This is a genomic window from Acinetobacter sp. MF4640 (assembly GCF_002018895.1).
Taxonomy (GTDB): domain Bacteria; phylum Pseudomonadota; class Gammaproteobacteria; order Pseudomonadales; family Moraxellaceae; genus Acinetobacter; species Acinetobacter johnsonii.
Map to the genome: position 1 here is coordinate 1 of NZ_MVOM01000004.1, position 57,671 is coordinate 57,671.

The 57,671-nt window shown below is 43.8% G+C and carries 46 protein-coding genes, 5 tRNA genes and 1 pseudogene (1 of these 52 running past the window's edge); 25 read left to right on the forward strand and 27 right to left on the reverse strand.

Annotated elements, in window-relative coordinates; translation table 11 throughout:
• Window positions 1–121: 121 nt before the first annotated feature.
• A pseudogene (locus MF4640_RS01890) lies at window positions 122–1,297 on the reverse strand (ABC transporter transmembrane domain-containing protein); the annotation flags it as partial.
• A gap of 128 nt (window positions 1,298–1,425) precedes the next feature.
• Here MF4640_RS01890 and MF4640_RS01895 point away from each other — a divergent pair.
• The gene (locus MF4640_RS01895; RefSeq protein WP_078388520.1) at window positions 1,426–2,058 is read left to right on the forward strand and encodes an alpha-ketoglutarate-dependent dioxygenase AlkB family protein; all 633 of its coding nucleotides are present in this window, start codon (window positions 1,426–1,428) and stop codon (window positions 2,056–2,058) included.
• A 6-nt stretch (window positions 2,059–2,064) separates the two neighbouring features.
• Here MF4640_RS01895 and MF4640_RS01900 read toward each other — a convergent pair whose 3' ends face one another.
• The gene (locus tag MF4640_RS01900) at window positions 2,065–2,835 is read right to left on the reverse strand and encodes an IclR family transcriptional regulator (RefSeq protein WP_004692725.1); all 771 of its coding nucleotides are present in this window, start codon (window positions 2,833–2,835) and stop codon (window positions 2,065–2,067) included.
• Between the two features lie 447 nt (window positions 2,836–3,282).
• Between MF4640_RS01900 and MF4640_RS01905 the strand changes: the two genes are divergently transcribed.
• The 3 genes from MF4640_RS01905 to MF4640_RS01915 are packed head-to-tail and all read left to right on the forward strand — an operon-like array spanning window position 3,283 to window position 6,616.
• Window positions 3,283–5,364, forward strand: coding sequence for an FUSC family protein (locus MF4640_RS01905; RefSeq protein WP_078388521.1), 2,082 nt, complete (start codon window positions 3,283–3,285; stop codon window positions 5,362–5,364).
• A gap of 2 nt (window positions 5,365–5,366) precedes the next feature.
• The gene (locus MF4640_RS01910) at window positions 5,367–5,573 is read left to right on the forward strand and encodes a DUF1656 domain-containing protein (protein WP_004692723.1); all 207 of its coding nucleotides are present in this window, start codon (window positions 5,367–5,369) and stop codon (window positions 5,571–5,573) included.
• A 35-nt stretch (window positions 5,574–5,608) separates the two neighbouring features.
• Window positions 5,609–6,616 (forward strand): HlyD family secretion protein, encoded by a 1,008-nt coding sequence (locus tag MF4640_RS01915; protein WP_010325761.1) that lies wholly within the window; start codon window positions 5,609–5,611, stop codon window positions 6,614–6,616.
• 124 nt (window positions 6,617–6,740) lie between these two features.
• Here MF4640_RS01915 and ruvX read toward each other — a convergent pair whose 3' ends face one another.
• The 3 genes from ruvX to recN all read right to left on the reverse strand — a co-directional run bounded on the left by ruvX (window position 6,741) and on the right by recN (window position 9,505).
• Entirely contained in the window at window positions 6,741–7,184 is a 444-nt protein-coding gene (ruvX, locus tag MF4640_RS01920; protein ID WP_004978741.1) for a Holliday junction resolvase RuvX, read from the reverse strand.
• Window positions 7,177–7,731, reverse strand: a complete 555-nt coding sequence (locus tag MF4640_RS01925; RefSeq protein ID WP_004692720.1) for a YqgE/AlgH family protein — start codon at window positions 7,729–7,731, stop codon at window positions 7,177–7,179. Before MF4640_RS01925 ends, ruvX begins: the two co-directional genes overlap by 8 nt.
• A gap of 112 nt (window positions 7,732–7,843) precedes the next feature.
• A complete protein-coding gene (gene recN, locus MF4640_RS01930; protein ID WP_078388522.1) occupies window positions 7,844–9,505 on the reverse strand; it encodes a DNA repair protein RecN in 1,662 nt (553 codons plus the stop codon).
• Window positions 9,506–9,895: 390 nt separating this feature from the next.
• Here recN and MF4640_RS01940 point away from each other — a divergent pair, with 390 nt between their 5' ends.
• The 3 genes from MF4640_RS01940 (at window position 9,896) to MF4640_RS01950 (ending at window position 12,060) form a co-directional block, all read left to right on the forward strand.
• Complete coding sequence (locus MF4640_RS01940; RefSeq protein WP_078388524.1) at window positions 9,896–10,219, forward strand: pyrimidine/purine nucleoside phosphorylase; 324 nt, start codon at window positions 9,896–9,898, stop codon at window positions 10,217–10,219.
• Between the two features lie 142 nt (window positions 10,220–10,361).
• A complete protein-coding gene (gene rlmB / locus MF4640_RS01945) occupies window positions 10,362–11,111 on the forward strand; it encodes a 23S rRNA (guanosine(2251)-2'-O)-methyltransferase RlmB (protein ID WP_004692717.1) in 750 nt (249 codons plus the stop codon).
• Window positions 11,112–11,142: 31 nt separating this feature from the next.
• Window positions 11,143–12,060, forward strand: coding sequence for a DMT family transporter (locus MF4640_RS01950; RefSeq protein WP_171263837.1), 918 nt, complete (start codon window positions 11,143–11,145; stop codon window positions 12,058–12,060).
• Between the two features lie 13 nt (window positions 12,061–12,073).
• Here the strand turns inward: MF4640_RS01950 and coaE are convergent, their stop codons facing one another.
• Genes coaE through pilB form a run of 4 tightly spaced genes read right to left on the reverse strand, consistent with a single transcriptional unit; the run spans window position 12,074 to window position 16,515 of the window.
• On the reverse strand, window positions 12,074–12,673 hold the full coding sequence (gene coaE, locus MF4640_RS01955; protein ID WP_078388526.1) for a dephospho-CoA kinase: 600 nt from the start codon (window positions 12,671–12,673) through the stop codon (window positions 12,074–12,076).
• Between the two features lie 6 nt (window positions 12,674–12,679).
• On the reverse strand, window positions 12,680–13,540 hold the full coding sequence (locus MF4640_RS01960; RefSeq protein ID WP_078388527.1) for a prepilin peptidase: 861 nt from the start codon (window positions 13,538–13,540) through the stop codon (window positions 12,680–12,682).
• On the reverse strand, window positions 13,540–14,766 hold the full coding sequence (locus MF4640_RS01965) for a type II secretion system F family protein (RefSeq protein WP_004692713.1): 1,227 nt from the start codon (window positions 14,764–14,766) through the stop codon (window positions 13,540–13,542). The genes MF4640_RS01960 and MF4640_RS01965 overlap by 1 nt, the downstream gene beginning before the upstream one ends.
• Window positions 14,767–14,796: 30 nt before the next feature.
• Window positions 14,797–16,515 carry a type IV-A pilus assembly ATPase PilB gene (gene pilB / locus MF4640_RS01970; RefSeq protein WP_078388528.1) on the reverse strand — a complete coding sequence of 573 codons (1,719 nt, stop codon included), beginning with the start codon at window positions 16,513–16,515 and terminating at the stop codon, window positions 14,797–14,799.
• A 279-nt stretch (window positions 16,516–16,794) separates the two neighbouring features.
• Between pilB and tpiA the strand changes: the two genes are divergently transcribed.
• From tpiA to MF4640_RS02030, 12 genes are all read left to right on the forward strand, one after another.
• On the forward strand, window positions 16,795–17,586 hold the full coding sequence (gene tpiA / locus MF4640_RS01975) for a triose-phosphate isomerase (protein WP_010325769.1): 792 nt from the start codon (window positions 16,795–16,797) through the stop codon (window positions 17,584–17,586).
• A gap of 13 nt (window positions 17,587–17,599) precedes the next feature.
• Window positions 17,600–17,929 (forward strand): preprotein translocase subunit SecG, encoded by a 330-nt coding sequence (gene secG / locus MF4640_RS01980; RefSeq protein ID WP_078388529.1) that lies wholly within the window; start codon window positions 17,600–17,602, stop codon window positions 17,927–17,929.
• 53 nt (window positions 17,930–17,982) lie between these two features.
• A tRNA-Leu gene (locus MF4640_RS01985) sits at window positions 17,983–18,067 on the forward strand.
• A gap of 49 nt (window positions 18,068–18,116) precedes the next feature.
• A tRNA-Met gene (locus MF4640_RS01990) sits at window positions 18,117–18,193 on the forward strand.
• A 73-nt stretch (window positions 18,194–18,266) separates the two neighbouring features.
• A tRNA-Met gene (locus tag MF4640_RS01995) sits at window positions 18,267–18,343 on the forward strand.
• Between the two features lie 67 nt (window positions 18,344–18,410).
• Window positions 18,411–18,487, forward strand: a tRNA-Met gene (locus MF4640_RS02000).
• 89 nt (window positions 18,488–18,576) lie between these two features.
• Window positions 18,577–18,653, forward strand: a tRNA-Met gene (locus MF4640_RS02005).
• A gap of 228 nt (window positions 18,654–18,881) precedes the next feature.
• Entirely contained in the window at window positions 18,882–19,406 is a 525-nt protein-coding gene (gene rimP, locus MF4640_RS02010) for a ribosome maturation factor RimP (RefSeq protein ID WP_004692708.1), read from the forward strand.
• Window positions 19,407–19,445: 39 nt separating this feature from the next.
• Window positions 19,446–20,930, forward strand: a complete 1,485-nt coding sequence (gene nusA, locus MF4640_RS02015) for a transcription termination factor NusA (protein WP_004692706.1) — start codon at window positions 19,446–19,448, stop codon at window positions 20,928–20,930.
• Between the two features lie 9 nt (window positions 20,931–20,939).
• Window positions 20,940–23,639, forward strand: coding sequence for a translation initiation factor IF-2 (infB, locus tag MF4640_RS02020; RefSeq protein ID WP_078388530.1), 2,700 nt, complete (start codon window positions 20,940–20,942; stop codon window positions 23,637–23,639).
• Window positions 23,639–24,043, forward strand: coding sequence for a ribosome-binding factor A (locus MF4640_RS02025; protein WP_004978763.1), 405 nt, complete (start codon window positions 23,639–23,641; stop codon window positions 24,041–24,043). The genes infB and MF4640_RS02025 overlap by 1 nt, the downstream gene beginning before the upstream one ends.
• An 84-nt stretch (window positions 24,044–24,127) precedes the next feature.
• Window positions 24,128–24,769, forward strand: a complete 642-nt coding sequence (locus tag MF4640_RS02030) for a hypothetical protein (protein WP_078388582.1) — start codon at window positions 24,128–24,130, stop codon at window positions 24,767–24,769.
• A gap of 12 nt (window positions 24,770–24,781) precedes the next feature.
• Here the strand turns inward: MF4640_RS02030 and MF4640_RS02035 are convergent, their stop codons facing one another.
• From MF4640_RS02035 to MF4640_RS02105, 16 genes are all read right to left on the reverse strand, one after another.
• Window positions 24,782–25,180, reverse strand: a complete 399-nt coding sequence (locus MF4640_RS02035) for a Na+/H+ antiporter subunit G (RefSeq protein ID WP_078388531.1) — start codon at window positions 25,178–25,180, stop codon at window positions 24,782–24,784.
• An 11-nt stretch (window positions 25,181–25,191) separates the two neighbouring features.
• Window positions 25,192–25,467 carry a monovalent cation/H+ antiporter subunit F gene (locus MF4640_RS02040; RefSeq protein ID WP_004692700.1) on the reverse strand — a complete coding sequence of 92 codons (276 nt, stop codon included), beginning with the start codon at window positions 25,465–25,467 and terminating at the stop codon, window positions 25,192–25,194.
• Window positions 25,464–25,985, reverse strand: coding sequence for a Na+/H+ antiporter subunit E (locus MF4640_RS02045; protein WP_078388532.1), 522 nt, complete (start codon window positions 25,983–25,985; stop codon window positions 25,464–25,466). Before MF4640_RS02045 ends, MF4640_RS02040 begins: the two co-directional genes overlap by 4 nt.
• A 2-nt stretch (window positions 25,986–25,987) precedes the next feature.
• Entirely contained in the window at window positions 25,988–27,796 is a 1,809-nt protein-coding gene (locus MF4640_RS02050) for a monovalent cation/H+ antiporter subunit D (protein ID WP_078388533.1), read from the reverse strand.
• Window positions 27,796–28,161 carry a Na+/H+ antiporter subunit C gene (locus tag MF4640_RS02055; RefSeq protein WP_004692695.1) on the reverse strand — a complete coding sequence of 122 codons (366 nt, stop codon included), beginning with the start codon at window positions 28,159–28,161 and terminating at the stop codon, window positions 27,796–27,798. The genes MF4640_RS02050 and MF4640_RS02055 overlap by 1 nt, the downstream gene beginning before the upstream one ends.
• A gap of 1 nt (window position 28,162) precedes the next feature.
• A complete protein-coding gene (locus tag MF4640_RS02060) occupies window positions 28,163–31,003 on the reverse strand; it encodes a monovalent cation/H+ antiporter subunit A (protein WP_078388534.1) in 2,841 nt (946 codons plus the stop codon).
• A gap of 362 nt (window positions 31,004–31,365) precedes the next feature.
• Entirely contained in the window at window positions 31,366–32,730 is a 1,365-nt protein-coding gene (locus tag MF4640_RS02065) for an ATP-binding protein (RefSeq protein WP_078388535.1), read from the reverse strand.
• A 37-nt stretch (window positions 32,731–32,767) separates the two neighbouring features.
• Entirely contained in the window at window positions 32,768–34,270 is a 1,503-nt protein-coding gene (locus MF4640_RS02070) for an AAA family ATPase (protein WP_078388536.1), read from the reverse strand.
• An 11-nt stretch (window positions 34,271–34,281) separates the two neighbouring features.
• The gene (gene hisIE, locus MF4640_RS02075) at window positions 34,282–35,064 is read right to left on the reverse strand and encodes a bifunctional phosphoribosyl-AMP cyclohydrolase/phosphoribosyl-ATP diphosphatase HisIE (protein ID WP_078388537.1); all 783 of its coding nucleotides are present in this window, start codon (window positions 35,062–35,064) and stop codon (window positions 34,282–34,284) included.
• Window positions 35,065–35,254: 190 nt separating this feature from the next.
• Window positions 35,255–36,541: an FAD-dependent oxidoreductase gene (locus MF4640_RS02080; RefSeq protein WP_078388538.1), complete on the reverse strand. Its 1,287-nt coding sequence runs from the start codon at window positions 36,539–36,541 to the stop codon at window positions 35,255–35,257.
• A 12-nt stretch (window positions 36,542–36,553) separates the two neighbouring features.
• A complete protein-coding gene (locus MF4640_RS19380) occupies window positions 36,554–36,730 on the reverse strand; it encodes a hypothetical protein (protein WP_004692686.1) in 177 nt (58 codons plus the stop codon).
• A 72-nt stretch (window positions 36,731–36,802) separates the two neighbouring features.
• Complete coding sequence (locus MF4640_RS02085) at window positions 36,803–37,879, reverse strand: patatin-like phospholipase family protein (RefSeq protein WP_078388539.1); 1,077 nt, start codon at window positions 37,877–37,879, stop codon at window positions 36,803–36,805.
• Between the two features lie 162 nt (window positions 37,880–38,041).
• Window positions 38,042–39,661, reverse strand: a complete 1,620-nt coding sequence (locus MF4640_RS02090; RefSeq protein ID WP_078388540.1) for an ABC1 kinase family protein — start codon at window positions 39,659–39,661, stop codon at window positions 38,042–38,044.
• A 12-nt stretch (window positions 39,662–39,673) separates the two neighbouring features.
• Complete coding sequence (locus MF4640_RS02095; protein ID WP_078388541.1) at window positions 39,674–40,345, reverse strand: SCP2 domain-containing protein; 672 nt, start codon at window positions 40,343–40,345, stop codon at window positions 39,674–39,676.
• 23 nt (window positions 40,346–40,368) lie between these two features.
• Complete coding sequence (gene ubiE / locus MF4640_RS02100; RefSeq protein WP_078388542.1) at window positions 40,369–41,313, reverse strand: bifunctional demethylmenaquinone methyltransferase/2-methoxy-6-polyprenyl-1,4-benzoquinol methylase UbiE; 945 nt, start codon at window positions 41,311–41,313, stop codon at window positions 40,369–40,371.
• A 167-nt stretch (window positions 41,314–41,480) separates the two neighbouring features.
• Window positions 41,481–42,185 carry an FFLEELY motif protein gene (locus MF4640_RS02105; RefSeq protein WP_078388543.1) on the reverse strand — a complete coding sequence of 235 codons (705 nt, stop codon included), beginning with the start codon at window positions 42,183–42,185 and terminating at the stop codon, window positions 41,481–41,483.
• Between the two features lie 196 nt (window positions 42,186–42,381).
• Between MF4640_RS02105 and MF4640_RS02110 the strand changes: the two genes are divergently transcribed.
• Window positions 42,382–43,809 carry a phosphate--AMP phosphotransferase gene (locus MF4640_RS02110; RefSeq protein WP_078388544.1) on the forward strand — a complete coding sequence of 476 codons (1,428 nt, stop codon included), beginning with the start codon at window positions 42,382–42,384 and terminating at the stop codon, window positions 43,807–43,809.
• Window positions 43,810–44,431: 622 nt separating this feature from the next.
• On the opposite strand, the gene MF4640_RS02115 is transcribed toward MF4640_RS02110, so the two are convergent.
• Window positions 44,432–44,974 (reverse strand): hypothetical protein, encoded by a 543-nt coding sequence (locus MF4640_RS02115; RefSeq protein WP_078388545.1) that lies wholly within the window; start codon window positions 44,972–44,974, stop codon window positions 44,432–44,434.
• A 178-nt stretch (window positions 44,975–45,152) separates the two neighbouring features.
• On the opposite strand from MF4640_RS02115, the gene MF4640_RS02120 reads away from it, so the two are divergent.
• From MF4640_RS02120 to recD, 3 genes are read left to right on the forward strand one after another with little or no spacing between them, the layout of a single operon-like run.
• Window positions 45,153–48,833: an exodeoxyribonuclease V subunit gamma gene (locus MF4640_RS02120; protein WP_078388546.1), complete on the forward strand. Its 3,681-nt coding sequence runs from the start codon at window positions 45,153–45,155 to the stop codon at window positions 48,831–48,833.
• A gap of 3 nt (window positions 48,834–48,836) precedes the next feature.
• Window positions 48,837–52,589 carry a UvrD-helicase domain-containing protein gene (locus MF4640_RS02125; RefSeq protein ID WP_078388547.1) on the forward strand — a complete coding sequence of 1,251 codons (3,753 nt, stop codon included), beginning with the start codon at window positions 48,837–48,839 and terminating at the stop codon, window positions 52,587–52,589.
• 39 nt (window positions 52,590–52,628) lie between these two features.
• Complete coding sequence (gene recD / locus MF4640_RS02130) at window positions 52,629–54,413, forward strand: exodeoxyribonuclease V subunit alpha (RefSeq protein WP_078388583.1); 1,785 nt, start codon at window positions 52,629–52,631, stop codon at window positions 54,411–54,413.
• 697 nt (window positions 54,414–55,110) lie between these two features.
• On the opposite strand, the gene MF4640_RS02135 is transcribed toward recD, so the two are convergent.
• Entirely contained in the window at window positions 55,111–56,409 is a 1,299-nt protein-coding gene (locus MF4640_RS02135; RefSeq protein ID WP_078388548.1) for a serine hydrolase domain-containing protein, read from the reverse strand.
• Between the two features lie 251 nt (window positions 56,410–56,660).
• Here MF4640_RS02135 and rpsO point away from each other — a divergent pair, with 251 nt between their 5' ends.
• Both rpsO and pnp read left to right on the forward strand, forming a co-directional pair.
• The gene (rpsO, locus tag MF4640_RS02140; RefSeq protein WP_004692669.1) at window positions 56,661–56,930 is read left to right on the forward strand and encodes a 30S ribosomal protein S15; all 270 of its coding nucleotides are present in this window, start codon (window positions 56,661–56,663) and stop codon (window positions 56,928–56,930) included.
• A gap of 260 nt (window positions 56,931–57,190) precedes the next feature.
• Window positions 57,191–57,671: the 5' end (the start) of a polyribonucleotide nucleotidyltransferase gene (gene pnp, locus MF4640_RS02145; protein WP_171263840.1), read on the forward strand. 1,607 nt of this gene lie beyond the right edge of the window; the window shows 481 of its 2,088 coding nt (coding positions 1–481); the start codon lies at window positions 57,191–57,193; the stop codon falls past the right edge of the window.

Here is a 57,671-nt window from a genome sequence, read left to right on the forward strand (position 1 = left end):
TCTTGACTATTTTGTATTGCTCGACGCACTGCCTGTGTCGTTGTGGCGCTGCTGTGTAGAACTTGTCCCATAGTGCTTCCTTCCATTTATCTGAGAATATTGCACCATTAAAATCTGGGACTAAACACCTAATTAAAGTGGATTTTCCTGCACCAGATAAGCCCACCAAAGCCGTGATTTTGTTGGGTCGAATTTCCATGTTGATTTGCTTTAATGCGTGATGACCATTGGGGTAGAAAAAATCGACATTCTTTAGGCTGAATTTTCCTTGAATTGTGGGTTTGAGCGCACCACTTTGCTCGATTTCGTCATCGGCTTCTAAAATCTTAAAAAAGCTTTCCGCATAAATCATTGCATCATTCACTTCATCATAAATACGGTGCAACGAGCGAATCGGTGCGGAGACATTATTAAACAGCAAAATATGAAACATGATCATACCGATGCTCATTTGCCCATCGAGCACAAAGTACGCCGTGAGGATGATGATCAACACAATCCCGATTTGTTCAATAAAGGTCTTTAAGCCATCAAATAAAAAGCTGAGCTGACGCGTTTGCATTTGGTTATCGGTCAGTGCTTTTTGCAGTTTCAGTTGTTTAGTCGACTCAATGGACTCTCGGTTAAAGGACTTAATCACGCTAATCGACTGGATAATACTGAGAATGCCTTGGCTCTTTTTTTCACGGCCATCACGAAGGTTGCGCCGCCATCCCCCCAATTTCTTTGCTTGTTGAAAGGTCAGCCAAAAGTAAATTGGGATAATGCTGGTCGCGACTAAACCGACATAGACATTGGCATAGTACATCAACCCCAGTGCCACAATGGCACTGCTAAAAAGTGGCAAAATATCGATAAAAAAGATTTGTACCAGACGGGTGAGTGAGCCAATACCACGGTCAATCCGTGTTTGTAGTTTACCTGCTTGGTTCTGATCGGCATTAAAAAAGGCCAAACGGTAGCTGAGAAATTTTTCGATAATACTTTGCGCCAAGTCTTGAGATACTAGTATGCGGAGCTTTTCTCCATAAAACTTTTGACCAAACTGCACCAAGGCACTGATGATTTCTTTACTGAGTAAAATCACAGAAATGGTAATCAAAATGTGTAGGCCTTCGGTCAGTCCTTGGCCTTGTTCGACCAGACGGTTGATACTGTCGACGGCATATTGCAAAGTCAGAGCATTGACCTGAGCAGTGAAGGAACCAATCAGCGTCAGGATCAAGGTCGCAATCACCAATATCCGATAGGGACGGACAAAGGGGCGAAGCTTTTGAAACAACTGCCAAAGGTTCATACATGCTTCTTTTTATTGTGAAAGTTCACATGAGTGTATGCATAAGGATGCTAGGCGACAAGCTGTGACTTTGTTTTGATTTGTGTCGTTCTGAATTCAGTTAAACTGTTTGCAGAGGAGGAAAAGTCATGACCTTAGATCTGTTTAGTCCTGAACCGCAAGCAAACTTGCTGCCATTCGATGGGCAGGTGCAGGACTTGGGCTTGATTTTAACTGCGGAGCAAAGTGCGAAATATTTGGATTATTTTTTAGCACATTTGGCATGGCAACCTGACGAAGTCGTACTGTATGGCAAACGTTATGTCACGGAACGAAAAGTGGTGTGGTATGGCGATGCCGAGTACCAATATCACTATTCGGGTAGCGCTAAGCAAGCACTGTTATGGCATCCCGCTTTGTTTCGTTTAAAACAACATATTGAGCAATTGGTGGGACATCCATTTAACTCATGCCTAGCCAATTTATATGAAAATGGCAGCCAAGCCGTGGGCTGGCATAGTGATGATGAGCCTTCACTACGTTCGCCGCAGCAAGAAAATGTGGTGATTGCCTCACTCAGTTTTGGTGCAACCCGTAAGTTTTGCTTTAAGCACAAGTTTAAACAGGAAAAAATCGAGCTGATGTTGCACAGCGGGCAATTGATCGTGATGCGTGGACAGACCCAGCGCTACTGGAAACATGCTTTGATGAAATCCAGCAAAATCACTGAGCCGCGTCTGAATTTAACCTTTCGCTATTTCTATCCAGCGCCTCAAAGCTAAGTTGAGTTAAGCCTCAATATTATGCAATAGATGGCATTTCTGTTCGATCTGTAAGGCGCTATGTCTTAATATTTCGACCATTTTTTTTAGATCGACAAATTCAAACCGGTTTTTCGAAGCCAATAAGGTCAGTGCCAACGGTGTATCTTTGGGTGAAAATTTGACAGGTACAGACAGACTGGCAAGGTTGGGATCAAACTCGCCATTTGAAAAATAGTAGCCCTGTTTCTTAATGGCTTTCATTTTCTGTAAAAATTCATCTTGGCTCGCGGCAAAATTGACCTCGGCCAGCTGAGCCGAAAATTTTTGATAATATTCAATAATTTTAGCTTTGCTGAGCTGTGAAATCACCACTTTAGGCGATGAACCCAAATACACGGGACGTGGGCAACCACGCCCATAAGAAAATAACTCAAGGTCTTTAAAGACTTCACCATATAGGTCAATACAGTGTTCTGCATTGAGCTGGGTGAGGATACAGCAAAACTCCGTTCGCTCAACGATGTCTTGCATAAAAGGAATGCTGATTTGTAAGAGCGGGTCTGTCGTTCGAGAGATATAGTCCAACACAGCAATTTGAGAGCCTAAAGTATAGTCGCCGCTGGTTCCGCTTAAGCGCTGTAAAAGTCCTGCGGATACCAATTCCTTTAAATAACGATAACTGGTGGGCTGTGATAGCCCCAGTTCGGCACTGATGATATCGACATTGATAATCGGGCGTGACACAGAAAAGAGGTCTAAGACAGTGAGAATTTTACCGAAACTTGAAAGTGCCATAAGAACCTACTTAGTCAAAATAAATGCCATTTGAACGACAGTTACTATATAACAAAAACCCTAGACTCGACATGGCTTTCGTTCTGGACGCATGGCATTCGGGGACTTTTATCAGCATTTACAACGCAATAAAAAGGGTGAAATATGATCTTAAAAATATGTGAATTATCATATTGAGATATTTTAATTGACAAAAATTCATATTTTTGGAAAAATTATCATTATAAATGTCTTTTAATGAATAATGCTTTTGTTATTTGTTGAGCTATTTTCTTTCCTTTCAACATGGCGCTGTCTTTGACCATGTCTGTAAAAGACTTCATTGATTGAATTATTTTTTCATCCGTCTTCGCATGAGGTGAGGACGAAGTGATGCTGTTTGTCTGAGCAATGCTGTGTTGAAGAGTTGTTTAAATGTTGTCATTCAGCGCATTTAGAGATGAATTTATGTTCCTCACCAAACAGTTACTCGCATTCCGTCCAAATAAATTGGACTGGATTTTTGCGACGAAAACCTTTTTGGCAGGCATGCTTTCACTTTATGTCGCATTTTCTTTAGATTTGGCTTATCCCATTTGGGCGATTGGAACGGTCTTCGTCATCGCAAACCCATATGCGGGTATGACCTCCTCAAAAAGTCTTTATCGGGTGTTGGGAACATTGTTGGGAGCAATCGTTTCGATTGCAGCCACGCCAAACCTGATCAACGCTCCAGAATTGTTCACATTATTTTTAGCCACATGGGTCGGGTTTTGTCTATATTTTTCATTGTTGGATCGGACGCCGCGTAGCTATATTTTTATGTTGGCGGGTTATACCACGGTCATTATTTGCTACAACATTGTCTATAACATTGAAACCACTTCCATGTTTGATATGGCAATTGGTCGCTGTATTGAAATCACGGTGGGAGTACTGTGTAGTACAGTGGTGAATGCTGTACTGTTTCCCATGCATATTGGTCCCGTAGTCAAAACCCGTGTTTCACAGACTTTTCAAGACACCCGAGCGGTTTTTGATCAGATTCTGACAGATGATGTTAAGGCCATTAATTACAGCACTACGCTTAGTCATATCACGCGGGATATTGCCGATATTCATGTGATGGCCGTGCACTTGAGCTATGAAAAATCGACCTTGCAGGGCATGACCAAACCGCTCCAAGAAATGCTGCATCAACTCAGTATGTTGGTGACAAACTTGGTGGCCATGGCCGAGCGAATTCAGCAGTTAGATCACATTGACTCACGCTACCGTCCAGCTTTAGAAAAGGCGCACGCACAGATTGTAAAATTTTTACAAAGTGATCAGGTCATTTTAGAGCAGGACTTAAACCAGCTACCTGAGCAGTTTGAGTCGAGTTTTCAAGCCGTGTTTGATAGTGCCTTGCCACAGCAGCAAGTCATGTTGGCCAGTTTAAAAATGGATGTGCGTCATTTCACCCAAAATATACGTGCTATTAAGTTGATTTGGCAGCGTATCCAACAGGGGGATGACAACTTACCCGCAATCGTGACCCCGATTAGTACAAACTATCCCAACTTACATCGAGATCATGGCGTAGCCGTGCGTGGCGGCATTTCAGCTTTTATTGTGGTGCTTGTGGCGACTGGCTTTTGGATTGTCAGTGGTTGGAAAGCGGGTTTTATGATGGCAGAGATGGCCGCTATTTGTGCCTGTATTCTGACCAGCATGGACAATCCTGTTCCTGCCTTAAAAATCTTTATCCGTGCCAGTCTATATGCGGCGATTATTGTCTTTATTTATGCTTATGGCATCTTTCCGCACATTAGTGCTTTTTGGATGTTGGCTGTGGTGCTGGCCCCTTTTTGTATGTACTGTCTGATGCTGTTTTTACATCCACCACTCACAGGTTTAGCGCTACCTTTGATAATGGGTGTGGTCATGGGCTTAAACCTGCAAAACCGTTATCACCTTGATCAAGTGATGTTTTTTGATGCATCGATTGGGACGGTGCTTGGCCCCATCATTTCTGTCTATGTGATTCACTTGGTGCGTGCGATGTCGCCGGATATTACTGCCAAGCGAATCTTGTCTTTACATTATAAAGCGATACGACAAGCGCTTTACTTGCCTTATGGGGTGGAATTTAGAGTGCATTTGCGCAGTATGTTGGATCGGATAGGCGTACTGAATACCAAGTTAGTACAGTCCGATCGCTTGAAGCAAAAAATCAATTTGGCCCTGATTGAATCCAGTGCAGTGATTGATTTAACTCGGGTGCAAGAACTGATTGAAAAAATGCCTATGCAGGCCTCTATCACGCTGCATCTACAAGAACTACAAAGCCAAATGGATGCTTATTTTCACGCTAAAGAATTAGACCATAGCGACCTACAGGTCAGACAACACATTTTGGACAAAATTCAGATCATTCAGGCCGAGCTTATACAGCTGCAAGACCTAAGCATTGCTCGGCGTTTGCAAGTTTCACTGAATAATATTCAAAGCAGTCTCTGTCATGCGACATGGGACGAAATGTCTCAAGTCCGTTTGCTGGGAGCATAACGATGGGTGAACTTAATATCTATGGTGTGTATGTGCCAGTTTTGGTCATTCAGGCGGTATTGGCCTACATCGTATTACGGTTACTCATGCGGGTGACCGATCCTTGGGTCGACAAAGGCTGGATTTTTTTACCCAGTATTTTTTATTTATGCCTCTACATTACTGTGCTTGGCGTAGTCCATTGGGGTTTTATCGTGAGCTTTGCCTAAGCGCACATCTGATTGAAATGAATGAGGTAAAAGAAATGGCATCCTTTGATTGGCGTAAACTGAGCCGTCCCATCACTTTAGTGCTGATTGCGGGTATCGCGATCGCGGTACTCGTGCATCTTTGGCATTATTATAATGCTGAACCGTGGACACGTGATGGGCGGGTTCGTGGCGATGTGATTCAAGTGTCTTCCGATGTATCAGGCTTAGTCACGGAAGTTTTAGTGCACGATAATCAAAGCGTCAAACAAGGGCAGGTGCTGTTTAAAATTGATGTGGCGCGTCAGGCGCTTGATGTGGAACAAGCCAAATCAGACTTGGCTAAAGCTAAAGCCAGTTTGGCTGCTGCCGAAGCGGAGCTATTTCAAAGCAAAGCCAATTTGACCAAATCACAAGCCAATAGTCACTTGGCCGATAAAAATGCAGAACGCTATGCCAATTTGATGGATGGTGCTATATCAAAGCAAGAACAAGATCAGATGTTTGCCGTACGAGATCAATCACATGCCGAACATGAACAAATGCAAGCGGCGATTCAGCAGGCCAAAGCCAATATTGCGCAGCAACAGGCGTTAATCGATGTAGCCACCAGTAATTTACATTTGGCTGAATTAAACTTGAACCGTTCCGAAGTCCTAGCACCAGCCGATGGCACACTGTCTAATTTTGAGATGAAAGCAGGGAATTATGTCAAAGTGGGACAAGCGGTAGCGGCATTATTAGATCGCTCGCAGCTTTATGTGGTCGGTTATTTTGAAGAAACTAAGTTAAATAAAATTTATCTCGGTGCACCTGCGACTGTACAGTTGATGGGCGACTCAAACATCTTAAAAGGACATGTGCAGGGGATTGCTTCAGGTATTGAAGATCGTGAACGAACTACAAGTACAGGTTTGTTGGCCAATGTAAATCCAACCTTTAGTTGGGTACGTTTAGCGCAGCGCGTTCCTGTGAAAATTGCACTGGATGATATTCCGAAAAATGAATTGGCCTTTGTCGCGGGGCGAACCGTAACGGTACATATTACCGAGTCACAGCACTAAATTGACCTCTGTTCAGTTCAAAAAAAAGCATCCAATGAGGATGCTTTTTTTTGAACGCTATTTGATGTGTTGAGATCCGACTCCAGTCATAAAAACCATGTCATCTGTTTTAAGAAAGGCTTACTTAAGGTGTTAGACCTTCAGGATTGCGATACCAACTTTCAATAAATAATGTTGCGGCAAGACTATCAGCAGAAACTTTTTTGCCTCGGCCTTGCGCATGGTAATGGCTCAGCTCATCACGGGCTGCACGAGTACTTAAGCGTTCATCCACCATCCATGTTTCAATATTGGTTTGATGACGTAAACGACGTGCGAACTTACGTGCTCGAGCAGATAATTCCGACTCGCTATCATCCATATTCAGCGGTAAACCAACTAAAAATACATTGGGTTGATATTGCTTAATAATTTTATGCAGTTCATCCCAATTGGGGATGCCATCTTTCATCGGAAACAAAGCCAAAGGCGTTGCACTTTCAATCAGTGCTTGACCGACTGCCATGCCCATTTTTTGTGTACCAAAATCAAATGCCATAATCATTTGGGGTGTGTTTAAATCAGGCATGTCCAATCTCAGAAGACAACCAGGTTCGGTCCAGCCCGAGCTTTTTATAGGCTGCGTCCCAACGGTCGTCATAAGGAATATTAAAAATCAAATCCATATCAGCATCGCAGACTAACCAATCACCGCGAGACAGCTCATCTTCCAATTGGTTTTTGGTCCAACTGGTATAACCCAAAGCAATTTGATAGCGACCCACACCTTCATTATGCGCAATCGCATCTAAAATATCTTTAGACGTGGTGATACAGATATTTTCGCCGACTGCAATGGAAGAGTGCCATGTCGGCTGGCCCGTATGTAAGACAAAGCCAGCTTCTGGACGCAAAGGCCCACCTTGGAGAACATCGTGTGGTCGGACGTGATCGGCTTCAATTTCAAGATCATTGAGCAGTTCTTTGACTGAAAGTCCTGAAGGGCGGTTGATGATGATGCCTTGAGCACCTTCCTCATCGTGTCGGGCCAAATAAATCACGGTATGGGCAAAGACTTCATCTGCCATATCGGGTGGGGCAATGAGACAGCGATGCGTCAGATATTGTTTGCTCACCTAAAGGCTTCTCCTTGAAATTAAAATGCTTCTAGTCAAATGTTGTTATCTACCACGTTACTAGACTAATGCACTTTCTCCAAATCTTTTTTTGTGATCCAGTCTACATAAATTAGGCGGATTGAAACTTCAACTGACGTAATTGCTTGGCATGTTGTAGTGTAGTGTCATTGATTTCAACGCCGCCTGTCATGCGTGCGAGCTCATCGATACGCTCATCTTCTTCTAAGTTTAAAATGGTGCTACTGGCAGGGTCGGTCTGACGTTTTTTCACCAACAAGTGCTGGTCGGACTGTGCTGCAACTTGAGCTTGGTGGGTAATACACAGAATTTGCACATGCGAACCCAAGTCGGCCAAGAGACGACCAACAATTTCGGCTGTGCCACCACTAATACCGACGTCAATTTCATCGAAGACTAAAACTTCAGCTTCAGTTTTTTCAGCATTCATCACTTGCATCACCAACGCGATACGTGACAACTCACCCCCTGAGGCAACTTTGGCCAAAGGTTGCGGTGGGATGCCTTTGTTGGCGGTGAATAGCAATTGGATAAAACTTAGGCCTTCACTAGAAACCTGCTCCATTGGTTCAAACTTAAACTCAAAGTGCGCTTCAGGCAGAGCCAATTGTTTGACCTGTTCGGTTAAATGTTTTGCCAAGGGTGCGGCTGCATCGCGACGAATTTGATCGAGATGCTGGGCTTTATTTAACAGGTCCTGATGCGAGACTTCAACTTGCTCAGCAAGTGTTTCTGGATCTTCTAATAAATGGAGTTGTGCCAGTTCAGATTGCCATAGTTCATGTTCTTGTTTTAAGTGTTCTGGCTGCGTGCGGTACTTACGCGCAAAACGGTGGAACATTTCAAGCTGGGTGTTCAACTCTTCCATGCGTTCTGGGTCATAACTTTGACGGTCAATAAACTGACGGAGATTGGCCGTGGCATCGTCAAGCTCACTTTGTGCATTCAGCAAAGACGTATGAATCTCAGCCAATTGTTCACTGCGTCCTGCATGTGACTCTAAGCGGCGAATAATACTGGAAATTTCTTGATTAATATTTTGTTCAGCATCATCTAAGGCCGTAACGGCATAACTACAGTCCTGCATGATATTTTCATGATGCGACAAGCGGTCGAACTCTTGTTCAATCTCTTTATAGTCGATTTGTACCACATCTTCGAGTTCTTCTAATTGTAAACCCAAGGTATCCATACGCTGTTTACGCGTGGCTTGAGCATCCAATGCTGCTTGGTGCTGACGAATGTCTTTTTGCCATGTGCTATAGGCTTCACGCACAGCTTGCGCTTCTGGGTAGAAGTTATGATAGAGGTCTAACCAGCGTCTTGGATAAGGCGGCTCTAATAGCTGTTGTTGACTGTGTTGACTATACAGCTGTACCAGCAAACGCCCGATTTCTTTCAATTCAGCTAAGCTGCTCGGACGACCATTAATCCATGCTTTACTGCGGCCAGTGGCAAAAATAACCCGTCTTAAATGAATTTCGCCTGACTCATCATCTAACTCATGTGCCTTTAACCATAGGGCTTCAGGGCTATGCTCTTGATAGCTGAAAATAGCCGTGACATCAGCTTTGTCTGAACCGAAGCGGACATAGTTGGTGTCGGTACGTTCTCCCAGACAGGCGGACAGTGCATCTAGCAATAATGATTTGCCTGCACCTGTTTCCCCAGTCAGGACATTAAAACCTTGATCGATATCAAGTGCTAAGTGATCGGCTAAAGCAAAATTAATTAAAGTTAAATGTGTCAGCATAAACGCATCCGAGCTGCGAAAAGTTTTAGTTTAAGATAGTGAAGTTTTATTCAGCCGACAAGACGGCAACGCTATTCGTTTTGTGCAAAGTCGGCTTATTTTAACGTGAATCTGAAAGTCGACCTAGCAGATTTTTTAAATCCGACTGTTATAGCAAACACAGCACAAATTTGTGGGTATGCGGTGTATACAGAAAGAGCACGACTCAGGGAACCGACGCACGGGCAAAAAACAAGCCAAAATGGGCTAGAAATTGAGGCAATTGTACGATGGTCGGACTTTAACAAAATATTGATTGAATGGAATAAAACATGGATTGATTAGTTAATCGCACATCTTTAAACTAGCACATCAATATGATTATAAATGCGCATTATCTGGAGTGTATGCATGTCAACTCAGTTCGATCATGTCTCTGTCATTAAAAAATCCAATGTTTATTTTGGCGGGTTATGCATTAGCCATACTGTACAGTTTGAAGATGGTACCAAAAAAACTTTAGGTGTCATTCTACCGACAGAGCAAGCATTGACGTTCGAAACACATGTGCCAGAGCGTATGGAAATTATTTCAGGCGAATGTCGTGTGCAGATTGCAGACAGCGAAGAGAGCGAATTGTTCCGCGCAGGTCAGTCTTTTTATGTGCCTGGCAATAGTCGTTTTAAAATTGAAACTGACGACGTATTGGACTACGTGTGCCATCTAGAAGGTTAAGCTTTCAACTGACACTCGCCAAGTAATTTCAAGCGAAATCGGTTAAACTATCTGTTGCACAGCAATCCTGTAAAGTCAGCTTTACAGGATTTTTATTTTTGGCACATCGTGTCGATGGTCATTTATCTTTTAGAGGTCCTACATGGCTAAACCTGAATATTTCTATGGCGTTCATTCGGTGGAGTCATTGTTGGAACTTGAACCTGAACGTGTACTGACACTTTTTACCTTAAAAGGGCGTGATGACCAGCGTTTAAAGCGTGTGCTTGAGTTGGCTGAACCGTTTGGTATTAGCGTACAACAAACCGGTCGTGATCGATTAGAAAAAATGGCGGGCTTGCCATTTCACCAAGGGGTTGTGGCTGCGGTCCGTCCTAATCCAGTTTTCAATGAAAAAGATTTAGAAGCCTTACTGAAACAATCGCCAAATTGTTTATTGCTGGGTTTAGACCAAGTCACCGATCCGCATAACCTCGGCGCATGTATCCGTACCGCGGCTGCAATGGGCGTTGAGGCCGTGATTGTGCCTCGTGATCGTTCTGCAAGTTTGACCCCGACCGCGCGCAAAGTTGCGGCAGGTGGTGCTGAAAAAGTCAAATTTATCCAAGTGACCAATTTGGCTCGGACTTTAGCGCAAATTAAAGATGAGTTTAATGTGCGTGTGGTCGGTACCATGTTGGATGAAAAAGCCTTGCCGCTACAACAGTTCGATTTTACTGGAACGGCTGTATGTGTGGTGATGGGTGCTGAAGATACTGGTCTGCGTCCAATTACCCAGTCTCAATGCGATCAAACGGTTTATATTCCGATGGCGGGCAATCTACAAAGTTTGAATGTCAGTGTAGCAACGGGTATGGCTTTGTATGAAGCATGCCGTCAACGTAATGTCTAAGTTTTTTAATTTCTGATTCAATGTAAGCCCAATGATGACCTCTCAAAAACAAGGCTATGTCTTTATTGCCATCACCATGTGTATTTGGGGGGGATTTACCTTAACAGCTCGGCTCAGTGCCAATTGGGGCATTGGTGCGTGGGATATTACCGCCTTACGCTTTCTGTTGGCGTTTTGCATCTTAATGCCAATCTTGATCTATAAAAAAGATACCGCCTTTTTGTGGAAGAAAGAGCCTTTTATTTTGGCGATGATTGGAGGGGTGTGTTACTGCATCACCGCTTATAGTGCTTTTCATTATGTGCCTGCGGCGCATGCTGCGATCTTTCTCAATGGCTGCATTCCACTTTGTACAGCTGTCGCGGGTTATCTTTTATTTCGACAACCATTTGACCGGCATACTTGGCTTAGCCTCAGTATTATGTTGCTCGCACTGACGGCCATGAGTGGGTTGATGTATCAAGAAACAGGTGTTGCTTTTAGTTTAGGTGATGGCTTGTTTTTCCTCAGTGCTGTGCTGTGGGGAACATTTACCGTTTTATTGAGACAATGGAGACTGTCGGCATGGCACTCCATGGCAGGTGTTGCGATTTGGGCTGCGATTATTTTTGTGCCGATTTATGTTTTATTCCTCCCCAAAACCCTAGCGCATGTGCAACCTGTGCAATTGATTGCTCAGGTGGTATTTCATGGTGTGTTTGTGGTCATCGTGGCGACCCTCACTTATGTGGAAGCCATTAAGCGTTTGGGGGCATTTAAAACAGGCAGTATTGTGACTTTGGCACCTTTTATTGCTGCGATTATTGCGGTTCCTTTGCTCAATGAGCCTTTGAGTGTTGCGATTTTATGTGGTCTTGTAGGAATGGGGATCGGGGCCTTGCAGCCATGGCGTTGGATACGGCAGGACAGTTTGAAAGCCCAACTCGCACAACAAAAAAAGCAGTCATAATCGACTGCTTTTTTTAGACTTCTGAATGGGCCAAATACTTTAAATGCAACGGTCTGAGCTGTGCGTATAAGTGTTCCAAGTGTCCATCATTTACCACAATATCATCAGCTAACGCTTGTTTTTGTTCACGGGACATTTGCGTTTCAATGATGGTTTGAATTTGCTCAATGGTTTGATGGTCGCGCTGCGAAGCACGGAGAATTTGGATATCAGTTGAAGCATCGATCAGAAGCGTATGCTGCGTCAGCTCATGCTGATTGGTTTCAAAAAGTAGCGGTGAAACCAAAATCGCATAAGGGCTGGTCGCAGCTTGTAATTGTTGCATGATGGACTGACGAATTGCAGGGTGGGTGATCTTTTCCAATTGCTTACGGGCAGACGGGTCCTGAAAAATGTGTTCACGTAAAGCGCGTCGATTCAGTTCGCCATTGTCCATTAAGGCCCACTCGCCGAAGCTGCTTCGAATTTGCTGAAGTGCAGGCTGACCTATAGCAACAATTTCTCGAGCAACGACATCGGCATCGACCACTTGTATGCCTTGTTGTTCAAACCAGTGGCTTGCGGCAGATTTTCCACTGCCAATCCCGCCTGTCAGACCTAAAATAAATGACATATTATTTTAATTGCTTAAATATATTTTCATAATTTGCTCACCCCACAAAAAGGCAATCCATCCTGCGATGGCAATATATGGGCCAAAAGCAAAAGGCTGATTTTCTTTACGCACTTTGAGCAGGATGATACCGATAATGGCGCCTACGAAAGAAGAAAGTAGCACAATCAGTGGCAGCAGCAAAGGACCCATCCATGCGCCTAAAGCAGCAAGTAACTTAAAGTCACCATAACCCATACCTTCCTTGCCTGTGATGAGCTTAAACAGATAGTAGACAATCCATAAGCATAAGAAACCAATGATGTAACCCCAAATGGCCACTGTCGGTGTGGTGTAAATCGCATAACTATTGACCCCTAAACCCAGAGCTGCAAGGGTGAGGGTATAGCGATCAGGTAAAAGTTGAGTGTCAAAATCAATAAAAGTTAAGGCGATTAAAATGTAAGTGAGTACGAGACCGAACAGCATTTGGATTGTTGGGCCAAATACTGCAACCACGACCAAAGCACAAATGGCGGTCAGGAGTTCAATCGCAGGGTAGCGAATGCTGATCGGGTTATGGCAAGTGCCACACTTTCCTCGTAGCAGGAACCAACTCATCACAGGGATATTTTGATACCAGTGTATGGCACTTTTACATTTTGGACAGGTTGAGGCAGGCTTACTCAATGTGAGCTTCGTTTCATCAATAATTGGCTGCTCAGGATGAAGCAGAAGTTGGCAATCGGTACGCCATTCTTGTTCCATCATTTTTGGAGTGCGATAGATCACCACATTCAGAAAACTACCGATGCACAAACTAAAAACTCCAACGGCGAAATACAGCGCCATTGGAGTATTGATCAGATAGGAAATTATTTCTTGCATTAAACCACAGAACCCATTTGGAAGATTGGTAGATACATGGCAATCACTAGGCCACCCACAAGTACACCTAAGACCGCCATGATGAGAGGCTCCATCATTGCAGTTAAGCCATCCACCGCATTATCGACTTCGTTTTCATAGTGAGTGGCAACTTTATCCAGCATGGCATCGAGCGCACCAGATTCTTCACCAATCGCTACCATTTGTACTGCCATTGATGGGAATTTATTGGTGGCACGCATCGCGAATTGAAGTTGTTGCCCTGTTGCGACATCTTCACGGATCTTCATCACAGCTTCTTCATAGACTACGTTATTGGTTGCACCCGCGGTAGATTCGAGGGCATCAATTAAGGGTACACCCGCAGCAAAGGTGGTAGACAGGGTGCGGCTATAGCGCGCGATAATTGCTTTATAGACTAAATCACCAAAAATCGGGGCTTTCAGTGCAGCTTTATCCAACATGTCACGAAACTTTTTACTACGCTTTTTGGTTTCGAGTAAAGCGGTAATCACAACACCAACGACAATAATCAAAATGAACCAGTATTTCTGCATCCATTCAGACATATTTACCACCATTTTAGTGAATGCAGGTAAATCCGCACCAAAGGAGCTGAATAAATCTTGGAACACAGGGACAACTTTGACCATCAAAATAATGGTCACGATCACCGCAACCACAACCACGGTTGCTGGGTACTTCATGGCTTTTTTAATTTTTTGCTTTAACAATTCACTTTTTTCTTTATAGACCGCGACACGGTCCAGCATGGTCTCAAGCGCACCTGATTGTTCGCCTGATTCAACTAATGAACAGAATAAGTTGTCGAAATATTGCGGATATTTTTTGAGTGCTCCCGCAAAGGTATTACCGCCTTCAACTTCACCTTTAATGCCGAGGACAACTTCACGCATAGATGGGTTTTCTAGGCCTTCAGCCACAATTTCAAAACCTTGAACCAGTGGTACACCCGCTTTCATCATGGTTGCGAGCTGTCGGGTGAAAATCGTGATGTCCAGTGTCGTCACTTTTTTCTTCATTATTCCTTCAAGAATATTCTTTTTCTTTTCTCGAATACTCTTGATAGTAATCCCTTGTTTGCGCAAAGTAACTTTGGCGAGGGCGAGATTACGTGCAGGCAATTCCCCTTTAATTTTTGCCCCTTTGCGATCAATCCCTTCATAATTGAAGGTTGGCATCATCTGTGCTTTTTTGACAGCCATGCATTTATCCTTATTCTTTCAATATTTCAACTATTCACTGGTTACACGATTCATTTCTTGTAAGGAAGTGACCCCCTGCATAACCTTGAGTAAACCTGAGCGACGTAAATTGTTAAATCCTAATTTTGCAGATGCTTCCGCAATCTGCAAGGCATTGCCATCTTCCATAATAATTTTTGAAATTTCTGGCGTGACTTTCATGACTTCATAAATACCAACACGTCCTTTATAGCCTTCACGGCACTCAGCACATCCCCCTGGTTGATAAATTTTGAAGTTTGGGTCTTTGATATCTGTTGAAGTGAAACCCATTTCGAGCAAACTTTGTTCGGGAATGTCGGCAGCGACTTTGCATTGGCTACATAAACGGCGTGCCAAACGTTGCGCAATCACCAAATTGACCGATGTTGCAATGTTAAAAGACTGAACCCCCATATTACGGAGGCGTGTCAGGGTTTCAGGTGCGCTATTGGTGTGGAGAGTCGACATGACCATGTGACCTGTCTGTGCGGCTTTAATTGCAATTTCAGCCGTTTCTAGGTCACGGATCTCACCCACCATCACAATATCTGGATCTTGACGTAAGAAGGACTTTAGTGCTGCAGAAAAGGTCAGTCCAACTTTATTGTTCACGTTGACTTGATTAACCCCTTCTAAGTTAATCTCAACGGGATCTTCCGCAGTTGAGATATTGGTGTCTTCTTTATTTAGAATATTCAAACCTGTATACAGCGACACCGTTTTCCCTGAACCCGTCGGGCCAGTAATTAGCAGCATACCTTGTGGTTTGTCTAAAGCCTGCATAAACAGCTCTTTTTGCTCTGGTTCATAACCTAAAGCATCAATCCCCAGCATAGCACTAGATGGGTCGAGAATACGCAAAACCAGTTTTTCACCAAATAAGGTTGGAAGTGAGTTGACACGAAAGTCAATGGCTTTACTTTTCGATAGCTTTAATTTAATCCGGCCATCTTGCGGGACGCGCTTTTCAGAAATGTCCATTTGTGACATGACTTTCAAACGAGAGGCAAGACGAGTTGCCAGTTGAAGTGGTGGACTGGCAATATGACGCAGAACACCATCTACACGATAACGAACACGATACGATTTTTCATAAGGTTCAAAGTGTAAGTCTGAGGCGCCCATACGAATCGCATCGATCAGTAATTTATTGATGTATTTAACGATCGGTGCTTCATCCCCTTGAGGTGAGTCATCATCGTCATCATTTGAGTTTTGAGGGTCTTGTTCTAAGTCTAAATCTAGATCAATATCTTCATCTTCGAACTCAAAGTTATCTGCTTTAGTAAAGTGTTGCTCAATCAATTTCTCAAGCTGAGGATGTTCAACAATGATTGCTTCGACGTTCATTTTAGAATTGAAGCGAATCGCGTCCATCGCATCCATATTGGTTGGATTGCTGGTGGCGATATAAAGGATATTGCCACGACGGTAAATCGGCAACACACGATGCTTGGTGATGAGTTTGTCTTCGACCAGATCCCGTAGAACTTGTGCAGAATCATAGACACTTAAGTCAAAAACGGGCTCGCCAAACTCTAAAGAAATCGTTTCAGCGATCATTTGTGGGGAGAGTTTATGATTTTCAATCAGATAAGGAACGATGTCTTGCTGAGCTTTTTTTGCAGAGAGCATTGCCTGCTGCATATTTTCAGCAGTCATGCGTCCGTCTTCGACTAAGCGTCGAATGAAGCCTGTGAACTTAGGCAAACCATTTGATACTGACATTCCCCAGATCCTTAACTTCTCAATTGTTTATAATTGGTATCGTAAAATTATACTTTTGTTGCACAAAAATACCATATCTGAAAGTGTTGTCACTACCTTAATATCGCTTAAAAGCATGAACTGGTCGTGATAGCAGGCGATTTTTTTACAAAAAGATGTCTTTATTTTCATTCGTATTATTTTGATTGCCGAAGAAATTCTAGAAGAAAACTATCTTTGAAAAATAAATACCGTGTAGAATGAGGCCGTTTTAATGAACTGTTTTGAATAGGGTGCTGTATGTCGGGTTCGACGATTAAGCCATGGGTTGTCGGCAATTGGAAGATGAACCCAATGCAGGCAGATGCCAAGCAATTGCTTCAAGAATTTAAACAGCTCTTGCAAGAGAATGAAATAGCAGAAGAAAAATGTAATATTGGGCTTGCGCCTGTGACGCTGGCTTTGACGTCAACGCAGGCTGAATTGGCGAATGCTACACGTTCAGTTTTTACTGTAGCGCAAGACGTATCGCGTTTTGGCAACATGGGTGCATATACCGGTGAAGTGAGCGCAGAGCTGCTTAAAGATAGTCAAATCGAATATGTTTTAATTGGTCACTCAGAACGTCGTGAATATTTTGCTGAAAGTGCAGCAATTTTAAATGCGAAAGCCCAAAATGCCTTAAATGCAGGTTTAAAAGTCATTTACTGTGTCGGTGAAAGCTTAGAACAGCGTGAATCGGGTCAGGCAGAAGTAGTGGTTTTACAACAAATTTGCGATTTAGCCAGTGTGGTAACGGCAGAGCAGTGGCCTCATATTGTGATTGCCTACGAGCCGATTTGGGCCATTGGTACAGGAAAAACTGCTTCACCAGAAGACGCGCAAACCATGCATGCTAAAATCCGTGAAGGCCTCACGCAAATTACCAGTCATGGCGCGAACATGGCCATTTTATATGGTGGTAGTGTAAAAGCTGAAAATGCAGTAGAGTTAGCGGCCTGTCCAGATATCAATGGTGCACTCGTCGGTGGGGCATCTTTAAATGCAACGTCGTTTTATAAAATTGTCGAAGCATTTGCAAATACAAAATAATTAGGAGTTCAGCATGCAAACTTTTGTGCTGGTAGTACATATTATCTTAGCTGTGTTGATGATCGTGCTGATTTTGGTTCAGCATGGTAAAGGTGCAGATGCTGGTGCTTCTTTTGGTGGTGGCGGTGCTGCAACTGTATTTGGTGCATCAGGTTCAGGTAATTTCTTGACCCGATTGACTGCGGTTTTGACGGCCTTGTTTTTTATCACCAGTTTGTCACTTGCTGTGTTTGCCAAAAAGCAAACCACAGATGCCTATAGCTTAAAGTCAGTGCAAACGACAAGTTCTGCACCTGCACAATCGAATGAAACTTCGCCAGCTGCACCTAAAACAAGCGAATAATTGGAATTAGTCCTTTCTTTTTTGTGACGATGCTACTAGAATGCGTCACAGCTGCGGTGGTGGTGGAATTGGTAGACACGCTACCTTGAGGTGGTAGTGCTTTCGGGCGTGGGGGTTCAAGTCCCCCCTTCCGCACCAACTTATGAATCCAGAAGATTAAGTTGGTGTATGCAGCAAATTCTGTTGATGCGGGATGGAGCAGTCTGGTAGCTCGTCGGGCTCATAACCCGAAGGTCGTTGGTTCAAATCCAGCTCCCGCTACCAATCAATCTTATTTTAGAAGCAAACTAAAGTGAGTAACTTAAGAGATTAAGTTAAGAATATTTTTGCATTTTGTTGCGGGATGGAGCAGTCTGGTAGCTCGTCGGGCTCATAACCCGAAGGTCGTTGGTTCAAATCCAGCTCCCGCTACCAATCTTATTTTAGATGCAAACTAAAATAAGCAGTTTAAGTTATTAAGCTGAAAAAAATTGCATTTTGTTGCGGGATGGAGCAGTCTGGTAGCTCGTCGGGCTCATAACCCGAAGGTCGTTGGTTCAAATCCAGCTCCCGCTACCAATTTGATTTAGGTGCAACTAAATCAGAGCAAGTACGAAGTATTTAGATTGAAAAATAGTTCATATTTGTATATAATTTTTGCACGTTGATGCGGGATGGAGCAGTCTGGTAGCTCGTCGGGCTCATAACCCGAAGGTCGTTGGTTCAAATCCAGCTCCCGCTACCAAGTTTCTAAAAAGAGGCTCACAACAAGGTGGGCCTTTTTGCACAGTGGATATTAATTTTCTGTGCAATAATTGGGGCGATTACGCCCTTTTTTATTGGCTATCGTGTAGTGTCGATGTGAGCCGGATACGGTGAAAGTCAAAGTGTCATGTTCCACTACTACTATAGTTTGTATCGGCTTGTAGTGGTCTGTTTCGGCCATTGAATCGCACAAAAATGACGAGAGTAAATGAAGCTATCAAATAAAACTCAAGCACTCCAAGACTTAATTGCTCCTGCAGTGCAAGCCTGTGGTGTTGATCTTTGGGGAATTGAATTCCTTCCTCAAGGAAAACGTTCTTTATTGCGCATTTATATCGACAAAGCTGTCGACGAAAATGCAGAACCCATCATCAATGAAGATGGTGAAGAAGAGCAGGGCCGTGGCATCGGCGTACAAGACTGTGTACGCGTGACTCAGCAAGTCGGCGCAATGATGGATGTCCATGATCCAATTTCAGGTGAATATGCACTTGAAGTGTCATCTCCAGGTTGGGATCGTCCATTTTTCCAACTTGAACAATTACCTGCATATATTGGTCAACAGATCGCTTTCCGTTTGATCAGTGCGGTCGATAACCGTCGTAAATTCCAAGCTAAATTGGTTGCTGTGGATCTTGAAGCTGAAATGATTCAAGTCGAAGTGGAAAAGCAACAGGTGCTTGAAATCGATAGTAATAATATTGATAAAGCCAATTTGGTCTATCAAGATTAATTCATTTAATAAATAAGAATCTGAACGAATAGGTGGCTTATGGCACGTGAAATTCTTACCGTAGTTGAAACGGTTAGTAATGAAAAAGGTGTACCTCGTGAAGCGATTTTCGAAGCCTTAGAACAAGCGCTTGTTGCTGCGACTAAAAAGAAATTTTACGAAGGAACAAACTCTGAAGAAGCTCAGCTTCGTGTAGAGATTGATCGTAAAACGGGTGAATACAGCACTTTCCGTCAATGGGAAGTGGTTGCGGATGAAGATCATGAGATGCCAGCATGTCAAGATGCGATTTCAGATGTTGATCCTGCACAATGGTCGATTGGTGATATTCGTGAGCTTGAAGTGCCTTCAATTGACTTCGGTCGTATTGCGGCGCAAATTGCAAAACAAGTCATTGTTCAAAAGATTCGCGAAGCTGAACGTGCGCTGATTGCAGATGCCTACGAGTCTAAAGTGGGTGAGTTGATCTACGGTGAAGTGAAAAAGCAAACCAAAGATGGCTTTATCATTGACTTAGGTGACAATGCTGAAGCGTATCTTGCACGTGAAGAAATGATTGCAAAAGAAATTTTGCGTCCGAAGCAACGTGTAAATGCGATTTTGTTCAATGTGAATCGTGAAGGTCGTGGTGCTCAACTACAATTGTCACGTGCCAAGCCTGAAATGCTCATCGCTTTGATGAAGAAAGAAATTCCTGAAATTTCTGAAGAAATCATTGAGATTAAAGCGGCAGCGCGTCAACCTGGTGTTCGTGCTAAAATTGCTGTGAAAACCAATGATCATCGTATTGATCCAGTGGGTGCATGTATTGGTATGCGTGGTACACGTATCCAAGCAGTTCAGCAAGAATTGAACGGTGAGCGTATTGATGTTGTTGTATGGTCTGATGATCCTGCACAGTACATTGCAAGTGCTTTAGAGCCAGCAGATGTATCGGGTATTGTGATTGATGAAGAAGAACGTACAGCGGACATTATTTTCGCAACTAGCGATCAATTAGCGCGTGCGATTGGTTCACAAGGTCAAAACGTACGTTTAGCCTCTGAACTTACAGGCTACAAACTCAACATGATGCTTGAAGATGAGTATCATGCTCGTCAGCAAAATGAAGCACAACAATACTTAGACCTATTTGTATCGCGTCTAGATATTGAAGAAGATTTGGCAATGGCATTGGTTGAAATGGGCTTTACTTCTTTAGAAGAGATTGCTTATGTTCCAGCTGAAACATTTGACGAAATCGAGCTAGATGCTGAAGTTGTTGAATTACTTCAAAGTCGTGCCAAAGAAGTTGCATTGGCTGATGCATTACAGCAGCAAGAAAACATCCAAGATCCAAGCGCGGAACTCGTTGCAATGGAAGGGATGACGCAAGAGATTGCTTATGCACTTGCAGCACGTGGTGTCATCACAATTGATGACTTGGCTGACCAAGCGACTGACGATATTGCTGATATTGAAGGTCTAGGTACAGAGAAAGCGGGTCAACTTATTATGAAAGCGCGCGAATCATGGTTTAACTAGGAGATCTACATGACGGATAAGACGATACAAGAGTTAGCTCTCAGTGTGAACCGCCCTGTTGAGAAGCTCCTAGAGCAGGTTCGTGATGCTGGTTTACCACAGCGTAAATCGGACGATATAATCTCTACTGAACAACAAGATGCCCTCGTGCACCATTTGAAGAAAATTCATGGTCAAAACGATGGTCAGGCAGGAAAAATCACGTTGAAACGTAAAACGACCAGTACCGCTAAAGTAGCGAGTACTTCAGGTAAGGCAAAAACGATTAATGTAGAAGTTCGCAAGAAACATACATTTACCAAGCCAGATCCAGAACAAATTAAAGCGGAAGCTTTGGCAAAAGCGCAAGCTGAGCAACAAGCTCGTGCGAACGTTCAAGCTATGGTTGAACCTAAAGCTGAAACTCCAGCAGTAAATAAAGCAGCTGCAAACTTTGAAGCAATGCGTGCTGCTGCAAAGCAAGAAACGACGAAGCAAGAAGTTGCGAAAGCTGCGGTAGTTGTGAAGCGTAAATCAAACAATAAGCCTGTGGTTAAAGCACAAGTTAAAGTTGTTGAAACACCTGAACAGAAAAAAGCACGTGAAGCTCAAGCCGCTCAATTAAAAGCGACCGAAGAAGCAGCACGTCGTAAGGCAGCTGAAGAAGCGCAGCAACGTACACTTGAACAAATGCGTCAAATGGCATCTAAGTATTCTAACGAAGATGCAACTGCGACCATTCGTGTTGTGGATGATTCTCCACTTGCTGCGGGTCTAGTTGGCCAAGCATATGAAGATTCATTTGCGAAAGAAGACCGTGACATCAAACGTGGTACCAATACACCAAGTACACGTGCACCGAAAAAAGGTGGTCGTCGTGGTCAGGAAGAGCAAAGTTTCAGCAAGCAACCTAAACGTGGTCTGAAAACAAGTCAGGCTGGTAAACATGGTTTTGAAAAACCAGTTAAGAAACAAGTTTATGATGTTGAAATTGGCGAAACTATTGTTGTTGCAGATCTTGCAGCAAAAATGGCGATTAAAGTACGTGAAGTAATTAAATCACTCATGAAAATGGGTGAGCTGGTTACTCAGAACCAAGCGATTGAGCAAGAAATTGCTGCATTGATCGTAGAAGAAATGGGTCATAACCCTGTTCTTGTATCGGATACGCAAGCTGAAGATAACTTACTTGAAGCAGCTGAAGGCGCGCGTGGTGCTCAATCTACACGTGCACCAGTGGTGACCATCATGGGGCACGTTGACCATGGTAAAACATCGCTTCTTGATCGTATTCGTCGTGCGAAAGTTGCAGCTGGTGAAGCGGGTGGTATCACACAGCATATCGGTGCGTACCACGTTACAACTAACAAAGGTATGATCACTTTCCTTGATACCCCTGGACATGCTGCATTTACTGCAATGCGTTCACGTGGTGCGAAAGCGACTGATATCGTGGTTCTTGTTGTAGCAGCAGATGATGGTGTTATGCCACAAACTGCGGAAGCAATTGATCATGCACGTGCAGCTGGTACACCAATTATTGTTGCAATCAACAAAATGGATAAAGAATCGGCTGATCCAGATCGCGTATTGAACGAATTGACAGTAAAAGAAATCGTGCCAGAACAATGGGGCGGTGATGTACCTGTTGCAATGGTTTCAGCACATTCTGGTCAAGGTATCGATGAGCTTCTAGATTTGATTTCAATCCAAGCTGAATTGCTTGAATTGAAAGCATCTGAAGAGGGTGCTGCACAAGGTGTCGTGATTGAAGCACGTGTAGACAACAGCCGTGGTGCGGTAACGTCTATCCTTGTTCAAAACGGTACATTGAAAGTAGGTGACCTGGTTCTTGCGGGTGCATCTTACGGTCGCGTTCGTGCAATGACAGATGAAAACGGTAAACGTATTCAATCTGCAGGTCCTTCGATTCCAGTTGAAATTTTAGGTCTACCTGAAGCGCCAATGGCGGGTGATGAAGTTCTTGTTGTAAGCGATGAGAAGAAAGCACGTGAAGTTGCTGATGCGCGTATGGATCGTGAACGTCAAAAACGTCTTGAGCGTCAAAGTGCAATGCGTCTTGAAAATATCATGGCGTCTATGGGCAAGAAAGATGTGCCTATCGTCAATGTGGTATTGAAAACTGATGTACGTGGTACATTGGAAGCATTACATGTTGCTCTTGCTGACCTTGCAACAGACGAAGTTAAAGTTCGTATCATTGGCTCAGGTGTTGGTGCGATCACTGAATCTGACGTGACACTAGCTGAATCTTCTGAAGCAGTTCTTCTTGGCTTTAACGTACGTGCGGATAACGCAGCGCGTCAAAAAGCGGATGCTGACGGCATCGATATTCGTTACTACTCAATCATCTATCAATTGATTGATGATGTGAAAGCAGCGATGAGCGGTAAGCTTGCTCCAGAACACCGTGAAACAATTCTGGGTGTGGCTGAAGTACGTGAAGTGTTCCACTCAAGTAAGTTTGGTGCAGCAGCAGGCTGTATGGTACTTGAGGGTATGTTACATCGCAATAAACCAATTCGTATCCTTCGTGATGACGTGGTTGTGTTCCAAGGTGAGCTTGAGTCACTTCGTCGCTATAAAGAAGTGGTTGAAGAAGTTCGTGCAGGTATGGAATGTGGTCTTGCGGTTAAAGGTTATAAAGACATCAAAGAAAAAGACAAGATCGAAGTCTATGATGTTCAATTGATCAAACGGAGTCTTTAATGGCGGGTAGTCAACGTCTTAAGCGCATGGCGGATACAGTACAACGTGAGTTGTCTGAACTAATTCGCCAAGAGTTGAAAGATCCACGCTTAGGTGGTCTCGTGACCATCTCTGCGGTGAAGGTTAGTCCAGACTTAGGTTATGCTGAAGTATATGTGACTGTGATGGGCCGTGAGCTTGGCGATGAGCAAAGTGAAGCAGCCAATAAAGAAACGCTAGATGTGCTGAACAAAGCATCTGGTTTCTTGCGTCACGAACTCGGCCGTCGTATTAAGACACGTATTACACCGCGTTTGCGTTTCCATTACGATAAAACCAATGCATATGGTAACTATATGTTTGGCCTGATTGCTGAAGCAGTGAAGGATTTACCCGCTGACGAAGCAAACAAAGATGATGAATAATTCAGTCTAACTGAATCAAAAAGCCACCTTCGGGTGGCTTTTTTTATAATTGTATATAGATAAAAATAGATGGAGATTTTAAAAATGTTGTATCTGAGCGAGCCTCAATTATTAGAGATCCGGAGTCTGGATCCGTTGAGAGAATCTAAATTTAAGTATAATTCTACTCGATGGCTGAGTTTGGATCAGAACTTGAAAAGTATTACAAAGGACTATTGTGATGATGATATTTCAAGAGAACAGGTCATTAAATGTTTTAGGGATTATTTTGATTGCAAAGTTAGTGTGGAGTTACCTTTTGTACTGACGATGATTTGGGGTTTTGCTGATATTGGTTATGGTACATTTAGGACGAATAAATATTATACTTCAGAGAATATGGAGCTCATGGAGTTGGCGTTCACGCATGTAAAAAGGAAGAATATTCAACAAGCCTATAGAACATTGAAGTTAATTAATGGTTTGAATATTAGCTATATTTCTAAATTGCTCTATTTTTCAACTCGTGCTTTGGACCATTCGGACTATTGTTTAATTTTTGATATTCGAGTGGCTAGAGCCTTAATTAGACTGACTTGTCCGGCAACACTAGTGAATTTAATTGAGGTGACACCATCCAATAAGTTTGAACACTATAATCAGTACAATATACAGATGCATCAATTAGCGCAACAACACCATATCAGTGCCGAAGCGCTAGAAATGTATTTATTTTTATATCCTTAAGGATACAAACGTTTAAAGACGATGTTCAGTGTCTTCATGCTTATTGCTAAAAGCTCTGCGACGAGTACGTTGCCAAGGTAGTGGACGGTTGAGTGCTTCTGGAACGTCACCACTTAGCGAGCGTAAGCGCAAATGTAGCGCCGCTTGCGCCATCAAATTCGCCGATACGGGTGCGGTTAAGAAGGCAAACAGTGTTAATAACAGCTCAGCAAAACCAAAGCGTCCTTGGAATGCAGAATAGATCATTCCGGCGATCAAGAAGCTCCCTAAGCCTAAGGTGCTGGACTTGGTTGGGGCATGCAGGCGCATGAATAAATCGGGCAGACGCACCATTCCAATTCCTCCGACCAGCATGAAGAAAGTACCGATCATGAGAAAAATGGAGACTAAAATTTCCATCGTAAGTTGCATCGATCTTGCTCCTAGTCAATCACATGACCTGAGGTGAAGTAGCGTGCTAAAGCGGCTGTAGAGACAAAGCCGAGCATCGCAACCAAAAGAGCACCTTCAAATAATGAAGTGCTGGCCCAGTAAATGCCTAATATAATAATGAGGCAGATTGCATTTAAAAAGAGTGTATCGAGTGCTAAGAGTCGGTCTACAATCGATGGGCCGATGATTAAGCGAATTAAGCACAGCAACATTGAAATGGTGACAGCGATTAAACAAATCCCGAGGGCATAAGGCAAAATGGTCATGCTTTGTCTCCTGCTTCGACACCAAAAATTTGCATCAACGGTTTTTCATAACGCGCTTTGATATTTTCAATCTCGGCATTTTCATCATCGGTGCTGAGGGCGTGAACTAAAATGTCCCCACGATCTTGATCGATGCCTGCTGAAACAGTGCCTGGTGTGGTGGTAATAATCATCGCCAGTAAGGTGTTTACTTCCTCATGTTGTGTTTCCAGCGGAACGCGAAACCATTTGGGTTGTAGACGATCAATTGGGCCGAGGACCAATTTAGCCACTTGAATATTCGACACTACAATGTCGTATAACACCACAAAAAATAGTTTCAGCGCCGCTTTCCATTCAATATTTGGAGTGTAAGTAATGAATGGTCTGATCAGACGCGGGATAAAAATGGCCAGTAAAAATGCCATCACTAAGCTGGCTGTATCGACACTATGTGCCAACATCACCCAGCTCAGCGCAACAATCACCGAGACAAAAGGGTGGGGTAACCAACGTTCCAAAAACGACGTTTTTTTCATGTTTAAGGCTCCACCATCGGTTGTAGGCTTTCAGCATCGGGATTCACTTCAGCCTGCTGTTGCTGTTGCATTTGGCGTTTTTTGTATTCGGAAATATGTTCGCCTTCCAGTGTTTCTTCTGAAATTAAATATGGAATCAAATGTGCATTCGGATCTACTCGCTCGCCACCATATTTGGTTTCAGGTAAATTTTCACTGTCGAAAGGTTGTACGCTAATGGTTTGTCCATGCTCATCAGTTTTGAGCAAAGTCTGTTCATAGAGCGCATTATTTTGGATTTGCTCAGCCGTTTGGTAAGTGTACTTTTGAATCGGACCTGCAAACACCATATAAGCCATTAAACCTACCAACAAGAGATAAATGGTTTTGTCATTGCGCTTCGGTGCTTGTTCAGGCAAAGCTTGGTAAGCGGCATAAGCTGCTTCATCAGGATTATCTTCAGGTTTGGTTGCGCGCCAAAAAATCACGAAACCCACACGTGTAAACGCGATTATACTCAATAAACTCACCACTAAAATTGTCACAATAATCAGCAATTGATACGGTGAGTGTGCGGTGGCTTGGAGAATAAATACTTTGCCTAAGAAACCACTAAAGGGTGGTAAACCTGCCATCATCAAGGCAATGGTGAAATAGGTTAACGCCACTACCTTATGCTGTTTCATTTGCGGTGCAATTTTAAAATGGTCTTTAAACTCACCACGTTGAGAGGTAATCCAACCACTTAAAATGTAGAAGGCTGCCGCAATAATGGTACTGTGCACCAAATAATACAGGGCCGCTGCCCATGCCAAGGTATTGAACAGGGAAATGGCGATTAAAATCGTGCCGACAGAAGACAAAATCATAAAGCCAATGAATCGACGTAAGCGTTCCGCACCCATCGCGCCAATCACACCATAGACTGAGGTAATTAAGCCAATCGGCAATAGAATGTATTGCAGGATTTCACGGCTAATTGCATCGTCAAATACGGTGCCATTAACACGTAAAATGGCATAAATACCGACTTTGGTCATGATGGTGAACAGAGCCGCTACAGGAGTGGTTGCGACCGCATAGGTTTTTGGTAGCCAAAAACCGACAGGTAGCATGGCTGCTTTAATGCCAAAGACTGTAAACAACAACAGCCCACCAGCAACCGCGATACGATGTTGATCGCCTTCTAATAGAGGCATCAGACGTGCAACATCCGCCATATTGAGGCTACCGACGCTACCATAAATCATGCCAAGGCCAATCAGAAACAGGGCTGATGCCAACAAGTTAATGGTGACATAGTGAATGCCGAGTTGAAAACGCGCTTTGCCTTGACCATGCAGTAACAGGACATAGGAGGCCATCAACAAAATTTCAAAGAATACAAACAAGTTAAATAAGTCGCCTGTTAGGAAGGCACCGGTTAAACCCATCAGTAGGAAATGGCACATGGCATGGAAATAACGGCCACGTTCATCCCATTCCTTGCTGGCAAACCACATTACTGGAACAGCTAAGCCGTAGGTTAAAACCAGCATCAGCGCAGACAGTTGATCGAGGACCAAAACAATGCCAAATGGCGCTGCCCATTCACTCAGGTTATAAACACTGATTTGCCCTGAACTGGCAAAGATCAGATAGTTGACCGCTGTAAATAAGCCCAACAGGCCAGAGGTATAACTGATGCCTCTACGCCAAGGTTGTCGCCAGTCTTGTGCTAAAGAACCTGATCCCGGATTACCCAGTAATACCAAAATAAAGGCAGTAATGGCAGGAATTAAAATACTAAAAATTGGGGTGTGTTCGGTCCAAAATTGGATGAAGTCATTCATTATGGCTCATCCTCACGTGGGTCAATTTGAGGTATTTCTTCTTTAGAGTCAACGTGGTCGGTTCCTGTTTCATAACGACTGCGTAAAGCCAGTTGTACAATAAACGCCGTGGTAGCAAAGCCAATCACAATCGCGGTTAACACCAAGGCTTGTGGCAAAGGGTCAGTGGCTTTGCTGGCTTCCGTGAGTACCGCGGGTGCATTAAGTTGAAGTCGCCCCATGGCAAATAAAAATAAATTGACGGCATAACCAATCATGGCCAAGCCAAGTACCACAGGGAAGGTACGGGCACGCAAAATCAGATAGATGCCTGTGGCAGTCAACAGACCAATAGCGGAGGCAAGTAACAGTTCTAAACTAATCATATTAATCCCCCTTTGGTACTGGACCAGACATACTAGAGTGACGTGAGTCCCCAAGTACTGAAATAAGTAGCATGGTTGCACCTACGACCGTGATATAAACCCCGACATCGAACAGTGCAGCTGTCGCTAGGTGCATTTCGCCTAAGATCGGTGGCGACACATAAAAGTGTGCACTGGTGAGGAAGGGGCGTCCCCAGAACCATGCGCCTAAGCCTGTTAATCCTGCAATGACCAGACCTGTTCCAATCCAGATTTCATACAAACGACCAGACTTGGCTTTGAGCAGCTGTTCTGCATGATCTTGACCGAGTGCCATGTACTGAATAATCAAGGCCAAAGCGGTAATCAAACCCGCGATAAACCCGCCCCCAGGCAGATTATGTCCACGTAAGAAGATATACAGGCTAACCACCAAGGCAATCGGTAATATCCAAGATGCAGTGATACGAAGCATCAACGGCGATGGATTAAAACGGTAACTAAGACCTTTGGTCATGGTGGTGCCGTGGGTACGCATACCATCCATTAAGCACAGTGCGCCAATGCCTGCAATGCCGAGGACTGTAATTTCACCGAAGGTATCGAAACCACGGAAATCGACCAAAATCACGTTGACCACGTTGGTACCGCCGCCTAATGGAATCGACTGCTGCATGAAGAACCATGAAATGGAGTTGTGATCACGGGTCAAGATGAGCCATGTGATCCATGCAATGCCGAGCCCGCCGCCAATCGCAATCAGGGCATCTCGCCAACGGCGTGAGACACTCGACTCATAGGGAGTGAGCTGAGGTAAGAGCGATAAACTCATCAATAACAGTACGGTGGTGACCACATCGACGGTGATTTGTGTCAAGGCCAAATCAGGTGCAGAGAAGCAGATAAAGACCATAGTCACGACTAAACCAATCGCGCCACTGATCAATACCGCTTTAATTCGTTCGTGATGGAACCACAACATCATCCAGCACGAAGAGAATAACAGTAGCCATAGTACGACTGCTAAAGCAGGGGCATGGGTGAGTTCACGGGTACCTGTGGTCAGCCCTTGTCCTAAAAATGGAAGTGAGACTATGGCAATACTGAAGATCACAATCCAAAGAATATAGCTTTGTAATTTACCGTTTTCAGTCAATCGTTTAAATTTGCGCGAGTTGAGCAGGAGTGACTTAAGGAATAAGTCAAAGGCAACTCGACCTTGTAGACGACCTAGGTATGGATCGAGATCAATTTCTCGAATTTTGCCACCCTTCGCGAGACTGAAATAGAAAATCAGACCGCCAATCGATGCAATCACGCTCATCAATAATGGCATGTTAAAACCATGCCATAGGGCAAGATGTGCGCCTTCAAAGTCCATCACTTGGGTGCTGGCGCGTGCTGTACTGTTGACGATGTTTTCAACCAATAGGGCAGGAAATAAGCCGACTAAAATACACAAAATCGCCAGTAAAGTGGCCGGTGCACGCATGCCAAACGGCGGTTCATGCGCATCTTTGTTGGGAACTTGCTTGCCTACTGGGCCATCGAAGAAAACCCCATGCACCAAACGCACAGAGTAAGCCACTGCAAAAATCCCCGCCAGTGTCGCGACAATTGCCGAGCAGATGAGCACAGGGCCAGATAGATTGCTAAGCAGCTCAGTAAAGAACATTTCCTTAGATAAGAAACCGTTGGTCAAGGGCACGCCGGCCATCGACGCTGCAGTGACCATCGTCAAAGTGGCCGTATAAGGTAGCAGTTGCCATAAGCCACTAAGCTTACGTAAATCACGTGTGCCTGACTCATGATCGATAATACCTGCGATCATGAACAGCGCTGCTTTAAAGGTGGCATGGTTAATAATATGGAAAATAGCCGCAGCCACAGCCAATGGTGATCCGATCCCCAAGAGACACATGATCAAGCCGAGATGACTGATGGTTGAATAGGCCAATAAACCTTTCAGGTCTTCTTTAAAGATGGCAAAAAATGCAGCCATACACAGAGTAAACAGGCCAATAAAGGTGACCAAATTATGGAACAGTGCTGCACCTGCAAAAATTGGTAACAGTCGTGCCACCAAGAAAATACCCGCTTTTACCATGGTTGCTGAGTGTAAATAAGCAGACACGGGGGTTGGGGCTGCCATCGCGTTGGGCAACCAAAAATGGAATGGAAATTGTGCACTTTTGGTAAAAGCACCGAGTAAAATCAGCAGCAACGTAGGAACAAATAAAGCATGACTTTGAATTTGTGCTGTCATCGTCAAGATTTGATCAATCTCGTAGGTACCTGTGATTTGGCCGAGTAAGATGAAACCACCTAGCATGGCTAATCCGCCCATACCCGTAATGGTCAATGCCATTCGTGAGCCACGTTGCGCCGCGTCGTAATTGCTCCAATAACCGACCAACAGAAAAGAGGAGATACTGGTCAACTCCCAAAAAACGAGGAGTAAAATTAAATTATTGGAGAGTGAAATCCCGAGCATGGCTGCCATGAACAACATGAGCAGTAGATAGAGTTTGTTGAGAGAATTTTTTGGGCCTAAATAAAAATAGGCATAAATATAAATGAGCGTTCCGATGCCACTAATCAGTAAGGCAAAGAGTAGGCCTAATGCATCTAGACGGAAGCTGAAGTCAATTCCAAGCTGCGGCAACCATGACCACGACTGCGTAATGACAGCGCCATTAAACACCTCTCGTGCTTGGGTCAGTAATAAGCCTAAACTTGTCATACTGACCCCAACAGCTGCGAAGGCGGTTAGCCTGCGTGAGCTCTGCTTCAGTAATGAGACAAGGGTTGTGCCAAGTATTAACGGTAACAATATAATAATCGGTAGCACACTCGTTTCCATTGTCGTGAATAGGTCAAAACCTATTGGTGAATCTCATCTTTCAAGGATTACAGGACTGCAAAGAGCAGCCCAAGAGTCTCAATCTTGAAAGCCAATGTGAAATTTAAAAATAATGAAGTTGTGTTGCGCAACTCATGAAGCGTTATAGCAAAATCCGATTTCAGTTAGAAATTTGCAAGTAAAACCGATCATATAACATGACTAAAACAACATCAATCTTTTTTGCGCTGACGCAAAACATTATACGCGTGATGGTCGTTTCTTGGTGGATGACAGGCACTTTCTCAGTGCAAGAAATGTAAAAAAAGCGACCGTTGGTCGCCTGTTTTTGAGGGTTTAAATGGCTATGTTTATTAAGCAGGCTAAGTTAATGGATTTGCCGATGAAGCATCATCCTCAGCACTGAGTAAAGCAATCAAATGCTGTTGCTGTTCGGGAGAAAGCTGCTGTTGAATCTGTGTGAATAATTCAGCCACACTTAAATCTTGGGGTTCAGCCGCAATCGGTTCGATAGTTCCACTCGTTGCTTCGTGATTGGCAAGGTTTTGGTAAATTACATCGAACTGATGTTGCAGTGGTTCGAGTTGGATAGGACTTAATTGCTTATTTTCCAGTTTGAGGCATTGAAACTCGCTGGCTTGTTCCAGCAACTCACTTCGGTTGCCTGAGGTGATAATTTGTAGTCGAGGAAAAGCCTGATTTAAACGTTTTAAAATGACTTGCGCCATATTTTGATCCAATTGATGATCAATTGCATCAATCAACAGTACGCCGTCACCTTCTAAACAAGGGAACAGGCTTTCAGGGTTGAGTAGGCATAAACGTCGCACAATATCGCCAACGAGCGCCACCCAGTTGCGAATACTATTGGACAGCTGTTGATAGAGCATGCTGTTGCCATGGTAGCGCACCATCAGTTGTAACTTGGGATGATATTGTAGATAAAGATCTTCTATTTCGGGCAGAACGGTTGCTAACGCTTGCTTGAGCGCTTGTAGGCTGGGTGACTGGATGTGTGCTTGAGCCTGAGCCAGTTTATAGCTTAAGGGGATATCGGGTGGGATGCTGTTAGGCTGATGCAATATCGTTTGTAAAAACTGTGCAGTTTGCGCATTTTCAATATCGCTGATTTCACGAAACCACTCAAAGAAGCGCGCAAAGGTGGTATAGGGAATAGCTGAAATTTCATAGGCATGTGCATGTTGGAAAATCAGGGGATTGTTCTTGCTGAGAATATTCATCTCATTGACAAAACGTTCCGCAGGATAATATGCAATCAACGGCAAACCTTGCAGCGGATCTTGTAACGTTGCCTGCTGATATAGATTGACCAGTTGTTCGAGTTCCAATGTTTCCACTCGACTGATGCCAATGCCTTGTTGGTTTAAGGTTTTGTAGAGTTGCCATGTATAGGGTTCGGGCGCAGTGTCGGCTGCCGTAGGTTTGAGAGCATACAACTCAGCGGGCACAGCAACTTGAATATCAATTTTGGACTGTAGGCGGTTCAGCATAATGTCGTGATCTAACATCACCACACCTGCAGAGCGTAAATCTTTATAACGGGCCGCAAACCAAGTCAGAGCCTGATAGCTAAAACGTAAGATCGAGGTCTTGCCTGAGGCTTGATCGCCTAAAATTAAAGTGACGGGTTTATCGTGATAAGAAAAATCGACTTTAAGCTCAGCAAAATGCAGGATGTGTTTCAGGTGAATCGATTGAATTTTCATAGAACACCCGCAGCGGTTGTGACTATTTTACATTCGACTATCCAGCAACTTTACGTAATGAGCTTGGCATTTGTTTTTTCAGCTGTTGCATCAGGTCGTAAATGTGATGGATATTTAGACTTACTTTAGCACGTGTACAGGCCACGTAAAGCAGTCTTAACTCTTCATCACTAATTTTATGGTCTTTGTCGTTGACCTTAAACTGATAATCATCTTCGATGTGAACGCGGTTCCACTCTAAGCCTTTGGCTTTGTGTGCGGTGGAAATAATATAATCCGCTTGTTCAATCGGCGTAATCTTCGCGAGGGCTTTTTTGAGTGGATCGGTGCCATGATCATCCACCAATTTCACTAAAGGTTTGATGTCACTGCCGTCATTGGTTTCGCAGTATTCATGTACATCATGCCAAGAATTAAACCAGGCCAGTTCAGGCACATCGGTGACGCGCTTGCCTTGTTTGAGCATTGCGGCAGCATCGACAAAGCGGTTCAGTTTGACATGGTCGGCTTGTAGACTGACTTTGTCGCCATGAACTAATCCTGAGAGCAGCAATTCCATGGCGCGCGCATTGGTGCGACATAAAATCGCATCGCGCATTTTGGTATGAGGTTTGTTGACCACTTTGGAGTTGAGCAGAGGGTTGCCCATGAGCGGCACGGTTTCATTCAAGGCGCCTAAAATAGCATTGGCATGCAATGCAATCTCTTCACCAAAACGAAACGAGGTGGTAAGGCGTGACTCAGGCAAAGGCAGTTGTTGCATGGCATTGACTGCGCCGCGCCATGCATAAATTTGTTGGTGTGCATCTCCGACATAGATCACTTGTGTATTACGCTGCTTCAGTAAGATGCCCAACATCAGTGGGTCAGCATCTTGTGCCTCATCAAACAACACATAGTCACTTGGGATATTGGGTTCAGACAACGCCCACAGTTTTAAATAAATATCGTGACCAATCCCAGCCTGATGATTGGGATCGATGGACTCTAACCAACGTCGTTCAATGGCAGGGTAGAGGTGCTTTTGTAGTGAATCGATATCATCGGGATGCAACCAGCTCGGTGCTTGTAAATGTCGCGGTGCTGGGTACTGAGAACTGGTTGAACAGAAGTGACTCACAGCATTGGCCACAAGGCTGGCCAAGCGTGATGGCATCAACACATATTTTTCATAACGTCCGCCCATCATCCGTCTTAGGGTGATGGGTTCAAGGCGGTATTCTTTGGCAATAAAACTCGGACTTAAACGAGGCAGACGAAGTTTGTCCGTCACTCCACGTGGAACACTGCGAAAAGCAAGCGAGTGAAAGGTTCGGCAGTCGACATTGCCATGAAACTTCGTTTGCGCTTCGCTGGCAATGGCTTTGTTGAACGCTAAATACATGCCACGTCTTTGTGGCATGGCATCGCTAATCATTTGCAGTGTGGTGGTTTTACCTGTGCCTGCATAGGCAATCACTTTAAACGATTTGCCCAGACGCGCGTTATCAATGGCAATGGCTTGCTCATAAGTCGCGCTCGGTTTGATGATATTCGACACAGGCAATAAACTTAGTGGCTGCGGTTGGCTTTTTCAAGCAAACCAGAAAGCCCTTGACGACGTGCCAATTCATTGAGAACCAATTGAGGGTCTAAGTCGAAATAACCTAAAACCACAATCGTATGGAACCAAAGATCCGCCACTTCATAGATCAAATCATTTTTATGATCTTCATTGGCTTCAGACTTAAAGTCTTTCGCGGCAATCACAGTCTCGATGGCTTCTTCACCGACTTTTTCTAAAATTTTGTTGAGACCTTTGTGGTACAGTTTTGCAACATAAGACGAGTCTGGATCCGCTGCTTTACGCTCAGCCATCATTTGGCCGAGGTAAGACAAAACTTCAACTTGCTCAGACTGCGCCGTTGAGGCATTCATCGCCAATGTATGTGGATTGGTCGATTTTTCACCATAAATCGCGTTCGGGTCTTTGAGCTGTGCATCCACAATTTCCCAGCCATTTGGCGTGAGTTTACGGTAGAAGCATGATTCACGACCTGTATGACAGGCAATCCCACCGTGCTGTTCAATTTGCAGCACGATTACGTCGGCATCGCAGTCAAGACGAATTTCATGTACGGTTTGGAAATGCCCAGATTCTTCGCCTTTGTGCCATAACTTGTTGCGTGAACGAGAGAAATATACGGCTTGGTTTTTCTCGGCCGTCAACGCTAAAGCTTCGCGGTTCATCCATGCAACCATCAAGACACGCCCTGTTTGGTGATGCTGTGCAATGGCAGGGACTAAACCTTGTTCGTTAAATTTTACTTCATCGAGCCATTGCAAATTGTTCATGTTTCTTTCACCAAGCGAATAAATATTGAGAGTGTTACGATGTCAACGTAGCGGTCTATAGTCTACGTGATTTAAACAGAATAAAGGAGAAACTTTCTACAGTTATCTCACAGTGGCTTAATTGATGTATTTTAGGAATTCATCTATCCGTCACCCATCCAAAGCGGATGAAGATGATTGTCGTCGCATTCTACACAGAATGATTGTTTTGTTTTGCAATATCTTGATAGTTCATTTGCCTGAACATGCCTAATTTTAAACCTGAAATCGTCACCGCCATTTCTTTACGGAAATAGGGAATTCGATACATCCAAGCAAAGCTTAAATCACGTAAACCACCTGCCCACCATAGGTCAGATTGGTAAAGTGGTGTGAGTAAACGACTTAAAAATTGATAGAAAGCTGTCGAACTTTGACGGTGTTGATGATACGTTTGCCAGAGTTGGACATAATCAAGGGCTTCATTTTTTCTTGCGCTTTGAACCGCTTGCCCCAAAGCCCATGCATCTAAAAGGGCCATATTTGCACCTTGCCCCAGTTGTGGACTCATGGCATGTGCTGCATCACCCATGACACCAATACGACCCTCACCAAACTTAGACAGTACTACATCACGATAATTTGCCGTCAACCATTGTGATTTTTGTTCAGGCTGGGCAATGACTTGTTCTAACCAATCCGCAGCAGGTTTCCAACGCTTAGACACTTGGTTTAACCAGTCAGAATGCGCTTGTGAATTGTGTAGAAAACTATTCAGTTGATGGCTGGGAAGACTCCAAAACACACTCGATAGTCTTTGCTTGGGTTCATGTGGCACTGTACCGGTCGGTAAGATGCCCATCATCATTTTAGAGCGATCATGAAACTGATGTAAAATTTCTGTATCTAATTCAAGGCATTCGGGAACAATTGTCCATTTGGCTCCCCAAGGATAAGCTTGATCAACCTTCACCCATTCTTTCGGTCTTAAGAGGCTGCGTGCGCCATTGGCAATGATCACAGCATCAAAAGCTTGATCAAATGATTCACCATCTTTTGTACCCGAAACCCGAACTTGATTGGATGTTTCTTTTAATTTTTGAATGTCGGTATTCATTTGCCAAGTAATGAGTTCGGAATATTCACGGCATTTATTTTCTAAAACATGACATAACGTTGCTCGATGGATACCGACACCATAAAAATCAGGATGCGCTTGTTGATAATGACTATTGACCAGTAAATTGCCACTCGGTAACTGACCTTTGAGCCCAGTGACTTTTGCACCCAGTCTTAAAATCTCATCTAAAAGGCCTAAATGCTCAAAAACAGCTAAACCAGAGGGCTGTAGTAACAGTCCTGCTCCGACAGGTTCAAGTTCTGAGGCTTTCTCTAAAATACTGACTTGAATATTTTGTCGAGCCAGTAAAATAGCAGTGGCTAACCCTGCGGTTCCTGCACCGATGATGGCGAAGTGGAGTGGGTGATTAGAAATCATAGATCGAATGATTTAACCATTGTCTAAAATGAATGCATGACGAATATCATCAGGTTTTTTTAATTGGTCGATGTTGATTTGAATGGAATCCTCTAACGAGCTTGCAATAATACTTTTTTCCCATGATTCATTTTGTAATTCAATAATTTGAGCATACTTTTCTTGTTCACTTGAAATTATTGTTAGCATAGAAAAAATGTAATCTCGATTTTTCTTTATTTGGTCAGATTAAACAAGATTACATTCATGCGCAAATTTTGTTTATAAATCTTGTATGACCTGTGCAAAATGCTGTTTTTCCACCATTTCCAAGAACTCATCGCCTAAGCGCTGACTTTCAGAAATACATTGGTTCCACATTTGAATGCGCTGTTTTTGGTCGAGCCCTTTGAGTGTGAAATCTTTACGATCGGGCAGGCGTCCTAAAGGTAAGCTCTGTAAATAGTCTTGGGATGGGGACAATAGCAGCGTACGGGCTTGATTTTCAGGATTGGCGTGACGTTTAAACAGCTTATCAAACCAACCGGGCGTAATGCTGTCCGTAAAGTGTGGATAAAGCACAATGCCTTGACTCTCAAAAGGCAGATCGATGTGATAGTCAATCAGACCACCATCACGATAACTGCCTTGTGGTGCATCTGGAATATCACGAATCGCGGCCATCACGCCTGGAATAGAGGCTGAGGCAATCAACCAAGGCAGAACGTTTGCAGCGGTGAGGCTGTGATAATGAGTGAGGAAATCATCTTCTACTTTAAATTGTTTGCCATTGCTGGGCTGACTAATCACTCGTTGCATAAAGTGGCGACTATGCTTTCGCGCAACAGCGGTTGTGCCGATGATACCTGCCACAGAGGCCAAGAGCGGGAGAACTTGGTCACTTTGGAAGATGTGTTGAGCCTTAATCGACAGTACCGCGAGGTGGTAATCGGGATGATTGACCAATTCCGCTTCTTTGCCTTGCACCAAGTCGAGCAGCATGCCACCGCAAATATCACTGACTTCTTGACGCTGCATTTTTTTGTCAAAATAGAGGTTGGTATAGAGTTCACCTAAACGTTCGGTACCTGCTTTTGCACCGTGCGCTAAGATGCTGGCAAAGCGCCAACTGCCAATGGACGAACCAATCAAAGTCCGTCTTTGTGGTGCACGGGCAAAAAACTCCCCAAAAATGGCTTGGTCTAAACCTTGAATCCCGATGCCTTTGGGCCCACCTGCGGCACCGGGTACAATATCGACCTGTTCAGCTTGTAAGCCTTCGCTTTGAATCAGTTGACGTGCTAATTTACCTGCACGAATGCTTAAAGCTGGAGGGTGTTTATGCAGGATTTGAGTCATCGTGATCATTCAAAATAGACAATATGTATTGTCATTTTAACTGGTGAGAGAATGAGCGCATTGGCAAAAGTGATCCAAGAATGACTTGGGAGTCACTTCCGACATAAAACCTAAACATAAAAAAGCCTGAGAGACTCAGGCTTTTAATACAGCAGAAAGCGTCTATTTAAACACGCGCCACACCGCCAGTAAGCTGGTGAGTACAATTAAAATCACTGAAATAAACCAAGGCGAGATAATCGCAATCGACAGCAAAATGGCCATGAGACTGCCAAAAATCCAACTGCGTTTCTGCTGATGCTCCATTTGTAGGCGCATACTTTGCAGTTCATTAAGCTGTTTAGCATGCCAAGCTGATTGGTTTTTGAGACCATTTAAGCTATCGACCAACAGCGTTGGGAAGTCTTGTGCCCCTAAAAGTAAATCTGGAATTTTTTGTCCCAGCTCTTTTAGGTTCTTTTGTGGATTCATTTGCGCTTTGATCCAATCGGTCAGGATTGGCTTTGCCAAACTCCAAATGTCCAGCTCTGGGTAAAGGTCTGTACCTAAACCCTCAACATGCACGAGGGTTTTAAGCAGCAGCATCAGCTGTGGTGGAATTTCCAAATGGAAGCGTCGTGCAATATCCATCACTTGAATCAAAATGCCCGCGAAGTCCAATTCATGCATAGGTTTGGACACCATTGGCCCGACCGTGCGACGCATTTCACGTGCTAGTGCATCTTGGTCTGTGCCCGGTGGAATCCAACCAGCTTGATGCACGATTTGAATCAGTTGCATAAAGTCGCTGTTCATGACCGCAAGCAGCATACGCGCCACGGTCATTTGGTCGTGCTTCGACAACTCACCCATAATGGCACAGTCTAGTGCAATATAGCGGGGTTGGCTTGGGTTTAGGGTTTCAACAAAGACATTGCCCGGATGCATGTCGGCATGGAAAAAGTTGTCACGGAAGACTTGGGTAAAGAAAATGGTTAAGCCTTTTTCCGCCAGATCTTTACGATCCATTCCCAGCTTTTCAAAGGTTTCAATGTCTGAAATGGGAACGCCCGTAATGCGTTCGGCCACCATCACGTCTTTGCTATCCATATAGACTTCAGGCACATACATCATGCTTGAGCCTGTAAAATAATGGCGCATACGACGGGTATTGTCGGCTTCTAAAGTCAAATCCAGTTCATTTAAAATGACCTGACGATAGTCCTGAATAATTTCAGATAAGTGCAGTGCACGCGCGGCTTCTAGGCGTTTTTCTAGAAAATCACCTAGCCATTCTAAAATTTCAAAGTCTTGTAAAATTTGACTACGAATAGCGGGACGGGTGACTTTCACCACCACTTCGCGACCATCATGTAAAGCGGCCGTATGTACTTGAGCAATCGAGGCTGCTGCCAAGGGTTGTTCGTCGAAGCGAGCAAACAGCGTGTTTACATCGGCTTTCAGTGAGTCTTGAATGCGTATTTTCGCCACATCAGAACCAAACGGTTTGACACGGTCTTGGAGTAAAACCAGTTGTTGTAACACTTCAGGTGGAATTAGGTCACGACGAGTAGACAGTAGTTGTCCCATTTTAATCGCCAGTGGTCCCATTTCCTCTAACGCTTGTTTGAGCTTCAGTGGATTTTTTCGTTCACGACTGGACCATGCCGCAGGGTGCATACGAATTACACCCAGCGCATGGCGCGCTTTTTCAGGCAATTCTTCCGCAGGAAACAACGTGTCGAGTCTATAGTGCGCGGCAATGCGCCAAAGTTCGAGTAAACGTGAAACGTGCGGAATCATATATGTAAATACCTAGTTTTGAGTTGAGTCTTGAGTGTCAATCTGTGCTTGAAGTTGTTGAATTTTGGCTTCGGCACGATCTAAGTTTTGATTAAAAATGCGGGTGTCTTGATGCAGATCATCCATTTGCCAACGCGGGGCAAATAGACCACTGTCTTCTTTCAAGGCATCTTCAGCAAAGAACAAATGACTTTGTAAGGCCTGTTTGATGTGCTTTGGTGTTATTTGAATTTTAGCCAATTCATGCGCCAAACTTGGGCCAATCCACGGGCTTAGATGCGCAGCCAAGTCAGGCTCAGCTTGTTGCATTATCCGTTGAATATCTTGTAGAAGGTGATAATCACCTTGCAGGGGGATATTGCCGACATCATCCGCCAGTAATAGCTTGAGCAGCTCAACTACATTGGCCACCGTTAAAGTTGCGGTTGCAGCGGTGTGAGACTGAGTTTGGTCAAAAGGGCGTTGTTCGAAAATGGACGCTGTTTCACTATGCCCCGTAACGGTAGGTTCTAAGCGCACTTTGGCTTGATCAAAGAACACATCTACAGACAGTTGTGGGGATGCGATCACCACACGTAACATCTTGCCTTGTAGTTCATTGAGCTGGATGCGAGTGATCGCATCCAAATTAATCACATGATGAATTAATCGTTCAACTGCACCGAGTGCCAGAATCGACCACATAATTTGCCCTTAAACGTTTAATTTTAAAGTTTAAAACCACGGTGTACAGCAACGATACCACCTGTCAGGTTGTGATAGTCGCAGTTTTGGAAGCCTGCATTTTCCATCATGCCTTTTAGCGTGCGTTGGTCTGGGTGCATACGAATGGACTCGGCTAAATATTTATAGCTTTCTGAGTCATTGGCAATAATTTTACCCATGATCGGCAGTGCGGTGAACGAATATAGATCGTACAGTTTTGAAAAAGGCTCAAACACAGGTTTAGAGAACTCTAATACCAGTAGGCGACCACCTGGCTTAAGCACGCGGTACATCGCTGCAAGTGCTGCATCTTTATCGGTCACATTACGTAGACCAAACGAGATCGTGAGTAGGTCAAAGCTGTTGTCTTCAAATGGCTCTAGGGTTTCAGCATTGGCTAATACGAAGTCAACATTTGTACAGCCTGCATCAATTAAACGATCACGCCCCACATTCAACATCGATTCATTAATGTCTGAAAGTACCACATGACCAGTAGGGCCGACTTCACGACTAAACACTTTAGCCAAGTCGCCTGTCCCACCAGCAATATCTAGCACGCGTTGACCACGGCGTACCCCTGACATATTGATCGCAAAGCGTTTCCATAGACGGTGAATACCAAAAGACATCAAGTCATTCATAATGTCGTATTTGCTGGCAACCGAGTGGAAAACTTCCGCCACTTTTTGAGCTTTATCTTCACTGCTTACCGTCTGGTAACCAAAGTGTGTGGTATTGCCGACGTTGCCTGTGTTAGCACCGCGAGGGAGATTGTATTTGGGTACAGAACCCGTCACTGGGGTATCAGTCAACTGTTGTTCTAATGATTTTTGCTGACCTTGCGCTGTGCCTTGGGGTAATGGTTCAGTTAAAAATGGACTCACTTTGTCTGTGTTTTGTGCCGACTCTTGAGTAGCGGTAGGCGTTTGATTTTCATTCGACATGGGAGTCACTCCTAACATAGCAATAGGGTAAATGTTGCAGTGCATGCATGATGACAGATTCTAGGACGTTGTACAGTAACCATCATGCAATTGTGCTGAATAATATACAGAAAAACAGCAGAGCAAAGCTGCTGCTGGCTTATTTTTATCAAGTCATTCGTTGAAATTTACTGAAAAGGATACAAATGTCCCGTATGGACTTTATCAATAATTTGACGTTCCACCGCAGTAAAGTCTTTCACAAATTTCTCCGCCGACTTTAGCGGTTTCATGGCCAAAAAGCCATCCTGCATAAATTCATACATGACATTGAAGTTATATTTGTTGGCCGTCCCTTTACACATCTTAAAAGCGGTATAGACCATAAAAGAGCGCATGTATTTATCGAGATTCTTACCCAATTGATCGAGTAAACACAACTGTTTCAAGCGTTCTTCGCCTTGTTCTAGTTTTAAGTAGGCTTGGCGCATCAAATCATCGCTTAAGGCTTCGGAAGGATGGTGATCTTTCAGCAATTGCATCGCCACTTGTTCATCCAGTCGCACCGCCAAAATCGCCAACTCAACCCCAGAGGTACCCGTTTTAATGGCATTTTCAGGAATTAATTTCTCCGCTTTGTGCGCATATTTGCTCAAGCGCGCAATTTGTCCTGCCAAAGCGTCAAAATCTGGGCCACCATATAAACGGTTGATAAAATATTCAGCCATCAAGAGGTTCTGTTTTTCTGCGAAAGCACGGTTATGCGTGCGTTGCATCCGTTGCTTTTGCCAGACTTGCACATCTTGTAAACGTTGGAAGAGCACCGAATCTTGATGATAATGCAATTGGTAATACTGTTCTAAAAGCTCATCGAGGGCGGCGAGTTTGGACATTTGCTGTCTCAGTTCTATTTAAAGATAGCTAAATCTTAGTGCGTGATGACGGAACTCGCTATGACAAAGTGACAAAAAAACTATTTATTTGTGGTCAGTTTGATGTAGAAGTAGTCAAAAGATACATATGAAAATCATCTAGACCATCATCTTTTAGGATCTAGTGATCTGATTAAATAGAAAAAAGGAGGGGGCCATGGATACAGAAACGATCGTCAGTACAGTGCTGAATGAAGAACAGCTTTCACTGGACTTAATTGAAGCGCAATATGCGTTGATGAATACCCGTGATCAGAGCAATGCAAAAAGTTTAGTGATTTTGGTCAGTGGAATTGAACTTGCGGGTAAAGGCGAAGCGGTGAAACAGCTGCGCGAATGGGTCGATCCGCGTTTTTTATATGTCAAAGCCGATCCACCGCATCTGTTTAATCTAAAACAGCCTTTTTGGCAGCCCTATACTCGATTTGTACCTGCCGAAGGGCAAATTATGGTGTGGTTTGGTAATTGGTATGGGGACTTGTTGGCTACGGCCATGCATGCTTCAAAGCCTTTGGACGACACTTTGTTTGATGAATACGTCAGCAATATGCGGGCTTTTGAACAGGACTTAAAAAACAACAACGTAGATGTCTTAAAAGTTTGGTTCGATTTGTCGTGGAAGTCTCTGCAAAAGCGTCTGGATGATATGGACCCGAGCGAAGTGCATTGGCATAAGTTGCATGGGCTAGACTGGCGCAATAAAAAACAATATGACACCTTACAAAAGCTACGTACGCGCTTCACCGATGACTGGCAAATCATTGATGGTGAAGATGAAGATTTGCGTAATCACAATTTTGCACAAGCAATTTTAACAGCGCTGCGACACTGTCCAGAGCATGAAAAAAAGGCCGCGCTAAAGTGGCAGCAAGCGCCGATACCGGATATTCTGACTCAGTTTGAAGCCCCTCAAGCTGAGGATGCAAACTATAAAGCAGAGTTAAAAAAACTCACTAAACAAGTGGCCGATGCCATCCGCTGTGATGACCGTAAAGTGGTGATCGCTTTTGAAGGTATGGATGCCGCTGGGAAAGGGGGGGCGATTAAGCGCATTGTGAAAAAGCTCGACCCGCGAGAATATGAAATTCATACCATTGCCGCACCTGAAAAGTATGAGTTACGCCGTCCTTACCAGTGGCGTTTTTGGAGCAAATTGCAGTCGGATGACATCACTATTTTTGATCGAACGTGGTATGGACGCGTTTTGGTAGAACGGGTAGAAGGCTTCGCAACCGAGGTGGAGTGGCAACGCGCTTATGCGGAAATCAATCGTTTTGAAAAAAACCTCAGCAACAGTCAAACCGTACTGATTAAGTTTTGGCTGGCGATTGATAAAGATGAACAAGCAGCGCGTTTTAAAGCCCGCGAAAGTACTCCGCATAAACGCTTTAAAATTACCGAAGAAGATTGGCGCAATCGCGACAAATGGGATGACTATTTAAAGGCAGCCGCGGATATGTTTGCACATACCGATACGGGTTATGCGCCTTGGTATATTATTTCCACCAATGATAAACAACAGGCCCGAATTGAAGTCTTAAGGGCAATTTTAAAACAGCTCAAAGCGGATCGCGATACAGATTAAAAAGCTTAAAAACGGTCATTTGAGCTAATGTGAGTTGGTTAAGTAGTTTCGTATTAACCTTTTAACCTGAGCTCGACAAAAATACGATACACGGAAATGTCATTTGCAACCTGCATGGTGTAAGTAAAATAATGTCTGCGATTTATTTTAATAAATCCAAAAAGAGAACAGGTTTTGCAGATGAAAATGGTTTTGCCTACTTTTCCCGAAAGAAAAGTAGGGCGAGCCTCTGGATAGTGATGAAATTGGATAAGAGCCTGATAAGACTCTGCCAAGATAGTTATTTTTCAATAAGTTGGTGGAATATTTGAGTCGATTTCAGGTTGCATTTTTAGTTCTTTATTGCGGAGTCTTACCGCTTAAAGTCTAATTTTTGGAGTTCGTTTGGTTCTTTTGTTTAGCCAAAAGAACCAAAAACATTTGTCATTCGCAAAACCTGTTCAATTTTTGTATATAAAACAACTTTTATTGCAAAAACAGTCCATTTTAAAGGCTGAGCAGGTTGCGAATGACGTTGTTGTGTATCGATGAGAATTTAGAGTTTAAAAAGACATGCCAGTCGGCTTTTTAGTGGACTGGCATTATGGTCATTTGACCGTTTTTTAGAGGCGGATTTAGTTCTTTAACTTAAGGGAATTTGAGTCACTGGCGCTGCAACAGGAATTCCTTGTTCAGCGGCTTGTTTCAGTTGAATGCCTTTGGCGAGCTTATACGACTCTTCCACATGGGTTTCCGCAATTTTTTTCATCACGACATAACCCAAGCTGGCCGCAATCATTTGTCCACCTAAGGGAATGAATTTGGTGACTTGTTTGGTGATGTATTTGGCTGCCATGTTATTGAGGGATTTCTTCACGGCTGTACGTGCCACCACCAGTCCAGAGAACTCCACGCCACGTTTACGCAGTTCTGACCAATGTATTTGCTTGGTTTCTGGGTCGTAGACACTGACTTGCTCTGGGGTTAAACCAAAGCGGGCGTTAATTTCGGGAATCAACTGCGACAATATGCCCACATCAATCACCACATCGAGGAAGGGGACTGGAATAACCGCTGCACCTGCGGAAAAATAGGCGCGCTTTTTGACTAAGTCCAAACATTCTTCGCGGATTTTTTCTAAATTTAAAGAGGGATCAATTTTTTCTGGAATGTGCTCTAATTTCATTTTCTAAATCCTAAAATATCCTGATTCACATTGATTCTAGTTTTGCTTAAAGTGCGTATTTTAAAGCAAATTTTAAATAGAAATATGTCATGAAAGTGACATAGACAGAACTAGAAGTATAGTCAATAATCTGTGTACTTTTGTAGATTTTTCATAAGATGGTTATTTGAGAGGAAACATGGCGATACACGTAATACAAAGTCAGCGTATTGATGTTCTGTTGCAGGCCATGCAAAAAACCGTCTTTAAACCAGCCAAAAATGCCTTTCAAGTGTTGCAAGCACAGCACTTTATTGTACCTTCACCTGCGGTTGAGGCCTGGCTAACACAAAAGTTGGCGGAGCAGCAGGGCATCAGTGCCAACACGCAGTTTCATCATCGTATTCGTGGTTTTCAATGGGCGGTTTATCAGTGGGTTTTGGTCGATCAAAAAGACGAAGTCCGTAAAGCGAATATTCCGCGATTGATTATTAAATGGCGCGTCTTCCAAGCCTTAAAAGAATTTATACAAGCTGAGCTGAATCCTTTAGAGGTTGCCCATCCGTTGTATCCGATTATTCAGCGGATCTATGCCAGTGCTGACCGTTTGCAACAGGGTATTGATAAACAGCTGAAAAAACAAAGCATGTTGTATTGGGTCGCGGAGCAGGTTTCACGGTTATTTAGTTTTTATATGGATTATCGTGGGTATTGCACCAAAGGTTGTCCAGCGCAAAATTGTCGTTGTCAGACGAATTGGTTACAAGCGTGGGGCAAGAATCAGCCGCTCGATTTGGAGCAGATGTTCTTTAAAACTCAGCAAGAACTCAGTGCTTTTCAGCTTAATCAAGCGCATGAATTGGAAGCGTGGCAGCGTTGGCTCTGGCAAGTGGTATTCCATGCTGACTTTGAACAAATTCAAAAGATTGATACTGCATTTTGGGACTTACTCGATCAAGCCGAGACCCGAGATGCTGCGCTTAAAAAGTTGCCTGCGCAGTTGGTGGTGTTTACTGTTTTAGATTTACCGCCAAAGCAATTGGAGTTTTTGCATCGATTGGGGCAATACCTCGATATCTTTATTTTTCACTATAACCCATCACAAGAGTACTGGGCGGACAGTGTCGATCCCAATTGGAAAGCGCGTTATGACGCACGGGTAAAGCAGCGTTTTATTGAAAAAAATCCAAATGCCAATGATGCCGAGATTCAGCAGTTTTTTGATGAGTTTACCCTCAATTTTAATGCAGAAACCCGAGAGTCTCGCCATCCTTTACTGACCCGATTTGGTAAACAGGCACGCGACCATTTCTCTTTACTTTCCAATCTTTCTTCAGGTGAAGATGGCGTATGGGCCGATGTCTTTGTTGATGAATATCCAGAAACTTTACTTGGTAAAATTCAGTCTGATGTCCTGTATTTGGTAGAACCTACGCAGCATCAGTATGCTTTGGCTGAACAAGATGATTCGATACAGATCCATGTCTGTCACTCCAGCCTTAGACAGCTTGAAGTCCTCAAAGATCAACTGACGCATTGGTTGGCTCAGGGCACGGCTGATGCACCGCGACGTCCAAGCGATATTTTAGTGTTGACGCCCAGTTTGACTGAGCTAGAACCTTTTATTCGCAGTGTTTTTGCGCCTCCTCCGCATGAGCGTGAAGCTTTGCAAAAGGGTCATCAACTCAGTAAAGACAGTATTTATCTGCCGATTAAGCTGGCAGGCGTGACTCAACTCGATGCCTTAAATGCATGGCGTGCTGTGTTGGGGCGGATGGTCTTGGTGCGGGGGCGTTTCAGTATTGAGGACTTTGCCGATTGGCTCAGTTTAAATGCAACGCAGCAACGTTATGGCTTAGACATGAATATGATTGAGCGGATGACGGAGCTGTTGATCAACGCGGGCTTTAAGCGTGGATTGGATGCTGAACATTTAAAACGCAGTTTGGCCGAAGGGGATGAAGACTATCGTTATAGTCTGAAGTTTGCCTTAGATCGTTTGGCTTTAGGCGTCGCTGTACCAGAGCATGTGCTGTTTCATGAGACCTTGAGCTATGCCCAAGTACAGTCGAGTGATTTTGAGCTGATTGGTGTTTTAATTAAAATTTATCAGGATTTCAAACACCGTTCCGAGTGGATGATCGCGCATGAAACTGGACAACGGACAACTGCGGAAACTTGGCTGAATCGTTTGATGGAAGATATTCGCGAGTTTGAAGCCGCAGGTGTCGAGTCTTTGGCCGCAGTGTATAAGATGGTCAAAAAACAAGAACGTATGCTGACCTTGGCGAGTTTCTATGACGAACACGACCATCATGCACTGCGCAGTTTAAGTTTACCTTTGCCTTATGTATTAGAAGAAATCCAAAAGACCTTAGAAGCGCAACTGGACTATGCAGAACCCACGGGGCAGATCACGTTTAGTCAAATTGGCCAGATTCGACCTGTGCCGTATAAGTTGATCGTGATGTTGGGCTTGGACAGTGGCAAGTTTCCCAACCGCAGTGCGCATTTGCCTTTTGACCTGATGGACTTGCTGAAGCCACAACTGGGGGATCGTTCCCGTTTGGAAGATGATCAAGGGGCTTTTCTAGATGCCTTGTTGTTGGCACAAGAGAACATATGGTTATTTTATAATGGCTTTGATATCAACGATGGTGAAGTCCGTGATCCGTCTACGGTATTGCAAGAACTGATTCAGCATATGGCCTTTATTGTGCAGCCTGACATACAAAGCAAGAGTGTCAATGCAACGGTTGATAAGCATGGTGTGACTGTCCCTGCACAGTTGGCATCGCTGTATCATGTCCATCCTTTATTGCCTTTTGATCCGCGTGGTTTTGAGTCTGAGCACAGTATTCGTTTTCAGGATCAATGGTTTCAGGTCGCGAAACAACTACAGTATGCATCGGGGCAACGGAGTAGTTGGGTTAACACGCCTTATCCAAAATTAGAGCAAGACATTCAGGTTCTTGACAGTCAGCAGTGGATTCAGGACATTACTTTCCCTGCAAGACTGTATCTCAAGACTTTAGGGGTGGAAAACTTAAAACCAGAAGAGATTCCTGCAACGCAAGAACCTTTACTCCTCGATGGGTTAGGACGTTATGCCATCCGTCATTTTTTACAACAACATGAAGCAGAAGCGGATGCCAATCTTCTGATGGATCAACTGCCGATTGGTAAAGTCCAAGATGGGGTCTGGCAAATGAGCGTGCTTGAGCAGCAGCGCTTGCTGACACGTTTACAACGCTATGCACGCGAGGCTACAGCCACGACCCAACAAGTCTGGAAGGTGAATGGACATTTGCAAATCAATGTCACCCTAGCCAAATACAGTGCTGAAAAATGGGTCAGTGTAGAAGCGTCTAGTGCTAGAGCAAAGCGCCGTGCCAAAGTTTGGTTAGAGTATTTATTATGGTTGGCTTATGTCAATTTGGGTGAGGGCGGACAGCAATATCAACGCATCGTGGTGTTTAGTGACCGAACCATTTTATGTACTGGTGTGAGTTCAAATCAGGCGCGTGAATGGCTCAAACCTTGGTTGAAAGCATGGGAGTATGCACAAACTCAGCCTTTGGTTTTACCTGCGGCCTTGTTACTGAAAATTGCAGAAAAAGATAAAACGCATGAATGGCAACTGAATGATCAGGAACAGATGGTGATTGCGGACATGGACGCCATTTATAAAGTGTGGGAAGAAGATGGTCGCTTTAGTGGTTTTTCAATGACTGAAAACGAAGCCAATAAAGCACACCGCGACTGGCAGTTTATTTTACAAGAGCAGGATGCCAAAGCATTACTTGCCCATGCCTGCGAGCAGTTTTCTTATGAACTATATCATCCGATATTTTTGCATCAGCAAAGCCTTGAGGACTAAGTCATGAAAGCACAGTCTCAGGTCACTACATCGAACATGTCTTATCAACCCATTGCCGATATGAGTTTTCAGGGCTTACATTGGATTGAAGCTTCAGCAGGCACAGGCAAGACTTTTACTTTATCCAGTTTGATGGTACGCATTTTTCTCGGGGCCTATTTGCCGAATCAGGTCATTGCAACCACCTTCACCCGTGCTGCCGCTGCGGAGCTGAAAAGTCGCGTTCGGGCACGTTTGATTGAAACTTTACGTTATTTTGAAGGTTGTCAGAGTCTGACCGAGCGAGAAATACAGGCCAAAATAGCCGCTGAACAAGATCCGCTTTTTACCAAAGTACTCACAGATTATGCACAGCGGGTCGGTTTTGCCCAAGAGCGTTTGAAGTTGGTGATTGATCAGTTAGATGAGTTATTTGTCGGGACATTGGACAGTTTTAGTCAAAAGTTACTGCGTGAGTTTTCTTTTGAAAGTGGCAAGATTGAGCGTGCAGATATCACCGATGATGCGCAGAGTTATACTCAACAGCTTATTCATGACGTATTACGCGAGTGGATTCAAGCACAGCCGCAGCCTGTGGTGAATTATTTACTGTTAAAACAAAAATTAAAAACCGAACAAGCTTATGTGCCGATTGTTGAAAATAGTTTGAACTTTGCATCAGCACAGTTTCAACAGGTAGAAAAACCTACACTTGATTTGACACAATTTGAACAGGCCATTGATCAATTTACCACGCTGGATGTGGCGCAGATTGAACGCTTGAAAGACTATTATGCACCCGAAGGGCAATACCATGCAGTGCTGGGGAAAAAGTGGCGTACCGATGCTTTGATGCAGCGCATTCTATGTCAGGACTTACCTGCTTTTTTGACTGCGCTGAAAGAGCAGCGGGCTTATGCCTTATTTGCGCCACATTTTGAAAAAACCTTAAAACATCTGACTGACCTTGCGACGAAAAAAGTCTTAAACAAATGTGCTGTAGATGTACTGGAACAGTTTGAGCAGCATCCTGTGTGGCGACAGGTCCGCAGTTTCTTAGACGCGTTGGCAGAGCTAGAGCTCAATTTGGATGTGCTGGATGCGTATTTAAAATATCACTTAAGCTCTGAGGTGAAAAAGCGATTACCACAAGTCTTGCAGCAAAAGAGTGAAACGACCTTTGCTCAGCAAATCCGTACCTTGTCAGAAGCCTTACAGGGCGAACAAGGCCGGCGCTTTGCCCAGTTTGTACAAGCACGCTATCCACTCATTTTAGTGGATGAGTTTCAAGACACCAACCAAGACCAAGATGATATGTTGGCGCGGATTTGGCGTGATGCACAGCGTTATCATCAAGGCTGTATGATTATGGTCGGTGACCCAAAACAAGCTATTTATGGCTTTCGTGGGGGGGACATGCTGACCTATAACAAGGCACGTTTAGATGTTTTGGCAAAGCAAGGTCGGCAGTATAGTTTGAAATATAATCATCGCTCTGTGCAAAAGCTGGTACAGGTGGTGGATGCTTTATTTCAACGCCAACAGGACTTTGGTGAGCAGGTCTATTACCAGCCTGTAGAAGCAGGGACTCGACCACATCCCGCTTTGGTCGATGCACAGGGTGAAAACCATATACCGCTGCGCTGGCTATTACTTGAAGACAAAAAAAATGAAGCTCAACAAGTGGCATGGAAAATTCGTGATTTAATCAACCAAGGCATTCAACAGCAACTGTATGTGGCAGATGATCCGCTACAGTTTATAGGGGCAAATGATATCGCGGTGTTGTCGAAAAACCATGATGGCTTGGACAAAGTTCAGTTTGAACTAGAGCGTTTGGGAATTTTGGTCAACCGTCCGTCTAAACGCAGTGTGTTTGAAAGTCAGGTCGCGAAAGATGTCGGTGCGTTATTGACCGCAATGATGCATCCTTTTGATGAAGCCAAAGTTCGCCGTGCGCTTTTGAGCCGGCTGTTGGCGATTGATTTAAAACAGTTACTAGAACTGGAAAAGCAAGCCAACGGTTTAAGCCAGTTTATGGCGGATTTTGATGACATCCGCGACATGTGGATCAATAAAGGCTTTTTAAGTGCATGGCAGTACGCTTTAAATCTGTTTAAAGTCTGGAAAAACTTGGTGGCTTACCAAAGCCGAGACAACGAACGGACTGTGGTTAATCTTCGGCATTTGACTGAGTTGTTGAGCCAACATAGTGAGCAGTTCCAAGGCGCGCAGAAACTGTATCATTGGTATCTCAAACAGTTACATTTGCCTGCGGAACGTGAGTGGGAGTTGGAACGCAAACTCTCCAATGCCACAGGCGTACAGTTGATGACTATTCATCAGTCCAAAGGTCTAGAGTTTAAAATTGTGTTTTTGCTGGGTGCCGACAAAGACTTTAAGGAAATAAATAAAACCTTAAACTTTTCAACGCTAGAACAGATCAATCCGACGACAGGGCAGAGCGAGTTACAGCGTATCGTGGCAGTAAATGATGCCAATCTGTTAGACCCAGCCGCGATTGATCAACACAATGAGCGAGCCGAAGCAGAACAGCATCGCTTATGGTACGTCGCACTGACTCGCGCCAGCCACCGCGTGTATGCCTTGCTGCAAGATCAGGAATATAAATCAAATACGGCATTAGCATTTTGGCGTGGCCAAGCAGGTAATCTATTTGAACATCCTGCCAGTGGTGATGAAGCGTTATTGGCCGAAAAGCCGATTCGTTTACAGCCAGCGGAGCAGCAAGAGATCATTCAACTGCAAGCTTTGGCCTTTCCTGAACAGCGTTTTTATCCACGTTCCAAAACCAGTTTTAGTGCGTTGGCACAGCATTTGAGTCGTAAAGAGGCAATGGATGCCTTAGCAGTTTTGAGTGAGACAGTGGGCAGTGCGGATGACGAGATTAATCATCCTGTGCTTGAGGATGTGGAGCTGAGTCAGCCTTTGGCTTGGATTAAACGGCAGTTTCCAATGGGGACGACTGCGGGAACCTTCCTGCACGAAATTTTCGAGCATATTGATTTTCAGGACTCACGTGACTGGGGACTGGAAATTCATCGTCGTTTTAAAAATGATAGTCCCTTACTGTGGCAAGAGTTATTGGGCAAATATCAACACGAGTTTGGACAGGATGATGAAACTCAATTGGTGCAGTGGATGCAAGCGTGGTTAGCAAATGTGCTAGAAACGCCTTTGCATGCAGGTTTTCAGTTGAAGCAACTTAAAGCCGATGAACACTTGGCTGAATTTCCTTTTTATTTGTCATTGTCCGATCATGTGCTGGCGATTAAACGCATACAGGCATTGTTTCAAGAATACGGCATTGATCTGCTCGACTTAAATGAAGCCAATTCTGCTCGTTATCTGACTGGTTCGATTGACTTGGTTTATTTTGATGGTCAGCGTTATCACATCGCCGATTATAAAAGTAACTTCTTAGGGGCGGATCAGCAGAGCTACAATCATGATGCAATCCAATTGAATATGTCACATGCCAGTTATTGGTTGCAGGCGGGCTTATATTTGGTGGCTTTACATCGCTATTTAACAGTGAATTTGTTGGACTATGACATTGAAGAACATCTGGGTCAGGCGAGTTATCTTTATTTGAGAGGAATGAATGGGCAGTCCGATCAAGGGGTTTTAAGTTGGCGTGCTAGCCCAGAGTTTATTTTAAGACTAGATGCCATCTTGGGTTATTTTGCTGAGGATACTTCTACTGAAAATCATGTAGGCAAAACTTCTGAATTAAGTGAAATTAGTCACTCGTAAACAAAGAATTAAGTTGTGGATAACTTTGAGGATAACCGTGTGGAAAATGTGTGTAAAGCCACTATTGATCAGGCTGTCGAGATAGATACATGGTTAACGCGTTGGAGTCAGTTTATTCAGCAGTCACCACTGAGTAAAACAGGGTTCACCGAAGCACGTAGTGAAATGATTCAACAGGTTCTTGAAGCCATGCTACGCGGTGAGAGTTGTATCTCGGTTGCAGCTGAAGCCCTCACAGTCTTAGATGATTTGGTGATGGATGAACAGCAGGCACAGCAACAAAAAGCCCCGTTTGTTTACGATCAACAGCAATTATATCTGTATCGTTATTGGGCTTTAGAGCAGTCCTTGGCCCAGCAAGTGGCGCGGTTAAAACTGCAAGACTTAACGCAAGTTGATATTTCAGCTTATGCTCATTTACTAGAAGATCCACACCAAAAACAGGCTTTGGCGATGGTGGCCGAGCAGGCGCTCGCGATCATTACAGGTGGTCCGGGCACAGGGAAAACCTATACCTTGGCGCGTATTATTGCGGTGCTCAAGCAAAGTCTGCCTGGTATTCGTATTGCGATGGCTGCACCGACAGGTAAGGCGGCGCAGCGCATGAAAGAAGCCCTGCAGAACTCTTTTCAGGATGAAAAGTTACAAGACCTAGTTACCCCAGATTTGAAAAACTTAAATCCTGTGACGCTACATCGACTTTTGGGTTTAGGGAATACGCAGCAACCGCGTTTTCATAGCAGACAACCTTTACCTTATGATGTGATTGTCGTTGATGAAGCATCAATGCTGGATTTAAATTTGGCGCAGATGCTCTTTGCTGCCATGCCGAATCAAGCCCGTTTGATTTTATTGGGAGATGCCGATCAGTTGGCTTCTGTCGATGTTGGCTCTGTGCTCGCCAATTTACAACAGGTTCCAGCTTTGGCTGAAAATAGAGTCAATTTGGTCAATAGCCGTCGTTTCAAATCAGATGCACGAATTGGAAAGTTGGCACAATTTATTCAACAGCAATCTTGTTTTGATTTAATGATGCATCCTGCCGGAAAACAGAGCGTATTGCACACTTTTCAACAGCAAGTAGTACATGCCACGACGTTGAAGGCGGTTGAGTTGGATCAGGTCAAGGTTGATTATCTACAACTCGAATTGTTGCCTGAGCAAGCTTTATCTGCAGAGCAGTTACAACATTATTATGATCTGCTGATGCTCGGCTTTCAGGGCTATGTCGAGGCTTTAAAGCAATATCAGCAAAATCCTAATGAGTCTCTCGTACCCAAAGTGATTCAATATTTTGATGATTACCGTATTTTAGCCGCCATACGTCACGGCCATTTCGGCTTAAAACAGCTCAATCTGCAAATCGAGCAGCGCCTATTAGAACAGTCAAAACAAATTAAACAAGGCGAATGGTACTTGGGCCGTCCTGTGATGATGACCTATAACGACTATCAGTTAGGGGTGTCGAATGGCGATATTGGACTGTGTTTACAGCGTGTTCAACAAGGCAAGTTGCAATTTGAGGTGTATTTCCCCAGCTTGGATAAATGGGTAGCTGCAACACGATTACCCAAAAATATTGAAACGGCTTTTGCACTGACCATTCACAAATCTCAAGGCTCTGAGTTCACCCATACCGCGGTGGTTTTAGATCGGCAGGCTGAAAAATTACTCAGTAAAGAGTTGATTTATACCGCAATTACGCGGGCGAAAAAAGTGGTCAGTTTACTGGTCGATGCCGATGCATTCGTACATGCTATGGTGACTCGAACCACCCGAGAAAGTGGTCTATCAAGAAAAATTAATCAACAAATTCAATTGTGAAGATTTAATAAACAAATAGGAGCTTTGTACGAAATGGCTTACAGGGATTCAGGAGATTTGCGCATAGAGCTTTGCTGAGGATTTTGAGAAGATGGCTTCACATAAAGAGCTCAACACGGAATGTTGAGTATAATCGCAAAAAGATAATAATAACGTCAGTAGACAGCGAACTTACAGTGAAGTAGGTGAAAGAGGAAACTTACAGCCGCTAAGCCTTGTAGTTTTGGGAGAGACTACAAGGCTTTTTTATATCTGATAAATTGGCAAAATGTGACAAAAAATAGCCATTCATTCCTCGAAGCATAAAATACAGTTATAGATTAAATATTGAAGAGAAACTGTCTCAGTATTGCACGGTTATGCTTTTTTAAATTTAGTTCTTATATTTTTAAGTGATTGTTTTTTAGTTATTAAATTTTAATTATTGCATTTTTTAGAAAAATTTAGGTTGAATAATGGAGAGAATGAGGAGTTCATGTAAGCAATAGCTTACATAAAGATGAGTGAAATACGACTTTTTTCTTTAGCTCTGTGTGGCAAAATGTGTCACATAAGGATGTAAATGATTAAACATGGAATGTTTAATACAAGACGCGGAAAAGCACATTATTATAATGATAACCAAAACAACAAGAACAAAAATAAAAGAACACTACAGCGCAAAAAAGCCCAAGTTTACTTGGGCTTTTTTTTATGCTCAGACTAAGTCTGTTTCGCTTCGATCGGTTGCAAATAAGGAGCGACGTTGGTGCTTTAAGATTTTGGGACAGTTCTTTGAGATTTGATAAAGCGTTTTCGCTAAAGCAGGTAAGTGGGTCCCGACGACAGATTTTCCTGTGGTTAATAGCGATACACTAATATCACGTTCTGGATCGGCCCAGCAGAGAATATTGGAAAACCCGAGATGTCCAAAGGCTTGCCCAGTCATGGGTCCAAATAACCCAATAGGATTACTCCCTAGCATTGGGCCTAAGGCATAACGCATCGGGACTAATAATGTCCGATCTAAACTGACTCCTGACGTGGCCAAGGTCGAGCGAAATACCGTTTGGGCACTCATGATTTGTTTGCCTTGGTATTCGCCACCACTCAAGAGCATTTCAAAGAAACGACCAGCTTGTTCCGCACTGGTATAAATGTTGCCCGCTGGGCAAATCGTGTCCATAAAGCGCGCATCATTGGTCACATCGACCGCCAACTGTAAACCACCGCCCAGTACCCGATTGAGATAATGGTCTGTGCCTAAACGTGGATGTAGACCTGTGGCATAGTTTAAAGCGACATCCGCTCGATACTCAGGTTTTAGGCCATAGTTAAAATAATCTAAGCCCATGGGTTTTTCGATATTTTCTGCAAGAAATTCGCGGGCCGTTTGACCTGTTACCCGCTCAATAATTTCCCCTAAAATATAACCTGACGTCACGGCGTGATACGCCAGATGTGTGCCCGAAGCTGAAACGGGTTGTGCCGCATAAAGACGTTCTAAAATTTGATCTTGATTAAACAATAGTTCAGGCGTGACTTTACTGTCAATGCGAGGAATACCACCACGATGAGCGAGCAAATGGAAAATGGTGGCACGACGTTTACCGTTTACGCCATATTCGGGAATATAGTGGCTAATCGGATCGAGTAAATTTAGATCGCCGCGTTCATCCAACATATGAATCAGCATGGCTGTGACGATTTTAGAGGCAGAAAATAAGCAAACTGGGGTATCGGGTGTGCCAATTTTCGCATCTGCCGCTAAACCATCGGGTGAATTACCTTGCGCATAACCAATGCTGCGATTTAACAATATTTGTCCCTGACGACGTAAACAGAGGCTGATGAAAGGGTAGTTTCCTGTTTTATATAGGGACTCTACACTGGCCCAAATGCTTTGAATTTGTGCGTCATTCATGCCACCCAGGGTAGCGGAGACCTCATCTTTAGAGCGAATCACGTGGTTGAGGTCATGGGGAACATAACAGGTATTGGCAGATAAAATTTTCACAAATTTCTCTCTATTTTTCGTTTTTATTGGATTTGAGTCTGATACTGAAAATCAGAATTGTCATGATTGTGCATGATTTGTGCAAAGCCGTCAGTTGCTGAATTGACTGCGAACATAAAACATTTTTGCAATATAGCGCTAGATCCCTTAAAATAATGCCTTGCTGTAGTGATGCACGGCAGTCAACTTGGTTTTGAAGAATCAATTTGATTTGTATCAAATGTAACTTATAAGCATCTCGGAGAAATCGAATGGCTTTAACAAACGCAGATCGCGCAGAGATCATTGCTAAATTTGCTCGCGCTGAAAACGACACTGGTTCACCAGAAGTTCAAGTAGCTCTTTTAACTGCTCAAATCAATGATTTACAAGGTCACTTCAAAGAGCACAAACACGACCACCATAGCCGTCGCGGTCTTATCCGTATGGTTAACCAACGTCGTAAGCTTCTTGATTACCTTAAAGGTAAAGACGCTACTCGTTACAGCGACTTGATTGCTGCTTTAGGTTTACGTCGTTAATTCGATTAAACTTTTATTTTCGGACTATCGCATTTTGAATGCTTTATTACTGAAAAAGAAAGTCTACCTTGCTTCTGTGAGGTAATGGGGAAGGGGCGAATGTTTCGCTCCTTCTTTGTGTCTTAAAATCATATTTTTAGTCTCTGGTGAGGTCGGCTTCTAAGCTTTGTCATTTATACAGTTGCCTGAAATGGCGATGTGAATGCCAAACCTTAGGGGTCTCCACTAGAATAAAAATCAGGAAAGAAAAATACATGTCTATGTTTAATATTATTCGTAAAGAATTCCAATATGGTCAACACACGGTTGTTTTAGAAACTGGTCGTGTTGCTCGTCAAGCAAACACTGTTGTGATCACCATGGGTGGTGTACAGGTTCTTGTTGCAATCGTTGCTCAACCAAAAGCAAAAGCAGGCCAAGACTTCTTCCCGTTGACTGTTAACTACCAAGAAAAACAATATGCCGCAGGTCGTATTCCAGGTGGTTACGGTAAACGTGAAGGTCGTCAGTCTGAAGCTGAAACTTTAATTTCACGTCTTATTGACCGTCCAATCCGCCCATTGTTCCCAGAAGGTTTCTACAACGAAATCCAAGTAACAGCGACTGTTATTTCTTCTGACAAAACCATGGAAGGCGATATCGCTGCAATGTTGGGTGCTTCAGCTGCGATGTCTATTGCTGGTGTTCCATTTGCAGGCCCAATCGCAGGCGCACGTGTTGGTTTAATCAACGGTGAATACA

Coding starts and splice junctions, on each gene's coding strand:
- MF4640_RS01895 (WP_078388520.1), top strand. CDS start 1,426: ATGACCTTAGATCTGTTTAGTCCTGAACCGCAAGCAAACTTGCTGCCA.
- MF4640_RS01900 (WP_004692725.1), bottom strand. CDS start 2,835: ATGGCACTTTCAAGTTTCGGTAAAATTCTCACTGTCTTAGACCTCTTT.
- MF4640_RS01905 (WP_078388521.1), top strand. CDS start 3,283: ATGTTCCTCACCAAACAGTTACTCGCATTCCGTCCAAATAAATTGGAC.
- MF4640_RS01910 (WP_004692723.1), top strand. CDS start 5,367: ATGGGTGAACTTAATATCTATGGTGTGTATGTGCCAGTTTTGGTCATT.
- MF4640_RS01915 (WP_010325761.1), top strand. CDS start 5,609: ATGGCATCCTTTGATTGGCGTAAACTGAGCCGTCCCATCACTTTAGTG.
- ruvX (WP_004978741.1), bottom strand. CDS start 7,184: ATGCCTGATTTAAACACACCCCAAATGATTATGGCATTTGATTTTGGT.
- recN (WP_078388522.1), bottom strand. CDS start 9,505: ATGCTGACACATTTAACTTTAATTAATTTTGCTTTAGCCGATCACTTA.
- MF4640_RS01940 (WP_078388524.1), top strand. CDS start 9,896: ATGTCAACTCAGTTCGATCATGTCTCTGTCATTAAAAAATCCAATGTT.
- rlmB (WP_004692717.1), top strand. CDS start 10,362: ATGGCTAAACCTGAATATTTCTATGGCGTTCATTCGGTGGAGTCATTG.
- MF4640_RS01950 (WP_171263837.1), top strand. CDS start 11,143: ATGATGACCTCTCAAAAACAAGGCTATGTCTTTATTGCCATCACCATG.
- coaE (WP_078388526.1), bottom strand. CDS start 12,673: ATGTCATTTATTTTAGGTCTGACAGGCGGGATTGGCAGTGGAAAATCT.
- MF4640_RS01960 (WP_078388527.1), bottom strand. CDS start 13,540: ATGCAAGAAATAATTTCCTATCTGATCAATACTCCAATGGCGCTGTAT.
- MF4640_RS01965 (WP_004692713.1), bottom strand. CDS start 14,766: ATGGCTGTCAAAAAAGCACAGATGATGCCAACCTTCAATTATGAAGGG.
- pilB (WP_078388528.1), bottom strand. CDS start 16,515: ATGTCAGTATCAAATGGTTTGCCTAAGTTCACAGGCTTCATTCGACGC.
- tpiA (WP_010325769.1), top strand. CDS start 16,795: ATGTCGGGTTCGACGATTAAGCCATGGGTTGTCGGCAATTGGAAGATG.
- secG (WP_078388529.1), top strand. CDS start 17,600: ATGCAAACTTTTGTGCTGGTAGTACATATTATCTTAGCTGTGTTGATG.
- rimP (WP_004692708.1), top strand. CDS start 18,882: ATGAAGCTATCAAATAAAACTCAAGCACTCCAAGACTTAATTGCTCCT.
- nusA (WP_004692706.1), top strand. CDS start 19,446: ATGGCACGTGAAATTCTTACCGTAGTTGAAACGGTTAGTAATGAAAAA.
- infB (WP_078388530.1), top strand. CDS start 20,940: ATGACGGATAAGACGATACAAGAGTTAGCTCTCAGTGTGAACCGCCCT.
- MF4640_RS02025 (WP_004978763.1), top strand. CDS start 23,639: ATGGCGGGTAGTCAACGTCTTAAGCGCATGGCGGATACAGTACAACGT.
- MF4640_RS02030 (WP_078388582.1), top strand. CDS start 24,128: ATGTTGTATCTGAGCGAGCCTCAATTATTAGAGATCCGGAGTCTGGAT.
- MF4640_RS02035 (WP_078388531.1), bottom strand. CDS start 25,180: ATGCAACTTACGATGGAAATTTTAGTCTCCATTTTTCTCATGATCGGT.
- MF4640_RS02040 (WP_004692700.1), bottom strand. CDS start 25,467: ATGACCATTTTGCCTTATGCCCTCGGGATTTGTTTAATCGCTGTCACC.
- MF4640_RS02045 (WP_078388532.1), bottom strand. CDS start 25,985: ATGAAAAAAACGTCGTTTTTGGAACGTTGGTTACCCCACCCTTTTGTC.
- MF4640_RS02050 (WP_078388533.1), bottom strand. CDS start 27,796: ATGAATGACTTCATCCAATTTTGGACCGAACACACCCCAATTTTTAGT.
- MF4640_RS02055 (WP_004692695.1), bottom strand. CDS start 28,161: ATGATTAGTTTAGAACTGTTACTTGCCTCCGCTATTGGTCTGTTGACT.
- MF4640_RS02060 (WP_078388534.1), bottom strand. CDS start 31,003: ATGGAAACGAGTGTGCTACCGATTATTATATTGTTACCGTTAATACTT.
- MF4640_RS02065 (WP_078388535.1), bottom strand. CDS start 32,730: ATGAAAATTCAATCGATTCACCTGAAACACATCCTGCATTTTGCTGAG.
- hisIE (WP_078388537.1), bottom strand. CDS start 35,064: ATGAACAATTTGCAATGGCTCGATGAAGTAAAATTTAACGAACAAGGT.
- MF4640_RS02080 (WP_078388538.1), bottom strand. CDS start 36,541: ATGATTTCTAATCACCCACTCCACTTCGCCATCATCGGTGCAGGAACC.
- MF4640_RS19380 (WP_004692686.1), bottom strand. CDS start 36,730: ATGCTAACAATAATTTCAAGTGAACAAGAAAAGTATGCTCAAATTATT.
- MF4640_RS02085 (WP_078388539.1), bottom strand. CDS start 37,879: ATGACTCAAATCCTGCATAAACACCCTCCAGCTTTAAGCATTCGTGCA.
- MF4640_RS02090 (WP_078388540.1), bottom strand. CDS start 39,661: ATGATTCCGCACGTTTCACGTTTACTCGAACTTTGGCGCATTGCCGCG.
- MF4640_RS02095 (WP_078388541.1), bottom strand. CDS start 40,345: ATGTGGTCGATTCTGGCACTCGGTGCAGTTGAACGATTAATTCATCAT.
- ubiE (WP_078388542.1), bottom strand. CDS start 41,313: ATGTCGAATGAAAATCAAACGCCTACCGCTACTCAAGAGTCGGCACAA.
- MF4640_RS02105 (WP_078388543.1), bottom strand. CDS start 42,185: ATGTCCAAACTCGCCGCCCTCGATGAGCTTTTAGAACAGTATTACCAA.
- MF4640_RS02110 (WP_078388544.1), top strand. CDS start 42,382: ATGGATACAGAAACGATCGTCAGTACAGTGCTGAATGAAGAACAGCTT.
- MF4640_RS02115 (WP_078388545.1), bottom strand. CDS start 44,974: ATGAAATTAGAGCACATTCCAGAAAAAATTGATCCCTCTTTAAATTTA.
- MF4640_RS02120 (WP_078388546.1), top strand. CDS start 45,153: ATGGCGATACACGTAATACAAAGTCAGCGTATTGATGTTCTGTTGCAG.
- MF4640_RS02125 (WP_078388547.1), top strand. CDS start 48,837: ATGAAAGCACAGTCTCAGGTCACTACATCGAACATGTCTTATCAACCC.
- rpsO (WP_004692669.1), top strand. CDS start 56,661: ATGGCTTTAACAAACGCAGATCGCGCAGAGATCATTGCTAAATTTGCT.